Below are 50,981 nucleotides of genomic sequence, written 5' to 3'. Positions count from 1 at the left end.
AGTGAACGGCATTAGAGCATCTTGCTCCCCTTTTTTAATTTTAACCTTTAGGTCTGGTTACTTATGGATATCTTGCAGTAACTGATCTTTCTCTTGCCACACATCACCCAGCCATTGCTGGAATTGGCGCTTGTATGGCTTGTCATTGAAGTAATCACCCAACACGCGCTCATCGACTGGTAAAACATTTACGCGCACGACAATCTTCGTCATACGTCCCATCATCATGTCTTTAAATGGCTTATTGGTGTTTTCTGGGTACGCTAAGGTCACATCAATGATGTTTTCAAACTGATCGCCCATGGCCGCTAATGTGTAAGCAATGCCACCTGATTTTGGCTGCAGCAAATGTTGATAACCCGCACGACTCTTGCGTTGCTTTTCCTCGGTGAAACGAGTGCCTTCAACGTAATTTACTACCGTAGTTGGCGTGTGTTTGAACTTTGCACAAGAACGGCGCGTAGTTTGCAAATCCTGACCGCGCTTGTGTGGGTTGCGAATCAAATACTCTCGAGAATAGCGACGCATAAATGGCATATCCAGCGCCCAGCAAGCCATACCAATAAAAGGCACATACAATAATTGCTGTTTTAAGAAAAATTTTGGCATTGGAATGCGATCTTTAAATACACAACACAGTACAACAATATCAGTCCAACTAAGATGGTTACTGATCAGCAGATACCAGCCATCCTTCTTGAGATTTTCGCCACCTTGAATATCCCACTCAACGCGGTTGAACAAGGCAAGAATACCAGCGTTGACCGTGGCCCAAACCCACATCATTTTGTTGGCAGCCTCGGTGCCTTTCGCTTTGAGCTTAGCTGTTGGAAGCAACAACTTAAAAATTGCGATGATACAAATTGCGATGGAACAAACCGCAGAGTTTATAATCACAAAGGAAGCGTTAAAAATGAGTAACAAATAGGTCAGCATGGGAATCAATCAGTAACTATATCGCGTGAATAATAAAACAGCGTGTAATTATACGAATCCGTTGTCACATTGGAATATTTGTAAGAATGGTCAGATTTGTTTCACTGTAAAACTAGACCAACGCTCAACTCGAATTACCACTTTCATTCGACAAACAAGGAGAAAGCGAATGAATCCAAGGCTAACCTTACTGCCTTTGGCTTTTATCGTCAGTTCAGCACAAGCTCAACTTGAAGAAACCGCAGGTTTTAGCGGTGAAATTTCGTTAAACGCAGGCTTCGTCTCATCAGAGTCCAACTTCAACACAGATGGCGACAGTACCATTCCATCACTAAATCAACGTGCCGAAAGTGATGAATCTTTTATCGTTGCGCCCCTTGGCAGCGCAGCATATACCTTTGGCAACAAGCTCAATCACCAAGTGTATGCCGGTACCACGCGCTCCGATATCGCGATCGGTACCCTCGCCTTCCAGATCGGTTATAAGTACCAACTCGCTTCGGGCACTGTACTCGATTTTTCCTATCTACCGACCATCCTGAAAGGAGAAACATGGCAAGACCCATACCTAACTGGGCAATCGAGAAAAACCACCGATGAAGGCGGCAATGCGTTTCGTCTCCAAATCAACCGCTTCTTAGACAACAACTTTAATCTTGATTTGGCTTACGCAGACAAAGACGTAGAGAAAGATACCGTGACAGATCCATCACTACTGCGTGATGCAAAGATCTACCACATCAAAGGTGACTACCGTATTCCACTGAGTCGCACGTCAATGCTGCAGCCAGCATTTACCTACATCCACCATGATGCGGATGGCGATGCTGAATCCTATAACTCGTATGGGCTCGACCTTAGCTGGTTCAAGTTTATCCAGCGACACCGCATCGTACTCACAGCAGGCTATGCCGCTAAAGACTTTGACGCAGCCAGCACGACATTTGGCAAAACTCGCAATGATGGCACTCTGAGTTTTTTCACCGCATACGAGTACAAGAATGTCTTTGACTGGCAAAACTGGTCATTCATTTCACTCGCTGGTTACAGCAGTACCAGTTCAAACATCACCTTCTACGATGAAAAAGAATTTCTGCTATCAACCGGTTTAAACTACAGTTTCTAAGCACTTAAGCACGGGGGAGACTCTCCCCCTTGATTATAAAATGCCCTGATCGTCACAATAAAAACAATTCATAGCTCAAACAATAGCCAAACTTATTTTCATATGGATAATGTGCGACCCGTTTACTATTTAAGAGAGTGATTTGTGCACATTGATCCTAACTACGCTTCAGAGCAAAGCTTAATGAGTGTTCTTTCTCAGAACTTCCCTGGGTTTATCGCTGTGCGCAAGGAAAATGGCAAGCATGTCGCTCTCAACCAACGCTATCGCGCTTTCTTCGAAGAAGACATTCTCGGCGTCAGCATAGATACTATGATCGCAAACTGCCAAAATGATGATTTGTGTGACTTGCTGATGCAATGTAAGCGCAACGATCAGGCATTGCTCGACGGTAACGCACCTATGCGTGTCGATATCGAAACCTTTCAGAATCACCATTTTGAGTCCATACGCTATCTTACTGATGTGAATGGTGTGCGCCACATTGTACTAATGGCATGGGATATTACGGCCCGCATTGAGGAGCAAAACCGCCTCAAACAAAGCCTTCATTTTGATCACCTCACTGGTGCCATGAACAAAAAAGCCTTGATGTCTGCGATACAAAAAGGCTGTGACTGTTGCCTCGTGGCGTACCTTGATCTGGATAAATTCAAACAGGTCAATGATACCTATGGGCACGCGATTGGTGACAAAGTCCTAGTAGACTTCGCCACACTGACCATGCAACAGCTGGGAGAAAGTGGCACGCTCTATCGCGTTGGTGGCGATGAATTTGTGATTGTGTTCGATTGCATGCAGATATCTGATGCTAGAGAAACCTTATTGCAAATCCGCCAAGCGGTGGAAAGCGACATTCACCTCCATGGCATTTCGTTTAGCTTTGGTCTGATGGCCTGCAATGACAATCTAGAGCAATGTCTAGAAGACGCCGATAAAGCACTGTATCAAGACAAGCACGCTCGCAAGCAAGGCTAAACATTCGGGTTTAAACGGCTTGTGCGGTTAACTGTTTAAGTAACCTATCCATTGCTCGATAGCCCAAAGCTTCTGCTAGGTGCGTTCGCTCAATTTGCGGTGAACCCTCCAGATCGGCAATAGTACGCGCAACTTTGATGATGCGGTGATAAGCACGAATCGACAATCCAAGGCGATGCAGCGCATTTTCCAAAAACTCCGCATCACTTTTTTGCAGCGGGCAGAAGGCTTCAATTTCACGACTGCCCAATAATGCATTCACCTTACCACTGCGAGCCAGCATACAGTCACGTGCTTGATTCACCCGCTCTTTGACGATAGCCGTTGGTTCCCCTCTATCGCCGCCTTCAGAGAGAGTTCCTTTCGGCAATGCAGGAATTTCTAATGACATATCAAAGCGATCAAGAAGTGGGCCTGATAATCGGCCAAGGTAACGCAGGATGGCTTGCGGATTCGTTCTAGCTTGGTTGCCTTCGTAATACCCTGTCGGACTCGGGTTAAGCGCCCCTACAATTTGAAACCGAGCAGGAAAACGCGTCTTACCTTGCGCCCGAGAAATAATAATTTCACCAGACTCCAATGGCTCACGTAAAGAGTCGAGCACCTTACGATCAAACTCCGGCATTTCGTCCAAAAACAATAACCCGTTGTGAGCTAGAGATATTTCGCCCGGTCTCGGCACAGATCCACCACCAACTAAAGCCGCCATGGAGCTGGAATGATGCGGGGCACGAAACGGCCGCGTCTTCCAGTTATGTTCATTGATTTCACTTTGAGTCAGTGACGCCACAGAAGCCGTTTCCATCGCCTCTTCATCACTCATCTCAGGTAACAAATCGCATAATCGAGAGGCCAACATGGTTTTGCCAGTGCCTGGAGGGCCAAGGAAAAGCAGGTTGTGATTGCCAGCTGCCGCAATTTCTAAAGCGCGCTTTCCCTGCTGCTGACCAATGATATCCTGCAAGTCACGACCGTGTGCTTTGAGCTCTTTTTTCTTGGGCGTTTGATACAAGTTCAGTTGATGTTGGCCACACAGCTCAGCACAAACTTCCAATAGTGATTGGGCAGATTTGTGCTGCTCTTTGCCGACAAGTGCCGCCTGATCGCCATTAGCATGAGGCACCACTAAATGGCGCTGTTTTTTGTTCGCAGCCAACGCAGCTGGCAGCACGCCTTTTACCGTTCTCAATCCACCAGAAAGAGCTAATTCACCAACAAATTCGTAGTTTTTGAGCTTATCTGTCGCGATTTGCTCTGAAGCCGCTAAAATTCCCAATGCAATCGGCAGATCGAAGCGCCCGCCTTCTTTAGGCAAATCCGCCGGTGCCAAATTGACCGTGATTCGTTTTGCAGGAAACTGAAAGTTAGAATTGACGATCGCACTTCGTACGCGATCTTTGGATTCTTTTACTGTGGTCTCAGGTAACCCCACCAAGGTAAAGCCCGGCATCCCATTACTGATGTGGACTTCCACGCTTACCGATGGCGCTTGCACACCCACACTTGCTCGACTATGAATGATTGCCAGCCCCATAATTCCCTCAAATTATTGTACGTTATCTAACCAAATGTTTTTTATATGGATATGTTATATAGCCTGTACAGATGGGTACTTAATGTGAAAAAAGAATGACTTTTTGCTTGTCATGCAGCAGATTTGTGTGTTACCACTAGTGACGCAAACATTTTCGTAGAACATTACACAAGACTTATTAACGAAAACAGAACGACAGACAGATGAACTTATTCGCTCACATCAACTCACTGCTAGCCCTGATTATCGTGGTCATTATTGGCACCGCGCGGGGTATTGTGGGCGAAAGGTAACCACAAATTACAAAAAACCCCCGCACTGAGAAGTCCGGGGGTTTTTTTACAACTACAAGTTGTCATCTGTCTAACCCTTAGACAGCTTAACGGGAAGAATGGGAGTGCACATGAAGTGCAAAACACATGGCGATAGCTACGAGCCACAACGTAGCAAAGGAGGTTTACGATGACCGGTGCAGAACTAGTCGTAGCCGCTTTAAGACAACAGGGCATCGAAACGGTGTTTGGGTATCCGGGTGGAGCCATAATGCCAATCTACGATGCGTTGTATGACGGAGGTATCGAGCACATCTTATGCCGTCATGAACAAGGGGCTGCAATGGCCGCCATCGGGATGGCCCGCGCAACGCAAGATGTTGCAGTTTGTATGGCCACTTCCGGCCCAGGCGCCACCAACCTTGTTACAGGCCTTGCCGACGCCTTCCTCGATTCCGTTCCTCTAGTGGCCATCACAGGTCAGGTTGCTAGCTCTCATATCGGTACCGACGCGTTCCAAGAAATGGATGTGATCGGAATGTCTCTAGCCTGTACCAAACACAGTTATCTAGTGACTGAGATCGAAGACCTTGCCCCAACGCTAGCCGAAGCGTTCGAAGTAGCAAAAGCAGGTCGACCTGGCCCGGTGATTGTTGATATCGCCAAAGACGTTCAGCTTGCTCAAGCGCCAACCGAACTGCTGCCTCCTTTTGTTCCACCAGCTGCACCTTTAGTCACTGATGCTGATATCAAGCGCGCTCAAGAAGTACTAGCCGCTTCAACTCGACCAGTTTTATACGTCGGCGGTGGCGTGCAAATTGCCAAAGCGACAGACTCAGTACGCGAATTCCTACGTTTAAACCCAATGCCTGCAGTAAGCACACTAAAAGGTTTGGGCACCATTGAACGCCACGACCCGCACTACTTAGGCATGCTGGGCATGCATGGCACCAAAGCCGCAAACCTAGTGGTTCAAGAATGTGACCTTTTGATTGTAGTTGGAGCACGTTTTGATGACCGCGTGACAGGCAAGCTCGACACGTTTGCACCGCATGCGAAAGTAATCCATATCGACATCGATGCGGCTGAAATCCATAAGCTTCGCCACGCCAATGCACCACTACGTGGCGAAATCAGCAAGATTCTTCCTCAATTAGAGCTGACTCAAGACATCACCCCTTGGGTACATCACAGTGAGAGCCTGCGTAGCGGATTCAAATGGCGTTACGACCATCCAGGCGCATTGATCTACGCACCGCTATTGCTTAAACAGCTGTCTGACATGATGCCGGATAGCTCAATTGTGTCGACTGACGTCGGCCAGCATCAGATGTGGGCAGCGCAACACATCCAGCCGCGTGATCCACAAAACTTCATCACCTCTGCAGGTCTTGGCACCATGGGATTCGGCTTGCCAGCTGCTATGGGTGCTGCTGTCGCACGTCCTGATGATCAGTCTATCCTTATTACAGGTGACGGTTCATTTATGATGAACGTGCAGGAATTGGGTACGCTGAAGCGTCGTCAGATTCCAGTAAAGATTGTCCTTCTTAACAACCAACGTCTTGGCATGGTTCGCCAATGGCAGTCATTGTTCTTTGACGGCCGCCACAGCGAAACCATTCTTGATGACAACCCAGACTTCGTGATGCTGGCAAAAGCGTTCGATATCCCGGGTAAAACCATCACCAAGAAAGAAGAAGTCGAACCGGCTCTCAAAGAGATGCTAGAAAGTAAGACTTCTTACATGCTTCACGTTTTAATCGATGAAGAAGAGAACGTGTGGCCACTTGTACCACCTGGTGCATCAAACAGTGATATGTTGGAAAACACTTAGGAGACAATCGCATGGACAGATATTTACTCGACATCAAAGCCGACGATAAACCGGTATTGTTGGAGCGCGTTCTTCGTGTGATTCGTCACCGAGGCTTTGTGATCAAACAAGTCGCTGCTACCCAAAACCACGAGAGCAAAGTAGCCAGCGTAGAGATCATCGTCGACAGCGATCGACCTATCTCGTTTTTGGTCAATCAAATTGAGAAGTTGTGGGATATTCGCACCGTTGAGGTACTCAAAATCCGCAGCGATGAGCTCCCAAATCACAACTTACAGCAACACGTGAGTGCATAAGGAAGGCAATAAATGGCAACGAAAACTGCAGATTTCATTTGGTTTAATGGTGAGATGGTTCCATGGGCAGAGGCGAACGTTCACGTTTTGACTCACGCGATGCACTACGGTACCTCTGTATTTGAAGGCGTACGCTGCTACAACACGCCGAAAGGACCAATTGTCTTCCGTCACCGTGAACATGCACAACGTTTAAAAGACTCTGCCAAGATTTACCGCTTCCCGATCCCGTTTTCTGTAGAAGAAATCATGGAAGCGACGCGTGAAACCCTGCGCCAGAACAAACTCGACAGCGCTTACATTCGTCCATTAGGTTTTGTCGGTAATGTTGGCTTGGGCGTGTGCCCACCTGTTGGCACAGAGATGGACCTAATCATTGCCGCTTTCCCTTGGGGCTCTTACTTGGGTGAAGAAGCGCTAGAAGCTGGCGTTGATGCAATGATTTCAAGCTGGAACCGTGCAGCGCCAAACACCATCCCAACTGCGGCTAAAGCAGGCGGTAACTACCTATCTTCGCTACTAGTCGGTGGTGAAGCGCGTCGTCACGGCTATGACGAAGGTATCGCACTGAGCGTAGACGGTTATCTATCGGAAGGGGCAGGTGAAAACATCTTTGTTATCAAAGACGGCGTGATCACCACACCACCAGCAACCAGTGCAATTTTGCCGGGCATCACTCGTGATTCAATCATGACCATCGCACGCGATAAAGGTTATGAAGTGCGCGAAGCGAACATTGCGCGTGAAGCACTTTACCTTGCCGATGAAGTCTTTATGACAGGTACAGCAGCCGAAGTTGTGCCAGTAGCAACCATCGACAAAATTGAAGTGGGCACCGGTAAACGCGGCCCAATCACTAAAGAACTACAAGCGGCCTACTTTGGCCTATTTAACGGCACCACGGAAGATAAGTGGGGCTGGTTAGACTATGTGTACCCAGAACAGAAGTAAGAAGGATTAGGAAATGCCAAAATATAGATCAGCTACCACCACACATGGTCGTAACATGGCGGGCGCTCGCGCACTGTGGCGTGCAACAGGCGTAAAAGATGAAGACTTCGGTAAGCCAATCATCGCTGTCGTAAACTCGTTTACTCAATTTGTTCCGGGTCACGTACACCTAAAAGACATGGGTCAGCTTGTAGCACGTGAAATCGAAAAAGCCGGCGGCATCGCTAAAGAATTCAACACCATCGCGGTTGATGATGGTATCGCAATGGGTCACGGCGGCATGCTGTACTCACTGCCTTCACGCGAACTGATCGCAGACTCAGTCGAATACATGGTCAACGCGCACTGTGCCGATGCGATGGTGTGTATCTCTAACTGTGACAAAATCACTCCGGGAATGTTGATGGCATCTATGCGTCTTAACATCCCTGTTATCTTTGTCTCTGGTGGCCCGATGGAAGCGGGTAAAACCAAGCTTTCTGATCAGATCATCAAGCTAGACCTTGTTGATGCGATGATCCAAGGCGCGGATCCAAAAGTCTCTGATGAGCAAAGTGAGCAGATCGAACGCAGTGCGTGTCCAACGTGTGGATCTTGTTCAGGCATGTTCACTGCAAACTCAATGAACTGTCTAACGGAAGCCCTGGGTCTTTCTCAACCAGGTAACGGTTCTATGCTGGCAACACACGCTGACCGTGAACAACTGTTCCTTAATGCAGGTCGTCGTATCGTTGAACTGACTCGTCGTTACTACGAGCAAGATGACGAATCAGCACTGCCACGCAATATCGCTACATTTGACGCCTTCGAAAACGCGATGGCACTGGACATCGCAATGGGCGGCTCAACCAATACTATTCTGCATCTACTGGCCGCGGCGCAAGAAGGCGAAGTGGATTTCGATATGGAAGATATCGATCGCTTATCTCGCCAAGTACCACACCTATGTAAAGTGGCACCATCTACCCAGAAATATCACATGGAAGACGTGCACCGCGCTGGTGGCGTAATGGCGATTCTTGGTGAGCTAGACCGTGCAGGTCTACTGCACAACCAAGCTCGCACCGTTCTTGGCCTTTCAATGAAAGAGCAGCTAGCGAAATACGACATCATTCAAACAGAAGACGAAGACGTACTTAAGTTCTTCCGAGCTGGCCCTGCGGGTATTCGTACCACTCAAGCGTTCTCACAAGATTGCCGCTGGGATCGCCTTGATGACGACCGAGCAGAAGGTTGTATTCGAACTAAAGAAAATGCCTTTAGCCAAGAAGGTGGCTTAGCGGTTCTATCAGGCAACATCGCATTAGATGGCTGTATCGTTAAGACAGCAGGCGTTGATGAGAGCATCCATAAGTTCACAGGCCCGGCCGTAGTATTTGAAAGCCAAGAAGACGCCGTAGAAGGCATCTTGGGTGGCAAAGTCAAAGCTGGCGACGTGGTTGTTATCCGCTACGAAGGTCCTAAAGGTGGTCCGGGCATGCAAGAAATGCTTTACCCAACCACTTACCTAAAATCAATGGGTCTTGGTAAAGAGTGTGCTCTTCTAACTGACGGCCGTTTCTCTGGCGGTACATCTGGCCTGTCTATCGGTCACGCATCTCCTGAAGCAGCAAACGGTGGTGCAATTGGTTTGGTTAAACAAGGCGATATGATCGCGATTGATATTCCAAACCGTTCAATTTCACTTCAAGTTTCTGAACAAGAACTTGCTGAGCGCCGTGCAAAACAAGACGAGTTAGGCTGGAAACCAGTAGACCGCCAACGTGAAGTTTCATTTGCACTCAAAGCGTACGCAAGTATGGCGACCAGTGCTGACAAAGGTGCAGTACGAGACAAATCTAAGCTCGAGGGCTAGCTTTATGAGTCAACCCTTTCCCTTAAAACAGGAAAACCAATCTGGTGCAGATTATCTGCGCCAGATCTTGCGAGCTCCTGTGTATGAAGTCGCGACAGTGACACCACTGCAAGAGATGCCTCGCCTTGCTGCTCGTATTGGCAACAATGTGCAAATCAAGCGCGAAGATCGCCAGCCCGTGCACTCGTTCAAATTACGCGGTGCATACAACATGGTGGCAAGCCTGTCTGAAGCCCAAAAAGCCGCAGGTGTGATTGCCGCCTCTGCGGGTAATCATGCTCAAGGTATGGCGCTCTCTGGCACTAAGCTGGGCATTAAAACCACTATCGTGATGCCAAAAACTACGCCAGACATCAAAGTTGATGCAGTACGTGGTTTCGGTGGCAACGTGGTGCTGCACGGCAGTAACTTTGATGAGGCAAAAGCCGAGGCAGAGCGTCTATCCGAGTTAAACGGGTACACCTTTGTCCCTCCCTTCGATCACCCACTGGTGATTGCAGGTCAAGGCACAATTGGCATGGAAATGCTGCAGCAAAATGGTCACCTTGATTACATCTTCGTTCCTGTCGGCGGCGGCGGTTTGGCTGCCGGTGTTGCGGTGCTTGTGAAGCAGTTAATGCCAGAAATCAAAGTAATCGCAGTTGAGCCAGAAGATTCGTCATGCCTCAAAGCCGCTTTGGATGCTGGTGAGCCAGTGGTACTAGACCAAGTCAGCATGTTTGCCGATGGCGTCGCTGTAAAACGCATTGGCGAAGAGACTTTCCGTCTATGCCAAAAGTACATTGATGGCCATATTGCAGTCTCTAGCGATGAAATCTGCGCAGCAGTAAAAGACATCTTTGAAGACACTCGCGCTATTGCTGAGCCTTCGGGCGCACTTGCTCTGGCGGGTTTGAAGAAATTTGCTGAGCAAAACAAACTCGAAGGCAAAAATCTAGGCACCGTGCTGTCTGGTGCCAACACTAACTTCCATGGTTTGCGTTATGTTTCTGAGCGTTGCGAGCTTGGTGAGAAACGTGAAGGTCTGCTTGCGGTCACCATCCCTGAGCGTCAAGGTGCATTCTTTGAGTTCTGTAACTTGATTGGCGGCCGTGCCGTAACGGAGTTTAACTACCGCTACAACGATGATGCACTGGCAAATATCTTTGTCGGTGTGCGTTTGCAAGGCGGTCAGGAAGAACTAGAAAACATCATTCATGATTTACGTGATGGTGGCTACCCTGTAGTTGACCTGTCTGACGATGAAATGGCGAAACTGCACGTGCGCTACATGATTGGTGGCAAGCCGTCTAAGCCGCTTAAAGAACGCCTCTACAGCTTTGAATTCCCGGAGTACCCAGGAGCACTGCTTAAGTTCCTAAGTACACTCGGCACCCATTGGAATATCAGCTTGTTCAACTACCGTAACCACGGTGCGGACTACGGACGCGTTTTATGTGGTTTCGAGTTAGATGAAAGCGACTTAGCTCAGTTTTCTGCACATTTACGTGAACTTGGCTATCAATGCAAAGACGAAACAGATAATCCGTCTTACAAGTTTTTCTTGTCCTAGAACCAACAAAGCCACTTTCCTTGAAAGTGGCTTTTTGTTAGTACTGCAGCCAATCCTGATGCAGTTTATTTGGTGTACCTAAGTAATCCACCATCCATTGAATCAACTTGTGATTGTCGTCTTTACGCCATACCAAGCAACATTGGCTCAATGGCTTATCATCCTGCAGAACTTTTTCCACCAGCACGCCTTCATGGATAAGAGGCATCGCAATATGGCGTGGCATGTAGCCCACTCCGACTCCATTTTTCAGACATTCAATCGCGCTATACCAATTTGGTAGGAGCAAACGACGCTGCTTTGCATAATGTCCAGTGTGGCGTTTTGGTAGCACGTTCGAGGTATCATCGAGGCAGATCGCCGGAAATTGACTGACAAACTCTTCGGTCAATACTTGCTGGCGTACGCATGGATGAGCCGGCGACATCACGAATGCCCAATCGAGCACTCCCATGTCTTTGACCTCAAAATCCCCACCAACGGGAATCGCTGACGTTGCTCCAACGACAATATCAGCACGCCCCTGTGCGATAGCTTCCCATGAGCCGTTAAACACTTCCATGTTGATTTGCAGCTCTGCGAATTCAAACTCACGGTAGAAGTCTTCAACCAAAGGTTTGAGCTTATCCAGCTTAACCACATTATCCAGCGTGAGCTTCAATGTTGATTGCCAACCATGTGCGGCACGACGAGTTTGCGCTTTCACTTCCGCCATTTGTCTGAGCAGTAAGCGCGCCTCTTCGATAAACAACTCACCAGCAGGCGTCAATTCAACCTTTCTCGGTAATCGACGAAACAGAACCACATCTAACTCCTGCTCCACTTGACGCACTCCGTAGCTGATCGCTGAAGGGACTTTATGCAGTACTTCTGCAGCCGCTGTAAAACTGCCTAATCGAGCAACGGTATCGAGCATTTCCAGAGAAGATTTGGAGAACATGACTTCTACCTTTCAAAAAATTTGATTGATAACCAACAATTTTAGCGTTTTATTTTCTCAAAATCGAAAAATAGAATGGCGAGGTAAATAAATCAGGGTTGGCGCCAACTGATACTGAACAAAAAATGATTAAATAATTTGATTGGTTGAATCATGAAAATCTCAAAACTACAACTCGTTTACCTTGCAGCCCTGTCTATGCTCGGCTTCATTGCCACCGATATGTACTTACCTGCCTTCAAAGCGATGGAAGTCGACTTTGCTACAGGCCCTGAACAGATCGCACTTTCACTGACTGTCTTTCTTGTTGGTATGGCTTTTGGTCAATTGATGTGGGGCTTGGCTTCAGACAAATTCGGTCATCGCAACACGTTAGCAGCTGGTTTGGCGCTGTTCACTGTCGCCTCATTTGGTCTTGCATTCAGTGAGCAAGTTTGGCAACTACTCGCGCTACGCTTCGTTCAAGCGATTGGTGTTTGTGCTCCTGCGGTAATCTGGCAAGCGATGGTGATCAAGCGTCACTCTGGCCAGAGCCAGCAGATCTTTGCCACTATCATGCCTTTGGTTGCACTCTCGCCAGCACTTGCACCTCAATTGGGTGTACTACTGGCTGACAGCTTTGGCTGGCACAGTATTTTTGTTGCATTGACATTGATGGGTGTACTGCTTGTCGTTGCGACAATGGCGCAAAAAAATGAAAAAGTAGAAGTAAAACAAACCAGTATGTCTTCAGACATCAAATCACTACTGGGTTCTAAAACTTACCTAGGTAATGTGTTTATGTTTGCTACAGCGTCTGCGGCTTTCTTTGCTTACCTAACGGGTATGCCAGAAATCATGTCTCAACTTGGCTATGAAGCAAAGGACATTGGTTTGAGCTTTATTCCACAAACTATAGCCTTCATGGTTGGTGGTTACTTAGGTAAGGTTGGCGTTCGCAAATACGGTGACGAGAAGATTCTGCGTCAGTTGATTGGTTTGTTTAGTGTTGCTGCGCTACTTATCTTCGCTGCATCACAGTGGCAACTGACCTCTATCTGGCCAATCCTAGCGCCATTCTGTTTGATTGCGGTGTCAAATGGTGCTCTTTACCCAATCGTAGTAAACCGTGCATTAGCGAGTGCAAAGCAAAGTCCAGCAACCGCAGCTGGTCTACAGAACAGCCTACAAATTACCGTAAGCAGCCTATCAAGCGCACTGGTTGCGGCAATGGCAAGCCAAGCTCAGATGGTAACGGGTGTAGCAATTGTGATTTGTATGGGCGGTCTGTGGATAGGTTATATCCTATCTAACCGCGAATTGTCTCAGCACTTCACGACTCCGGACAACGCTCGCGTAGTGAGTGAAGACGAGCTCTAATTCTTCGTCAAGCTCAACCCCACTACATAATATAGAAGAGCCGCTTAATGCGGCTCTTTGTCTTTTATAGGCGAAAGAATAAGGCAAAACCTTACATACTCTTTAAGCCCCATTTCTCGGCGGTTTGCTTAAAGAAGCCTTGAGTTTTCTTCAACTCAACCCAGTGGTTAATATAGTTAATCCAGACTTGGTCGTCTTGAGGCAGCAGCATCGCAATAGGCGTTGGCTTGCGAGGCTCTTTAACTGGGACAATCGCTAACTGTTTAAATTTCTCCACCAGCGTTGCCGCTTCAACGTTGGACGTCACGGAGACATCGGCACGACGAGCCAGAAGCTCTTGGAAATCACGCGCCGGCGCTTCAATCACAATGTGCTGTGCAGATGGGAAGAAGTCTTTGACCATCTTTTCTTGCACAGTGCCAAGCGTAGCCGCCACTTTTACATCAGGCTTGTCAAAGTCTGCCCAATCTGAGAATTTCGCTAAGTCTTTCTTTTGCACCACAGGCACAAACGCAAGGTAGAAATACGGTTGGCTATAACCTGCTACTTTTGCACGTGACATGTTCAATGACGCACTACCGGTAATATCGTATTTGTTGGCAGTAATGCCATTGACTAGCGTTTTCCAATCGGTCGCAACATATTCCACCTTAACGCCAAGATCTTTGGCAAGCTCGGTGGTGACATCGATATCAAAACCACGATAACTATTAGTAGCGGGATCTTTCATTGTCATCGGATTCCAATCCCCTGTCGTTCCGACACGCAAAACGCCCTTATCCAACACCTCTTGTAAACGGCTGTTAGCATGAGCGACTTGGGTCATCGCAAGTAAACACATTCCTAGCGCAAGCAACGTTTTTTTCATTTCAATTCCCTTAAAAGAATGATGATGGGAGATATTCCCTTTAATTATTAACTATTAATGCAACTTCATTGATAACATAGCAGTAACAAAGGAAGTTTTTTAGTCAGTTCAGGGAGTAAATGTGAACTATAGACATCTATGGCTGATTTCGTTGCTGCTTCTCACTGGTTGCTCCGATTATCAATGGGGTTGGTATGTTCTTGATCCATCAACCGAGCAAGGCCTGACAAACATAAAGTTTCTGGTCGCAGGCTTTAATGACACGATCCAAGTGTCGCTACTCAGTATGCTGTTTGCGATGACCATCGGATTGATCGTTGCCCTTCCCGCTCTGTCAGACTCTCCAGCACTTAAGTGGATCAACCGTGTTTACGTGGAAGTGATCCGCTCTATTCCAGTTTTGGTATTGTTGCTGTGGGTGTATTACGGCATGCCGACACTGCTTGATGTTTCCCTGAATCATTTTTGGGCAGGTGTGATCGCATTAACCATTGCCGAAAGTGCCTTTATGGCGGAAGTGTTTAGAGGAGGAATCCAAGCCATCAGCCGCGGACAACATGAAGCAGCAGAGTCGCTTGGGCTAAACTACTGGCAAAAAATGCGATTGGTAATTCTTCCCCAAGCATTTCGCCAAATATTACCGCCACTGGGTAATCAATTCGTTTATATCCTCAAGATGAGTTCGTTGGTCAGCGTGATTGGTTTAAGTGACTTAACGAGACGAGCTAATGAATTGGTGGTGAATGAGTACTTACCACTAGAGATCTATACGTTTCTCGTCTTAGAGTATTTAGTGCTGATTCTTTTGGTCTCCCAAGCGGTGCATTGGTTAGAGAAGCGCATCGCGATACCAAGCCTCTAAACTGTCCTTTCACACCACTAGATACAACAAAGCCGCTCATGATGAGGGCTTTGTTTATTTCGGTTAAAGAAAGCAGTTGAGGCTTACTTTTGTTTCACTGGGCGTTGCCAACCAGTGATTTTGCGCTCTTTCACGCGAGTGATCACAAGCTCACCTTCCGCAACATCTTTGGTCAATGTCGTGCCGGCACCAATCGTTGCACCATCAGCAATCGTCACTGGCGCAACAAGCTGGCTATCTGAACCAACAAAAACGTCGTTACCGATAACGGTCTTGAACTTGTTCGCACCGTCGTAGTTACAAGTGATAGTACCTGCACCAATGTTAGTACGTTGACCGATCTCTGCATCACCCAGGTAAGTCAGGTGGTTTGCTTTAGAGCCTTCACCGATACACGCGTTTTTCACTTCAACGAAGTTACCCACGTGAGAGTCGTTACGCATCTCTGCGCCAGGACGCAGGCGTGTGAATGGACCAACTGTACATTCTTCACCAACAGTTGCACCTTCAATTACACTGTATGGACGCACAACTGTGTTATCGTCGATTTCACAGTCTTTCAGTACACAGCCAGCGCCGATGACAACGTTATCGCCCAGTGATACTTTGCCTTCGATGACCACGTTTGCATCGATTTCGCAATCCATACCGCATTGCAGTTCACCGCGTAGGTCGAAACGTGCTGGATCACGCAGCATTACGCCTTGCTCTAATAGCTTCTGTGCTTGCATTGATTGGAATGCACGCTCAAGACGAGCCAGTTGAGCACGGTCGTTAACGCCTTCTACTTCAATCGCGTTTACTGGGTGCACCGCCTCAACCGCGCGACCTTCATCGTGTGCTGCTGCGATAACGTCTGTTAGGTAGTATTCGCCTTGTGCGTTTTCGTTGTTTAGACCAGCAAGCCAGCGTTTCAGGTCACCACCTGTCGCCACCAGCACACCAGTATTACATTCTTTGATGAGCTTCTGCTCTTCTGTCGCGTCTTTTTGCTCAACGATCGCCACTACAGGACCGTTTTTACGAATGATACGACCGTAGCCCATTGGGTTATCCAGCATTACTGTGAGTAGTGCAATACCGCCTGTTGGCTGTGCATCTAATAGGTTTTCAATTGTTTCAGCTGAAATCAGTGGAACATCACCGTAAAGCACCAGTACTTTTTCATCGTCTTCAAACTTTGGAGACGCTTGATCAACCGCGTGACCAGTACCTAATTGTTCCGCTTGCAGTACCCAATTAACTGGCTCTTCAGCAAGCGTCTGCTGCATTTGATCACCACCGTGACCATATACTAGGTGGATGTTTTGTGCGCCAAGACCTGTACATGTATAGATAACATGTTTTGCCATTGGCTTCCCTGCCAAAGTGTGAAGCACTTTAGGCATGTTCGAGTACATACGGGTACCTTTACCCGCAGCAAGAATCACAGCACTGAATTTCATTGATAACCTGTTGACGTTCTATTTTAATTGGGCGTTATTTTAAACAGCTTGGAAGGAATAGTTAATGGCAGGATGTAAATTTCCAACTAAAATTAATCAAAAAGGCGACCAAATGGCCGCCTTTTTTCATGCAACGTTGCTAATTGAGCTTAGCGACGCTTTTTGGTCAGCTCGATAACTCGTAGCTGAGCAATGGCTTTAGCCAGTTCACTGGCCGCTTGTGCGAAGTCCATGTCACCATGCTGATTCTGGATTTGCTCCTCAGCGCGGCGCTTGGCTTCTTCTGCCTTCGCTGCGTCTAGATCTTCACCACGAATCGCAGTATCAGCCAGTACTGTAGCAGTACCAGGCTGAACTTCGACCATACCACCAGAGACATAAATGAACTCTTCGTGGCCGTGCTGTTTCACAATACGCACCATACCAGGCTTAATAGCGGACAGCAGCGGAGTGTGACCGTGGAAAATACCCAGTTCACCTTCGCTACCGGTCACCTGAAACGTTTCTACACGACCAGAGAAAATACGTTTCTCAGCGCTTACTACGTCTAGGTGAAAGGTTATTGGTGCCATATCGCCTCCTAGTTAGCCTTATAGCTTCTTCGCATTCTCGATAGCATCGTCAATCGTACCGCAGTACATGAACGCTTGCTCTGGAATGTCATCGTATTCACCAGCTAGTAGACCTTTGAAGCCACGTAGTGTCTCTTTAAGAGGTACGTAAACGCCTGGGTCACCTGTAAATACTTCCGCTACGTGGTAAGGCTGAGTTAGGAAACGCTCAATCTTACGTGCACGAGATACAACTTGCTTATCTTCTTCAGATAGCTCGTCCATACCTAGAATCGCGATGATATCTTTCAGCTCTTTGTAGCGCTGAAGTGTCTGCTGAACGCCACGAGCTGTGTCGTAGTGCTCTTGACCAACTACTAGTGGGTCTAGCTGACGAGAAGTCGAATCTAGTGGGTCGATCGCTGGGTATAGACCCATAGCTGCGATGTTACGGTTAAGTACAACCGTTGCATCCAAGTGCGCGAATGTTGTTGCTGGAGACGGGTCAGTCAAGTCATCCGCAGGTACGTATACCGCCTGTACAGACGTGATAGAACCTTGCTTAGTTGACGTGATACGCTCCTGTAGTACACCCATCTCTTCTGCAAGAGTTGGCTGGTAACCTACCGCAGAAGGCATACGACCTAGAAGTGCTGATACCTCAGTACCTGCAAGCGTGTAACGGTAGATGTTATCAACGAACAGAAGTACGTCACGACCTTCGTCACGGAAACGTTCTGCCATTGTTAGACCAGTCAGTGCAACACGTAGACGGTTGCCTGGTGGCTCGTTCATCTGACCGTAAACCATCGCTACTTTAGATTCTTCAGGATTCTCAACGTTTACAACGCCCGCTTCCTGCATCTCGTAGTAGAAATCGTTACCTTCACGAGTACGTTCACCAACACCAGCAAATACTGATAGACCTGAGTGTTGAAGTGCGATGTTGTTGATAAGCTCCATCATGTTAACGGTCTTACCTACACCTGCACCACCGAATAGACCGATTTTACCACCCTTAGCGAATGGACAAACCAAGTCGATTACTTTAACACCAGTTTCTAGAAGTGCTGTTTCGTTTGATTGCTCTTCGTAGCTTGGTGCTTCACGGTGGATAGAGTAAACCTCTTCTGCACCGATCTCACCACGCTCATCAATCGCGTCACCTAGGACGTTCATGATACGACCTAGAGTTTTAGTACCTACTGGTACTGAAATTGGAGCGCCAGTGTTAACCACTTCAACGCCACGACGTAAACCATCAGAGCTACCCATTACGATACAACGAACTACGCCACCGCCTAGCTGTTGTTGAACTTCAAGAACAAGACGCTCTTTTGAGTCCGTAACGTTTAGAGCGTCATATACACTTGGTACTTCGCTCTGTGGGAACTCTACGTCGACTACCGCACCGATGATCTGTACGATCTTACCTGTAGCCATCGTTAATCCTCTAAACTATTTCGTTTTACCTAAGCTTAAACCGCAGATGCACCACCAACGATTTCTGATAGTTCTTGTGTGATCGCAGCCTGACGGGCTTTGTTGTACACAAGTTCTAAATCTTCAATCAAGTTGGTTGCGTTATCCGTTGCAGCCTTCATCGCAATCATTCGAGCCGCTTGCTCACAAGCAAGGTTCTCTACTACACCTTGGTATACCTGAGACTCTACGTAACGCACTAGAAGTGTGTCCAATAGAGGTTTTGGCTCAGGCTCATAGATGTAGTCCCATGAGTGCTCACGCTGCATCTCTTCGCTGTCCGATTTAGGCAAAGGTAGCAATTGATCGATCGTTGGTTGCTGAACCATAGTGTTCACAAATTTGTTGAACACTACGTATAGACGGTCCAGTTCACCTTCATCGTATTTCTTAAGCATTACGCCAACAGAACCGATTAGGTCTTCTAGGCTTGGGTTATCACCCAGACCAGAAACCTGTGCCGCAACTTTTGCGCCACCATTTCTAAAGAAAGCTGTTGCTTTTGAGCCAATTACAGCTAGCTCAACTTCAGCACCTTTCTCTTTCCATGATTGCATGTCTGTAACGGCTTTCTTGAACACGTTAATGTTCAAACCACCACACAGACCACGGTCTGTCGAAACGATGATGTAACCAACACGTTTAGCTTCACGCTCATCTAGGTACGGATGACGGTACTCTAGGTTTGCGTTAGCCACATGACCGATCACTTTACGCATTGTTTCAGCGTATGGACGAGAAGCTTCCATTGCGTCTTGAGAACGACGCATTTTTGAAGCTGCTACCATTTCCATCGCTTTCGTAATTTTCTGCGTGCTTTTAACACTACCGATTTTATTACGTATCTCTTTTGCGCCGGCCATCGTTACTCTCCGTTAGTTGGTGGCAGAAACTGCCACCGACCTAATTACCAAGTTTGGGTTGCTACGAAGTCGTCAGTCAGTTTCTTCAACTGAGCTTCAACTTCATCGTTGTATGCACCCGTCTTGTCGATCTCAGCTGCAAATTCAGCGTATTGACCGCGAGCGTACGATAGTAGAGCCGCTTCGAAATCTAGCAGTTTGTTTAATTCAACATCTGCTAAATAGCCGCGCTCTGCCGCGAAGATTACTAGTGCTTGGTCAAATACAGACATTGGAGCGTACTGCTTCTGCTTCATTAGTTCTGTAACTTTTTGACCGTGGTCTAGCTGTTTCTTCGTCGCTTCATCAAGGTCAGACGAGAACTGTGCAAATGCCGCTAGTTCACGGTACTGAGCTAGTGCAGTACGGATACCGCCAGATAGCTTCTTGATGATTTTCGTCTGAGCTGAACCACCTACACGAGATACTGAGATACCTGGGTCAACGGCTGGGCGTACACCCGCGTTGAATAGCTCAGTTTGTAGGAAGATCTGACCATCGGTAATCGAGATTACGTTAGTCGGTACGAATGCTGAAACGTCACCTGCTTGAGTTTCGATGATAGGAAGAGCAGTCAAAGAACCAGTCTTACCTTTCACTTCACCGTTAGTGAAACGCTCTACATACTCTTCGTTTACACGAGCTGCACGCTCTAGTAGACGCGAGTGTAAGTAGAATACGTCACCTGGGAATGCCTCACGGCCTGGTGGACGTTTTAGTAGTAGAGAGATCTGGCGGTAAGCTACCGCTTGCTTAGATAGATCATCGTAAACAATCAGTGCGTCTTCACCGCGATCGCGGAAGTATTCACCCATCGCACAACCTGCGTATGGCGCCAGGTATTGTAACGCTGCAGATTCAGAAGCAGATGCAACAACAACGATAGTGTTAGCTAGCGCGCCGTGCTCTTCTAGTTTGCGAACTACGTTAGCGATTGTCGATGCTTTCTGACCGATTGCTACGTAGATTGAGAAAATACCAGAGTCTTTCTGGTTGATAATCGCATCGATCGCCATTGCTGTTTTACCAGTTTGACGGTCACCGATTACAAGCTCACGCTGACCACGACCGATTGGGATCATTGAGTCAACTGATTTGTAGCCAGTTTGCACAGGTTGGTCTACCGATTTACGGGCGATTACACCTGGTGCGATTACTTCTACAGGCGAAGTCAATTTAGCTTCGATTGGACCTTTACCATCAATAGGCTCACCTAGTGTGTTCACTACGCGACCTAGAAGTTCTGGACCAACTGGCACTTCAAGAATGCGGCCAGTACCTGTAACTTTCATGCCTTCCTTAAGGTTAGCATATGGGCCCATTACTACCGCACCAACCGAGTCACGCTCAAGGTTAAGTGCTAGTGCATAACGGCCACCCGGTAATTCAATCATTTCACCTTGCATCACGTCCGCTAGGCCGTGGATGCGGATGATACCATCGCTCACCGATACGATAGTACCCTCGTTGCGAGCTTCACTAACAACGTCGAAAGATTCGATACGCTGTTTGATTAGATCGCTAATTTCCGTGGAATTAAGTTGCATGCTCCAATCCCCATTAAGACTGCAATGCATCGCTCAGGCGGTTCAAACGACCTCGCGCTGAGTTATCGATGACTAGGTCTCCGGCTCGAATAATAACCCCACCAAGTAGGGTCTCATCTACGCTGCAATTCAGCTTCACTTTGCGTTCAAGACGCACTTCAAGTTTGCTGCCAATGTTTGCTAGCTGTTCATCAGAAAGTTCGCTTGCTGAAATAACTTCAACATCGATTTCTTTCTCATGTTCTTTCTTCAATAAGAAGAATTGCTCACAAACATCTGGAAGGGCCGTTAAACGACCATTCTCAGCCATAACCTTAATCAGGTTTTGACCGTGTGCATCAACTTGTTCACCGCAAACTGCAACAAAAATCTCCGCCAATTTGTCAGCAGAGACAGAACCCTTTAGAAGTTCATTCATTTGTTCGTTTTTGGTAACTTCAGTAGCAAAAGACAACATTTGGCCCCATTGGTCCAATTGGTCTTTGTCTACAGCAAAGTCAAAAGCTGCTTTAGCATAAGGGCGTGCGATTGTAGTCATATCAGACATATGCGCCCCCAGACTTAAAGTTTTGCAGTAATGTTGTCGAGAATATCTTTCTGAGCGTCTTTATCGATAGAACGCTCAAGGATTTTCTCAGCACCAGCTACAGCCAGAGTAGCAACTTGTTTGCGCAGCTCATCGCGTGCACGATTGCGTTCAGCTTCAAGTTCTGCTTCTGCTTGCGCTAGGATTTTCTGGCGTTCTGCCTGAGCTTCCTCGCGAGCTTCGTCAATAATTTGAGACTTACGCTTGTTCGCTTGATCGATGATCTCAGTTGCTGTGCGCTTCGCTTCTTTCAACTGATCAGAAGCGTTGGCTTGTGCTAGATCCAAGTCTTTTGCAGCACGTTCCGCTGCTTGAAGACCATCAGCAATTTTCTTCTGACGCTCTTCGATCGCTTGCATCAACGGTGGCCATACATACTTCATGCAGAACCACACAAATAGTGCGAACGAGATTGCTTGACCTAGCAGAGTTGCATTTATGTTCACAACAGCTACCCCTCTATTTGGACTTAGTGTTAATCAGTGACAAGCCTGAGCTCGTCCCGAGTTAAAGGTGATTAACCTAGTTGACCAACGAATGGGTTTGCGAATGTGAATAGTAGCGCGATTACGATACCGATCATTGGAACCGCATCAAGTAGACCTGCGATGATGAACATCTTAACTTGTAGCATAGGAGCCATTTCTGGTTGACGTGCTGCACCTTCTAGGAATTTACCACCTAGTAGTGCGAAACCAATCGCTGTACCAAGAGAAGCAAGACCGACGATAATACCTACGGCGATTGCAGAAAAGCTCAGTAAAGTTTCCATTACTATCTCCAATTTATAGTTGTTGGCTTATGTGCCCAAATAAAAAGCTTAAAAAATTAATGATCAGAATCTTCGTGTGCCATTGACAGGTAAACAATTGTCAACATCATAAATACGAAGGCTTGAATCGTAATAACCAAGATATGGAAGATTGCCCACGGTAGTGAACCCATCCATTGCAAGTACCATGGTAGCATTGCCGCACAAAGAATGAATACAACCTCACCCGCGAACATGTTACCGAATAGACGCATACCAAGTGATAGAGGCTTCGCTAGTAGCGATACCACTTCAATCAGTAGGTTAAACGGAATCATCAGTGGGTGATTGAATGGATGTAGTGCAAGTTCTTTTGCGAATCCACCTAGACCTTTCACTTTGATGCTGTAGTAGATCATCAATGCGAAAACGCCTAGAGCCATAGCCATGGTGATATTCACATCAGCCGACGGTACAACCTTAAGATAAGGGATACCTAGCCAATGCTCTGCTGGGTACGGTAAGAAGTCGATCGGAACTAAGTCCATCACGTTCATCAAAAATACCCAACAAAAGATAGTCAGTGCTAAAGGCGCGATCAGTGGGTTGCGTCCATGGAACGTGTCTTTGACGTTTTCCGCGACAAATTCAACGATCATTTCTACAGCACACTGAAGCTTACCCGGTACACCCGCTGTTGTTCTCTTTGCTACTTTGTAAAAAATTCCGAGGAAGATTAAACCAGTAAACCAAGAAAAAAACAGGCTATCGATATGTACGTTCCAGAAACTTGCTTCATCCGCTACCAAGCCTAACTTAGCTAAAGATAGGTTTGATAAGTGGTGGGCAATGTAACCGGACGATGTTAGCGCTTCACCTGGCGCAGCCATAACTCATCCTATTTTTTGTTGTTAATGAATAGCACTGGTGCACAGATATTAATACCTAGTACCAGCAAATAGGTTAGTTTGAGGGGAACAAGTTCCACCTGCATATACATGTAGGCTACGTAGAACAACACAACCGTGATGAGGATTTTCAGAACTTCACCTGTGTAGAAGGACGCCGCGATGCGCTTGGCAGCACGAGCCCCACTAAACATAAAAGCACATAGCGCAAAGACAGCATTGGCAACAACAAAAATGCCCCCACCAACCAGCGCTGAAATTCCCCATTCAGGATTCACGGCCATCGCCATTCCTGCAGCCACAAAAATAACCGCGCCAGACTGGATCATTAACAATTGCTTTGCGAGCTCTCGTCCTGGTCTAGCTAACGCAGCTACCATGTATTCGTACCTCTAGTAATATCCACTTTGCACTAAACTCTCTGTGCAGGGAAATTGGCGAAAATTATACGGTGAGAACAATTGAATGCAATTATATTGCATTAAAAACTTACAGTTTCGTTTACAATCCGACAACTTTCACACAAAATTCGATTATTTTGATTAATTGACCTAAATCAATTATCTCATCTAGGCCTCTAGCTTGGCAATCAGTTGATTCAATTTGTGAGGCTCATCAAGACTTATCGTCACTTTCGCTTTGCCGTTTGCAGAACGGACCAAAGAAACCTTGGCATCAAGCAGTTGACTCAATTTATGCGACATTTGCTCCGCTTCGGTATCTTCTTGTTGAGCTTTTTGCTCATTTTGTGGGGCTAAGCACTTTTTTACTAACTGTTCGGTTTGTCGAACCGTCATTTGCTTCTTAGCCACCTGTTGAGCCACTTCGACTTGCTGTTCGCCCTCTAGCGCTAACAGAGCTCGAGCATGACCCATTTCTAATTTTTTATCTGCAACCAGACCCTTTACATCAATTTCCAACTGATTTAGACGTAATAGGTTACTTACTGTGGTTCTTGATTTGCCAATCACATCGGCCACTTGCTGATGCGTCAGCGTGAATTCATCCTGCAGGCGCTCAAGCGCTTGCGCTTCTTCAATCACATTCAAATCTTCACGTTGAATGTTTTCGATCAGTGCCATTGCTATCGCTGCACGGTCTTCGACCTTTTTCACTAAACAAGGCACACGTTTAAGACCAGCCTGTTTTGCAGCGCGCCAACGGCGTTCACCAGCGATGATTTCAAACTGACCACCCGCAACTTGGCGAACCACGATCGGCTGAATGATGCCTTGTGATTGAATCGAAGCTGCCAGCTCTTCCAGCGCTTCTGGCGCCATATCTTTGCGCGGTTGGTAAACACCCGGCTGCAATTGACCAATCGCCAAATCCGTCAGTTCACCGTCAGCCGACAATGCTTGGCTGTGCGATGCAATGTGCTGTTTTTCACGAGCTAACGAACTGGTCGACAACAACGCATCCAGTCCTTTTCCTAGACCACGCTTAGACATAGGAGGAATTCCTTAGGTTAGAGTTAAACTGGGATTTCTTCGCGGCGGAGCATTTCGCCCGCTAAAGCAAGATACGCTTTGGCGCCAGCAGAGTACTTGTCATAGTACATGGCTGGTTTACCGTGGCTCGGCGCTTCAGCCAAACGCACATTACGTGGGATCACAGTACGGTAAACTTTACTACCAAAGTGTTTTTTAAGTTGATCGGATACTTCATTTGACAGGCGGTTACGTGGATCGTACATGGTACGTAGTAAACCTTCGATTTTGAGGTTCTCATTGACCACGGCCGCTAACTTGCTGATTGTATCCATAAGAGCAGTTAAACCTTCTAACGCAAAGTATTCACATTGCATCGGCACCAGCACAGAGTCGGCTGCGGCCATAGCATTGATTGTAAGAAGGTTTAGAGAAGGGGGACAATCAATAAAGATGAAATCATAGTTATCGCGAACTGACGCAAGGGCGTTTTTCAGACGCACCTCACGCGCGAACACTTCCATCAATTTGATTTCTGCAGCGGTAACGTCTCCGTTCGCTGCAATCAGATCGTATTTCCCTGTGGTTTCGGTACAAACCACCTGATCAAACGGGGTATCTTCAACCAGAAGATCATACGCCGTTGCGTCGACCATATATTTGTCGACGCCACTGGCCATCGTAGCGTTGCCTTGAGGGTCGAGATCGATCACCAAAACCTTGCGCTTTGTTGCCGCCATCGAAGCTGCTAAGTTAATGCACGTTGTTGTTTTGCCGACCCCACCTTTCTGGTTGGCGATTGCTACAATTTTACCCACGATTACCTCGCTAATTTTCCTTGCGCGATAAGATTACTAGATGACGATCACCTTCCAACTCAGGAACAGCTAAAGATATGATCTCTGTCACACTACACCATTCAGGAAGCAGATCTATTTCATCTTTAGGGTGAAGCCCTTTCAAAGCTAAGAACACCCCAGAATCTTGTTTAGGCAGATGATGACACCATTCCACCATGTCCGTCATTGAAGCAAAAGCTCGACTCAAAACGCCATCAAATTTTTCTTCTGGCTGGAATTCTTCGACGCGACTTTGAATTGCCGTCACATTTTTCAGCTCTAGCGTGTGCACAACTTGCTTGATAAAGCGGATGCGTTTGCCAAGGCTATCGAGCAAGAAGAAGGTTTTCTCTGGATTCATGATTGCCAATGGAATACCTGGCAAACCTGGTCCTGTGCCAACATCGATAAAACGCTCACCTGGTAAGTGAGTGCTAACGACGATGCTATCAAGGATATGTTTCACTAGCATCTCAAGTGGGTCACGAACCGACGTTAGGTTGTAAGCTTTGTTCCACTTGTCGAGCAGTTCGACGTAACCGACCAACTGCTCGCGTTGTTTTTCAGACACTTCCAAATCAGTTTGTGCGATCAGCTCGTCTAATCTGGTACGTAAAGCACTCATTACTCTTCCTCGCCTTTCTTCAGCAAACCGTGCTTCTTCAGGTGAACAAGCAGAATAGAGATCGCTGCCGGCGTTATACCTGAGATACGAGAAGCAATACCAATGCTTTCTGGTTTGGCTTCTGTCAGCTTAGCAACGACTTCGTTAGACAGACCTTTCACGTCTTTGTAATCCAAGTCTGCTGGGAGCTTAGTGTGCTCATGACGCAGCGATTTTTCGATCTCTTCTTGCTGACGCTTGATGTAGCCATCGTACTTAACTTGAATCTCAACTTGCTCTGACGCTTGCTGATCTTCCAGAGCTGGTGCAAATGCATCAAGCTGAGTGAGATCTGAGTATGAGATCTCAGGGCGACGCAAAAGATCTTCACCACTTGCTTCACGAGCCATTGGTGTTTTCAAGAGCTTGTTCAGCTCATCGATACCCACAGAATTCGGGTTAATCCATGTCGATTTTAGACGTTGGCGCTCGGTTTCCATGTTCTCGATTTTCTCGTTGAAACGTGCCCAACGAGCATCATCAATCAAACCAAGTTCACGCGCTTTTTCCGTCAAACGTAGATCGGCGTTATCTTCACGAAGCAACAAACGGTATTCCGCACGAGAAGTGAACATGCGGTACGGCTCTTTGGTACCCATGGTCGACAAATCATCGATTAACACGCCCATGTAAGCTTGGTCACGACGTGGGCTCCAGCCTTCTTTGTCTTGACTGTGCAAACTTGCGTTCAAGCCTGCCATCAAACCTTGTGCTGCAGCTTCTTCGTAGCCAGTCGTACCGTTGATTTGACCAGCAAAGAACAGGCCACTGATGAACTTGGTCTCGTAGGTTTGCTTCAAATCACGTGGGTCGAAGAAATCGTACTCGATCGCGTAACCTGGACGAACGATGTGTGCGTTCTCAAAACCTTTCATTGAACGAACGATTTGCACTTGCACGTCAAACGGCAAGCTGGTGGAAATACCGTTAGGGTATAACTCGTGCGTGGTTAGGCCTTCTGGCTCAATGAAGATTTGGTGACTGTTCTTGTCCGCAAAGCGCATCACTTTGTCTTCGATAGAAGGACAGTAACGCGGGCCAATACCTTCGATCACGCCTGCGTACATTGGGCTACGATCAAGGTTGTTGCGGATCACATCATGAGTTTGCTCATTGGTGTGAGTAATAAAACATGGGATTTGACGCGGTTGATGTTCACGTTTGCCCATGAATGAGAATACAGGTGTTGGGTTATCACCGTGTTGTGCTTCCAACACTGAGAAATCCACGCTGCGTGCATCGATACGTGGTGGTGTACCTGTTTTCAAACGATCGACACGGAATGGCAGTTCACGTAGTCGATCCGCCAGTGCTATCGATGGTGGATCCCCAGCGCGACCACCTGAAGAGCTTTCCATACCGATATGGATCTTTCCGCCAAGGAAAGTACCTACGGTTAATACCACCGCTTTGGCGTGGAATTTCAGGCCCATTTGCGTTACGACGCCAACCACACGCTCTTGGTCCACAATCAGATCATCAACCGATTGTTGGAACAGAGTTAAGTTTGGTGCGTTTTCTAGCGCGTTGCGTACGTGCGCTTTGTACAATGCACGGTCAGCTTGAGCACGTGTTGCTCGAACCGCTGGACCTTTAGAGGCGTTCAGTGTTCGGAATTGAATACCTGCATGGTCAATGGCTTCAGCCATCAGACCGCCCATAGCATCCACTTCTTTTACTAAGTGACCTTTACCGATACCACCAATCGCCGGATTACAAGACATCTGGCCTAATGTATCGATGTTATGGGTAAGGAGGAGTGTTTTTTGTCCTGTGCGTGCAGATGCGAGCGCGGCTTCCGTTCCTGCGTGTCCGCCACCGACAACAATGACGTCAAAGTTTTCGTGATAAAGCATGAACTGACCTCAGGTATTCAAAGGATTTAATGAACAGATAAAAAAGAGCGGTATTTTACCTTTTTTCTGTGTGAGAGAGAATCGTTTTCTCGCTTTTCAAATTTTAGTCCCTAAGACTATATATATAAGATCTATATATATGATCTTTTATTGGATCTATTATTAGGATCGCACGTTTCTGTGGATAACTAGAAAATGATCAACAAGATCATGGATCTTCTTTGGATCATATCTTGTGATCATGGCTTGATCAGATCGAGGATTTCCTGAGATCAAAATGCGGGGTTATACACAGGGGTAAAAAAGGATCTAAGTTGTTCTTTGGATAACTAAAGGAAAATCACTGAATCCTACCTGACTTATCCACAGATGGTTTGGGTGTTTTTTGAGCGGTTGAACAAGATTTTTTGAGGGGAGTTATTCACAATGGGGAGAAACAGAGCCGCAATGCGACTCTGTGATAGAGGAATTAAGCAGAAAAGCGAGCCAGATTTTCCTTCAACCACACTTCTGCGGCGTCTTCAGGTACGTCGTGGCTAAGTACATCAATCTTCAAGCAGTCTGTGATTGGCGTTGCGCCAATGTCTTCTAACAGGTCGTAAGCATGTTGGCCTGCAGCACAGAACGTATCGTAACTTGAGTCACCAATTGCTATCACAGCAAACTTTACGTCCGCCATCTTAGGCGGTGTGTTTTGTAATGCAGCAATGAAAGGCTGAATGTTATCTGGGTATTCACCCGCGCCGTGAGTTGAAGTTATTACCAACCAAGTGCCTTGGTTCTCGATCGCAGACAACTCCGGCTGGTTGTGGATCGTTGTTTCAAAACCGTTCTCATTGAGTAGATCACTTAGGTGATCACCAACGTATTCTGCGCCACCTAACGTACTGCCTGTAATAATGTGGATCATGTGTCTTCCTTTATTGAGCCTCACTGACGCCAACGTGTTATTAGCGCCAGTACAAAAAGAAACGCGGTGTTAAACTTATGCTTAACACCGCGCGTTTTGATTATTTACCGATACAGAATGAGGAGAAGATTCGGCCTAGGAGGTCATCAGAGCTGAACTCTCCGGTAATCTCATTCAAGTGCTGCTGAGTAATGCGCAGCTCTTCTGCCAAGATTTCGCCAGCCATATAGCCTTCAAGCTGTTCTTGGCCGATTTGAAGATGTTGAGCAGCACGTTCTAGCGCATCTAGGTGACGACGGCGAGCCATAAAGCCGCCTTCCGTATTGCCTGAGAAGCCCATACACTCTTTTAAGTGAGTACGCAAAGCATCCACACCTGCGCCTGTTTTTGCAGAAAGGCGAATCAGAGTCGGATCGTTTACATGGCAGATCCCCATTTCTTCACCTGTTTGATCCGCTTTGTTACGGATCACCGTCATGCCAATACTGTTTGGCAAGCGATCAACGAAGTCTGGCCAAATGTCTTTTGGATCCGTTGCGTCGGTTGTGGTGCCATCTACCATAAACAGAACACGGTCTGCTTGGGCGATTTCATCCCATGCACGCTCGATACCGATTTTCTCTACTTCATCAGAAGCATCACGCAGACCAGCGGTATCGATGATGTGTAAAGGCATACCATCGATATGGATGTGTTCACGCAATACATCACGAGTGGTACCGGCGATATCGGTAACGATAGCGGATTCTTTGCCAGATAGGGCATTCAGAAGGCTAGATTTACCCGCATTAGGACGGCCAGCAATCACGACTTTCATGCCTTCACGCATGATCGCGCCTTGGTTGGCTTCTTTACGTACCGCATCGAGGTTATCGATGATCGCTTGTAGGTCACCAGATACTTTACCATCGGCCAAAAAGTCGATTTCTTCTTCTGGGAAGTCAATTGCCGCTTCCACGTAGATACGTAAGTGGATCAGCGATTCCACCAGCGTTTGGATGCGTTGTGAGAACTGACCTTGCAGTGATTGTAGTGCGGATTTTGCCGCTTCTTCTGAGCTGGCATCAATCAGGTCGGCAATCGCTTCTGCTTGAGTGAGGTCCATCTTGTCGTTTAGGAAAGCGCGTTCTGAGAACTCTCCTGGTCGAGCGGCACGCACACCGTCAATACCCAAGATACGCTTAATCAGCATATCCATTACAACAGGGCCACCATGACCTTGCAGTTCAAGTACGTCTTCGCCTGTAAACGAGTGTGGGTTAGGGAAGTACAGGGCAATGCCTTGGTCTAGCACTGTGCCGTCTTCCGCTTGGAATGGCAGATACTCTGCGTAGCGAGGCTTTAGCGTCTTACCTGTGACTTCTAGCGCCACTTGATTGGCCTTAGGGCCAGAAACACGAATAATGCCGACACCACCACGACCGGGTGCGGTAGCCTGAGCGACAATCGTATCTGTAGTCATAATCTTGCCTTTTGAGCTGGGCTATAGGGTTACACCCCTAGGGAGCCAGAACCAATTAATTAGCTGAATTGTAATCAGCCAAAAACAAAAAGGCGACCTTTTGGCCGCCTTTCTTATGCTTTTCTATCAAGGTTACTTAGTGTGTAAGCCTTTTTTCTCCAGTGCTTTGTAAATCAAAGTTTGCTGGATAAGCGTAACGATGTTCGACACCAACCAGTATAGAACTAGGCCTGATGGGAAGAACAAGAAGAAGAAGGTAAACATAACCGGCATAAAGGTCATGATCTTCTGCTGCATTGGATCCGTTACTGTTGTTGGGCTCATCTTCTGGATTAGGAACATTGACGCACCCATCAGTAGAGGCAGGATGTAGTAAGGGTCCTGCGCTGAAAGGTCATGAATCCAACCGAAGAATGGAGAGTGACGTAGCTCAACCGACTCCATTAGTGCCCAGTATAGTGCGATGAAGATAGGCATCTGTAGGATAAGAGGTAGACAGCCACCCAGTGGGTTCACTTTCTCTTTCTTGTACAGTTCCATCATCTCTTGGCTCATGCGCTGACGGTCATCACCGATGCGCTCACGCATTGCTTGCAGCTTAGGCTGTAGCATACGCATTTTCGCCATAGACGTGTATTGCGCTTTCGTTAGTGGGTACATTGCACCGCGAACGATGAAGGTCAAGCAGATGATAGCCACACCCCAGTTACCCACGAAGCTTTGGATGAAAGCAAGCAGTGAGTGAAGTGGTTTAGCGATGAACCATAGCCAGCCGTAGTCCACTACTAGGTCTAGATTTTCTGCTACTGCTGCCATTTCGTTTTGTAGCTTAGGACCAACCCATAGTGTTGCTTCAAACTTCGCTTGGTCGCCCGTTGCGATAGTTTTGTTTGGCATACGTACGCCGATATCACCTAGGTTACCAATTACGCGAGTGTACAGGTTAGTACCTGGTTCGTTGCGTGGGATCCAAGCTGCAGCGAAGTAGTGTTGGATCATTGCCGCCCAACCTTGTCCATCTGCTAGGTTGATAGACAGGTTACGATCCTGCATATCTTCAAAGCTGTATTTCTTGTAGCGAACGTCTTCTGTTGAGTAAGCACCGCCGCGGTAAGTAGGCATTGTGATGCTACCACCAGCGTCCATTAGGTTTTGACGCAAGTGAGCGTACATACCAAATGTCGCGTTGTTACCAGAGTTGTTCACGACATCGTATTCTACGTTTAGCGCGTAGCTGCCACGTTTGAATACGTAAGTCTTGATGTATTCGATACCGTTCGCAGTGAATGTCATTGGAACGCGTAGTTCGTCTTGACCGTCAGCTAGAGTAAAGCTGTCTGCGCTCACGTTGTAGTGAGGACGGTTAGTGCTGCTTAGGTCGATACCTTGAGGGCCCACTAGACCGCTTTGCGCGATGAACTGGTGACCTTTAGTGTCTTTTAGCAGAACGAATGGGTCTGATGAATCAAGTTCAGCAGAGTATTTGTTTAGGTCGGCATGTACCACATCGCCACCAACGGTGTCGATCGACAGAGTTAAAACATCAGTCGTTACTGTGATAGTTTTTGCAGAAGCTTGCTGTTGACCAGGAACTGGGTCTAGCTCGTCAGCAAAAGATGGTGCAGGTAGAGTACTGCTTGATTGAGCCTGTTCAACTGCTTGAGGTGCTGGGTTCTTTGCGACTTGCCACTGTTGGAACAGCAAGAAAGAAACCAGTGCCAGAGCAATGAGCAGGATATTACGTTGAGAATCCATCGTTAGTTATCTCTGTCTTGTTTTTGGACTGGTGGAACGGGGTCATACCCCCCTTCATTCAAAGGATGGCATTTTAATAGACGTTTGCCTGATAACCAACATCCTTTTACAAAACCGTGAGCTCTCAAAGCTTCTAGCGCGTAAGTGGAACAAGTTGGTGTGAACCGGCAGCGAGGACCAATCAGAGGGCTGATAAACCAGCGATAAAGATTAACGAGCCCAATGGCTATCCACGTGAAGGGCGAGACAGGCGATGCCATAGCTTATCAAACAACTTAAATAATTCCTCATTGCTTAAATCTTGCGCGCTTTTCTTCGCGATCACAACAAAATCTTTATTTGGAAGCTGATGTTGATTGTTACGAAAGCTTTCACGAGCCAAACGCTTAAAACGGTTACGACCGACAGCAGTTTTGATTTGCTTTTTCGGAACAGCTAAACCTAATCGTGGGTGAGAAAGTTTGTTATTGCGAGCAATGATGGTGAAATGAGGCGAGCCAGCTCGATGAGCTTGCTGGAAGACGTTTTGATAATGCTCGGGAGTTAACAAGCGTAACTCCCGATTAAACGCGTACGTGTTCAAAATAAACTAGCGATTATTTTGATAGGCGCGCACGGCCTTTTGCACGACGTGCGTTGATAACTTTACGACCGTTCTTAGTTGCCATGCGAGCACGGAAGCCGTGAGTACGCTTGCGCTTTAGAACTGTAGGTTGAAAAGTGCGTTTCATGATAATTACCTTTACTGATCAGTAGTTTTAGGTTCTTGTTAAACCCGGCGTGGGCATTTTGCTTTCTTTATATAAAGAAGCTCTTTATTAAAGAAGAACAACCGACGCCTCTCAACAAAGAGGCGGAATTGTAATCACACTCACATAATGTGTCAATGACTCATGAGTACGAAATTCCGGCCGGGCGATTATACGTAGTGTGAGTAAAATCTCAAGGATCGATTGATCTTGATGCTTGATCTTTACTCTATTCCCACTTGGTTAAGGAATTTTTTCAAACGAAGATCTTGTGGATTATCGAAGATATCTTGTGGAGAACCTTGTTCAACGATGTTTCCTTCGGCCATAAAGATCACTCTATCCGCCACTTCTTTGGCAAATTGCATCTCGTGTGTAACCACCAACATAGTCTGATGTTGATTGGCTAACTTCTTCATTAATGAGAGAACTTCTCCGACCCATTCCGGATCCAGCGCAGACGTTGGCTCATCAAAAAGCAGCAGTTCCGGTTGCAATGCCATCGCTCGGCCGATACCCACACGTTGTTGTTGTCCACCAGACAGAGCCGCTGGATAACTTTCTCCTTTATCGCCAAGACCGATGTCATCCAGAATTTCTTGAGCACGCTTGAGAGCGTCTTCTTTTTTCCAACCGCGTACCGTGATCAAGCCTTCAGCGATGTTCTGACGCGCGTTCATATGAGCAAATAGGGCATAGTTTTGAAAGACAAACCCAGTACGGCGACGTAGAGCAAGCACTTCTGCTTTGGTGTGTTTTTGTGTGTCGACCGAAATGTCATCGATGGTAATGCGACCTTCATCCGCTTGCTCTAAGAAGTTAACGGTGCGCAATAGGGTCGATTTACCCGTACCACTTGAGCCAATAATAACGATGATCTCACCTTGTTTGATATCGAGATCAATACCTTTGAGGACTTCTGTTTCGCCAAAGCGTTTGTGGATATTTTCTAATTTGATCATCGTACGTACGCCTTATTCAATTTTGCCTCTGCCCAAATTTGTACTCGAGTCAGAATCACCACCACACCCCAGTAAATCAGAGCAACAGCAAGGAAAGCTTCAAAGAAGCGGAAGCTTGAAGAAGCTTCCATTTGCGCTTTAGCCATGATTTCTGCCACACCAAGCGTGAAGGCGAGGGAAGTGGACTTAATCATATCGATGAAATAGTTCATAAGAGAAGGCAGTGCGACGCGCGTTGCTTGTGGCAAAATCACCCGACGCATTGCTTGAGGTGTTGTCATCCCTACTGACAAGCTCGCTTCCATCTGACTGCGATCGATACCAATGATGGCGGCACGAATACTCTCTGCCATATAAGCGGCAAAGTGGAGCGTTAAGCCAATCACTGCCGCGGAAAAGGCATCAATACCCACCATGAATGGGAAGATTTGCGGTAAGCCGTAGTAGAGCAAAAACAGTTGTACCAAAAGCGGAGTACCACGGAAGAAGCTGATGTAAAGTTGGCTCAATTGGTCGAGAACTGGCAGCTTAAATACGCGAATGTTCGCTAAAATAACGGCTAGAATCAGTGAAAAGACCAATCCCCATGTGGCCATTTCCATGGTTGTGCCAAGATACTTGAGCAGTATCGGTAGCAGCTCCAGCATGTAATTAAAATCAAATCCCATACGACTTACCTTGAGAAAAGAAAAGGTGGAATACGAAGTTCCACCTTGTCATTGAGTTAAAAAAGGACGCGAGATAAAGCTCTGCGTCCTAAAAGAAGAGAAGTTTTACTTAGTGATGTCGGCACCAAACCATTTCACTGAAATCTTCTCTACTGTTCCGTCGGCACGCATCTCTTCAAGTGCTTTATTCACTTCTGCCTGTAACTTACGACCTTTTTCGTTATCAACGAATGGCCAAGCGTTTTGAATCGTTTCAAATGGTTCGCCCGCAAGTTGTAACGGTAGACCTGTCTTTTTAATCAGTTCTAGAGCAGACAAACGGTCCATGATGAAGGCATCAGCACGACCCAAAGCTACATCGTGTTCAATACCGGTATCGTAAGTCTTGATGTTGATCTTACCGTCTTTGTCGTAGCTGCGAAGCAACTGCTCAAAGTTAGAGCCTAGGTTAACTGCAACGGTTTTGCCTGCTAGATCTTCGACACCTTGGATGCTGTCGTTGCCTTTACGCACGGTAATTTGCGCACCGTCTACTACGTATGGGTCAGCAAATAGGTATTTCGCCTTACGCGCATCTGTCATGGTGATCTGGTTCGAGATGGTATCAATACGGCCCGTTTCTAGTAGGCCAAATAAACCAGAAAAGTTCGCTGTGACGTATTCGATCTTGTAATCGTTACGTTTACCGATCTCATCCCACATATCCACTTCAAAGCCTTGCAGTTTATCTTGCTTCACAAAGGTGAATGGGAAGTAGCGGCCAGACATGCCTACTTTTACTTCAGTAGCCGCTTGAACGGTCGCAGCAGACAAAGCGATGGCTGCAACGGCAACCTTAATCCAGTTTTTCATAATACATCTCCATACTTTTATGGTTGGAAATACTACTGTCAGTTAGCTCAATTAAATAAATAACCAAGTGCAATAACCTAGACCTCAGAGTAATAAGATCTTATTTGGTATAGATAGTAGCCAAGATATAGGGATAAATGATGAAAAAACGATCGGAAAGAGTGGAAATGACGATCGAAAAATATCAGTGAACAGAAATTCATACACAGAGTTATCACCAATCGCTCGATCTGGCCTATTTTGCCCAAATGTGGATCGTTGTGTGGGCAAATTTGGGGCAAGATGTGTTGATCTCTCTAAGTTGAGCGAAAATATTGTGAATAACTTAGATCTTATTCACTGGATCGTCGATCAATTGCTGGCGATCTTGGTTATCAACAGGTAAAATTGCCAGTCTTTTCCGATAATTCAAATACTCAGTGGGGGCACCGTGTCATCTTCGCTTTGGTTGCAATGTTTGCAGCAGCTTCAAGAAGAGCTACCAGCTACAGAATTCAGCATGTGGGTTCGTCCGTTACAAGCGGAGCTCAATGACAATACTCTCACTCTGTTCGCACCTAACCGCTTCGTGTTGGATTGGGTTCGCGACAAGTACCTGAACAGCATCAACCGTTTACTGCAAGAATACTGCGGTAACGACGTACCTAGCCTGCGCTTTGAAGTGGGCAGTCGCCCTGTTGCAGCACCAAAAGCGGCACCGACACGTACGCCGGCAGACGTGGCTGCAGAATCTTCAGCGCCTGCTCAACTGCAAGCACGTAAGCCTGTGCATAAAACGTGGGATGACGACGCGCAAGCGATCGCTGACATCAACCACCGTTCAAACGTGAACCCAAAACACAAGTTCAACAACTTCGTAGAAGGTAAGTCGAACCAATTGGGTCTTGCTGCTGCTCGTCAAGTTTCGGATAACCCAGGCGCAGCCTATAACCCACTATTCTTATACGGTGGTACAGGTTTGGGTAAAACCCACCTTTTGCACGCGGTAGGTAACGCGATTGTGGATAACAATCCCAACGCAAAAGTGGTGTACATGCACTCTGAGCGTTTTGTGCAAGATATGGTGAAAGCACTGCAAAACAACGCGATTGAAGAATTCAAACGCTACTACCGCAGTGTTGATGCGCTTCTTATCGATGACATTCAGTTCTTTGCTAATAAAGAGCGCTCACAAGAAGAATTCTTCCATACCTTCAATGCACTATTAGAAGGTAACCAACAGATCATCCTGACATCTGACCGTTATCCAAAAGAGATCAGCGGTGTAGAAGATCGTCTGAAATCACGTTTCGGTTGGGGTCTAACCGTCGCGATCGAGCCGCCTGAGTTAGAAACTCGTGTGGCGATCTTGATGAAGAAAGCTGAAGACCACCAAATCCACTTAGCGGATGAAGTGGCGTTCTTTATTGCTAAGCGCCTACGCTCTAACGTTCGTGAACTGGAAGGTGCACTGAACCGCGTAATCGCAAACGCAAACTTCACTGGTCGTCCAATTACGATTGATTTTGTTCGTGAAGCGCTGCGCGATCTGCTTGCTCTACAAGAGAAGCTCGTAACGATCGACAACATTCAAAAGACGGTCGCTGAATATTACAAGATTAAGGTTGCTGACCTACTATCTAAACGTCGCTCTCGCTCGGTTGCTCGTCCTCGTCAGTTGGCGATGGCGTTGGCAAAAGAGCTGACCAATCACAGCTTGCCAGAAATTGGTGATGCGTTTGGTGGTCGTGACCACACCACGGTACTGCATGCATGTCGCAAGATTGAGCAGCTGCGTGAAGAGAGCCACGATATTAAAGAAGATTACTCTAACTTGATTCGCACCCTGTCTTCGTAATCGGTTAGAATGACAGTATTCTAAGCAAATCATTAATTGAGCTGACAGCGTAAAGAGCCAAGCATGAAATTTACCATTGAACGTAGTCATTTAATCAAACCGCTACAACAGGTTTCGGGCGCACTAGGTGGCCGACCAACCCTACCAATTCTGGGTAACCTACTGCTTAAAGTAGAAGAGAACGTGTTATCCATGACCGCGACCGATTTGGAAGTGGAATTGGTGAGCAAAGTGACTCTAGAAGGGGATTTCGAAGCGGGCAGCATTACCGTTCCTTCTCGTAAGTTTCTTGATATCTGCCGTGGTCTGCCGGATGACTCTATCATCACCTTCGTACTAGAAGGCGATCGCGTGCAAGTTCGTTCTGGCCGTAGCCGTTTCTCATTGGCAACACTTCCAGCGAACGATTTCCCGAACATCGAAGATTGGCAGAGTGAAGTGGAAGTATCACTGACTCAGTCTGATCTGCGTACGCTGATCGAAAAAACGCAATTCTCAATGGCGAACCAAGACGTTCGTTACTACCTAAACGGCATGTTGTTTGAAATCGATGGTACGACGCTACGCAGCGTAGCTACTGACGGTCACCGTATGGCGGTATCTCAAACTCAGCTCGGTGCGGATTTTGCGCAGAAGCAAATCATCGTGCCACGTAAAGGTGTACAAGAGTTGGTTAAACTGATGGACGCACCAGAGCAACCTGTTGTACTACAAATCGGTAGCTCAAATGTGCGTGCAGAAGTGAACAACTTTATTTTCACTTCTAAGCTTGTTGATGGTCGTTTCCCTGACTATCGCCGCGTATTGCCACAAAGTACCAACAAAACGTTGGAAACCGGTTGTGATGAACTGCGTCAGGCTTTCTCACGTGCCGCGATTCTTTCTAACGAAAAATTCCGTGGTGTTCGTGTAAATCTTGCGGGCAGTGAAATGCGCATTACTGCTAACAACCCAGAGCAAGAAGAAGCGGAAGAAATGCTCGACGTGACCTTTGAAGGTGACGCTATCGAGATCGGCTTCAACGTAAGCTACGTGCTTGATGTACTTAATACCCTGCGTTGCGACAACGTGCGTGTGTCGATGTCGGATGCCAACGCCAGTGCGTTGATTGAAAACGCAGACGACGACAGTGCAATGTACGTGGTGATGCCAATCCGTCTATAAGCCATCTGAATGCCACTTTCTCGCCTCATCATTCAGCAGTTTCGAAACATTAAAGCCTGTGATATTGACCTATCAGCAGGCTTTAACTTTCTTATTGGGCCGAACGGCAGCGGTAAAACCAGTGTTCTAGAAGCAATTTACTTGCTCGGACACGGACGCTCTTTCAAAAGTTCGCTGACGGGTCGAGTTATCCAAAATGAGTGTGACGAGCTGTTTGTTCATGGTCGTTTTTTGAACTCGGATCAATTTGAGCTACCTATCGGCATTAATAAGCAGCGTGATGGCTCAACAGAGGTTAAAATAGGCGGTCAATCTGGACAAAAACTGGCGCAACTTGCACAAGTTTTGCCTCTGCAGTTGATACATCCAGAAGGATTTGATCTACTAACGGATGGTCCAAAACATCGTCGTGCATTCATCGACTGGGGTGTGTTTCATACCGAGCCCGCTTTCTATGATGCATGGGGACGGTTCAAGCGTCTTAACAAGCAACGTAATGCACTGCTTAAAACCGCCAGAAGTTATCGCGAACTCAGTTATTGGGATCAAGAAATGGCACGTTTGGCTGAAAATATCAGTCAATGGCGGGCGCTGTACATCGAACAAATGAAAAGCGTAGCGGAAACCATCTGTCAGACATTTTTGCCAGAATTTGAGATCCAATTAAAGTATTATCGTGGATGGGACAAAGATACCCCTTATCATGAGATACTAGAAAAAAATTTCGAGCGTGATCAGTCGTTGGGCTACACCTTTAGCGGTCCGAACAAGGCTGATCTGCGCATTAAAGTGAACGGAACGCCCGTTGAGGACGTTTTGTCACGCGGTCAATTAAAACTCATGGTGTGTGCATTGCGTGTCGCGCAGGGACAACACCTTACCGAAATGACCGGAAAACAATGTATTTACCTAATTGACGACTTTGCGTCGGAATTAGACAGCCAACGTCGCAAGCGTCTTGCTGACTGCTTGAAAGAGACGGGCGCACAAGTATTTGTAAGCTCTATCACTGAAAGCCAAATCGCCGATATGTTGGACGATACGGGCAAATTGTTTCATGTGGAACATGGCAGGATAGAGTCAAACTAGAAGAGAGAAACTCATGTCTGAAAATTACGATTCATCGAGTATTAAGGTACTGAAGGGTCTGGATGCGGTACGTAAGCGTCCAGGTATGTACATCGGCGACACGGACGACGGCACTGGTCTTCACCACATGGTCTTCGAAGTGGTGGATAACTCAATTGATGAAGCGTTGGCAGGTCACTGTAAAGACATCGTTGTGACAATTCATGAGGACAACTCGGTTTCAGTTACGGATGATGGTCGTGGCATTCCAACAGAAATGCACCCAGAAGAAAAAGTATCAGCAGCAGAAGTTATCATGACGGTACTTCACGCTGGTGGTAAGTTCGACGATAACTCATACAAAGTATCGGGCGGTCTTCACGGCGTAGGTGTTTCAGTAGTAAACGCACTGTCTGAAAAAGTGGTTCTGACTATCCACCGCGGCGGTCATATTCATACGCAAACTTACCATCACGGTGAGCCTCAAGCGCCACTAGCAGTAATTGGTGAGACTGACCAAACGGGTACACAGATCCGCTTCTGGCCAAGCGCTGAAACCTTCACAAATATCGAATTCCATTACGATATCCTAGCAAAACGTCTACGTGAGCTTTCTTTCCTAAACTCAGGTGTTTCTATCAAGCTGGTTGATGAGCGTGAAGCAGATAAGAGTGACCACTTCATGTTTGAAGGCGGTATTCAAGCGTTCGTTGAACACCTAAACACCAACAAAACTCCAATCATTGAGAAAATCTTCCACTTCGATTTTGAACGTGAAGATGGCATTGCTGTAGAAGTAGCAATGCAATGGAACGACGGCTTCCAAGAGAACATCTACTGTTTCACTAACAACATCCCGCAACGCGATGGTGGTACTCACCTTGCTGGTTTCCGTGCTGCGTTAACACGTACGCTGAATACCTTTATGGATAAAGAAGGTTTCTCTAAGAAAGCGAAAACAGCAACGTCTGGTGATGACGCTCGTGAAGGTCTAACTGCGGTTGTTTCAGTTAAAGTGCCAGATCCTAAGTTCTCTAGCCAAACGAAAGACAAACTGGTTTCTTCTGAAGTGAAGTCAGCGGTTGAATCAGCAATGGGTGAGAAACTGTCTGAGTTCCTGATTGAGAACCCGACAGAAGCGAAGATGGTTTGTTCGAAAATCATCGATGCAGCTCGTGCTCGTGAAGCTGCGCGTAAAGCTCGTGAAATGACTCGTCGTAAAGGCGCACTAGACCTAGCTGGCCTACCTGGCAAACTTGCAGACTGTCAGGAAAAAGATCCTGCACTCTCTGAACTGTACATAGTGGAGGGTGATTCGGCAGGCGGCTCCGCAAAACAAGGCCGTAACCGTAAGAACCAAGCAATCCTACCGCTAAAAGGTAAGATTCTTAACGTAGAAAAAGCGCGTTTCGACAAGATGCTTTCTTCTCAAGAAGTAGCAACGCTGATCACTGCACTAGGCTGTGGTATCGGCCGTGACGAGTACAACCCGGACAAACTGCGTTACCACAACATCATCATCATGACCGATGCTGACGTCGATGGTTCGCACATCCGTACGCTACTGTTGACCTTCTTCTACCGTCAAATGCCAGAGCTTATCGAGCGTGGCTATGTGTATATTGCTCAGCCACCGCTTTACAAAGTGAAGAAAGGCAAACAAGAGCAGTACATCAAAGATGAAGACGCGATGAACCAATACCAAGTTGCTTTGGCACTTGATAACGCATCGCTACACGTAAACGCAGAAGCGCCAGCATTGGCAGGCGAAGCACTAGAGAAGCTAGTTCAGCAATACAACGCTGGTATCAAGCTAGCGGATCGCATGAGCCGCCGTTACCCAAGCGCGCTAGTTCATGAGCTAATCTACACGCCGCGTCTAATGGCAGAGCAATGTCACGATGCAGCAGCAGTCGAAGCGTGGACAAAACAGCTAGTTGAACAGCTAAACGCAAAAGAAGTAGGCGCAAGCCAATACAGCTTCGAAGTTGAGCAACACGAAGAGTTAGGTCTAAACCTACCTAAGATCATCGTACGTACTCACGGTGTGACTCACGACTACGCACTGAGCATTGACCTACTGAACTCGAAAGAGTACGGCAAACTAGCGGATCTATCTGAAGCTCTAGACGGTCTGCTAGAAAAAGGCGCTTACATCAAACGTGGTGAGCGGACTCAGCCGGTATCAAGCTTTGCAGCGGCACTTGAGTGGCTAATCAAAGAGTCGCGTCGTGGTCTAAGCCTACAGCGCTACAAAGGTCTAGGTGAGATGAACCCAGATCAGCTTTGGGAAACCACAATGGACCCAGAGACACGTCGCATGATGCAAGTAACTATTGAAGATGCGGTAGGCGCAGACCAATTGTTCACAACGTTAATGGGTGACCAAGTTGAGCCGCGTCGTAACTTCATCGAAGAAAACGCGCTGAAAGTAGCAAACCTAGACGTGTAGTCGGACAGACTCAGTCAAATCATACTAAAAACGCCATCTCGCAAGAGGTGGCGTTTTTTATTGGGCTAGAAACGAGATAAAAGAGTCGAGATACGAGAACGACTGCGCCCTATGAATATGGGAACGCTTCGAGAGGGAGGGGTGATCGAGTCGGGGAGCTAAAAATATTTTCACTGGAGCCCTTGAAAGCCCATTTTTCGACCTTATATCTAGTTATGAAGAGGGATGGCTAGCTTGCTCAACAAGAGAAGAACAGCGCCTCTGGAATCGCTAAACGAGGTCGCTCAGGAGAGGATGCTCAGTATTAGCACACAACTTGACCCTAGATTCGACATCATGTCCCCGCACCTAAAGAGTAGGTCAGAGGAATGAATCATCGGATCCCTTAGCTCGGCGTTTTCTTGCATAAATACGCCACGTGGATGACCTTCATCTGGGCTAAGACTATTGCTTAAAAGAGGATAGATTATGCGTAATGTAGATTTCTCACCACTATACCGTAATGCAATTGGCTTCGACCGTCTGTTTAACCTGATGGAAGCAAGCTCTGCGAAGAACACTTCTGGCGGTTACCCTCCATACAACATCGAGCAAAAAGACGAGCACAACTACCGTATTACTATGGCAGTCGCTGGTTTTGCTGAAGATCAGCTCGATTTGACTCAAAACGAAAACATGTTGATCGTGAAGGGCGAGCGTAAAGCCGAAGAAGGTAAAAACTACGTTTACCAAGGTATTGCGGAGCGCGATTTTGAACGTAAATTCCAACTTGCGGATTACGTAAAAGTCGTTGGTGCATCAATGGAAAACGGTCTACTTCATATCGATTTAGTTCGTGAAATTCCAGAAGCAATGCAACCGCGTAAGATTGCTATCGGTGGTAACAATCTGATTGAAAACAGCTAATCAGCTGATGACACTTCAGTTAACCACACGGTTATAGAATGATAAAGAGCGCCATATGGGCGCTCTTTTTAGTTTGGGGCTTTCAAAGCCGTAATTTCAAAGAGAACAACGGCTGAGTTAACAAGTCTATTTACCTTCGCGGTAAGCCTTTTCCACTTCTTCTGCGATAATCGTAATGCCTTTTTGCATCATCTCATCGCCTTGAACGTAGTTCATACGCAAACATTGGTGCGCATGATCCCACTCGTCCTTTTGGCCAATAAAGAAGTATTCACCCGGAACAATCAAAACCCCACGCGCTTTCAAGCGTTGGTACAGTTCCATTGTCGTAATTGGCAGTTCATCGAACCATAACCACAAGAAGATAGCGCCTTCCGGTTTGTGAATGCGGAATCGCTCATCGGTAATCGCTTCTTGGAGCAGTTCAACCGCACGTTGCGACTTCTGCTTGTAGAACGGTTTAATCACCTCTGAACTCAGTTTAAGCAGATCACCTTTGCCAATGATGTGGTTTGCCAGCGCTGGACCAACACTGCCTGGAGCTAGGCTGATGATGCCGTTCATATTGGTTAATGCTTGCGTGATTTCTTCACTCGCAATCACAATGCCACAACGCACGCCCGGCAAGCCAAGTTTAGATAGGCTCATGCACAGGATGGTGTTTTCATTCCAGAACGGCTCGACATCTTCAAAGATGATGTTTGGGAAAGGTAGACCGTAGGCGTTATCGATAATCAGCGGAATGTTGTTCTCACGTGCTAGCTTGTCCAGCTTACGTACTTCTTCGTCTGTCAGTACGTTACCCGTTGGATTGGTTGGGCGAGACGCGCAGATTGCCGCAACAGAGTCATCGACGGTGAGCTGCTCAAAATCGACGTGGTATTTAAACAGACCGTTATCTAACAGCTCGATCTCTGGATGGTATGAGACAAAGATATCTTCATCAATGCCCGCATCACCATAACCGATGTACTCAGGCGCGATAGGCAGTAGAACCTTCTTGTGTGAACCGTCTGGCTGCTGACCTGCTAGTAAGTTGAACAAGTAGAAGAAGCCACTTTGGCTGCCGTTAGTTAGGCTGATGTTCTTCTCTGAAATATCCCAGCCGTAAGTTTCACGGAATAACTGAGCCAACGCTTTAACGAACGCGTCTTTACCCTGCGGACCATCATAGTTGGCGAGGGCAGCGACGAGCTCCCCACTGGCGAGCATTTCCTCACTGGCTTGGCGAAAGTAATCGAGCATGGCAGGAATGGCGGCTGGGTTACCTCCACCGAGCATGATGGCACCTGGTGTGCGCAGACCATCATTCAAATCGTCCATTAACTGCGTGATACCTGAATACTGATTAAATTTTTCACCAAACTTTGAGAACTGCATTTGTCGTTATACCTAATTCATTGTGATTGCTTTATGTGTCTTAACGCCAGTCTTTGACTGGTCAATAGGATAATCCTTGACCTTACCTTAATGTCTATACGACGCAAAGTGTGAATTAAGCCGAAAAAGAAAAAAGTGTGTCATCAAACCAGAGGTACGAGATAAAAAGGAAAAAAGAGCAACAAAAAAGGGAAGCAGATGCTTCCCTTTTACTTATCTCTTAATCACTTCGAAGAGTAATGAATTACTTTTGCAGCAAAGAAATGTCTGCGATCTGTAGGAACAGGTTACGCAGGTTGTTCAGTAGTGTTAGACGGTTCTTCTTAAGTGCTTCGTCGTCTGCCATTACCATTACGTTATCAAAGAAAGCATCAACTGGTTCACGTAGGTCAGCTAGCTTACTTAGGGCTTCTTGGTAGTTACCTGTAGCAAATGCTGGCTCTAGCGCTTCTGTCATTACTTCAACGCTTTCTGCTAGTGCTTTCTCTGCGTCTTCTTGTAGAAGTGCTAGGTCGATGTCTGCTGCTAGCTCGCCGTCGAATTTCGCTAGGATGTTACCTACACGTTTGTTCGCTGCTGCTAGAGACTCTGCTGCTTCTAGTTCACGGAAGTGTGAAACCGCTTTAACTCGTTGGTCGAAGTCTGCTGGTTTCGTCGGACGACGAGCTAGAACCGCTTGGATGATGTCTACGCTGAAGCCTTCGTCTTGGTACCAAGCACGGAACCGACCAAGCATGAACTCGATAACGTCTTGTTCAACGTTGTCGTTGGTTAGGCGGTCGCCAAACAGTGACTTCGCTTTCGCTACTAGGTCAACAAGATCTAGGTTGTAGCCGTATTCAACGATGATACGTAGTACACCTAGAGATGCGCGGCGTAGTGCGAATGGGTCGCTGCCTTTAGGCGCTTGACCAATACCGAAGATACCTACGATAGTGTCTAGCTTGTCTGCCATTGCAACTGCAGTTGAAACGCCGTTTGATGGCAGTTCATCACCTGCGAAACGAGGCATGTATTGCTCGTTCAGTGCTACTGCAACTTCTTCTGCTTCACCGTCGTGGCGAGCGTAGTGCATACCCATAACACCTTGAGTATCCGTGAATTCGAACACCATTGAGGTCATTAGGTCACATTTTGCTAGTAGACCAGCACGCTTTGATTTCTCAACGTCAGCACCGATTTGCTCAGCAATGTAGCCAGCAAGTTCTGTGATGCGGTCTGTTTTGTCTTTGATCGTACCCAGTTGCTTTTGGAAGATCGCTTGCTCTAGTTCAGGCAGACGGTCGATAAGCGGACGCTTACGGTCTGTGTTGAAGAAGAATTCTGCGTCCGCAAGACGAGGACGAACCACTTTCTCGTTACCTTCGATTACATAACTAGGCTCTTTTGATTCGATGTTCGATACGAAGATGAAGTTAGGTAGTAGCTTCTTGTTTTCATCGCCATTCTCATGTGAATAGACGGGGAAGTATTTTTGGTCACCTTTCATGGTGTACACCAACGCTTCAGAAGGCACTTTTAGGAACTCTTCTTCGAACTTCGCTGTTAGTACTACTGGCCATTCAACCAGAGACGTTACTTCTTCTACTAGGTCATCTCCTAGATCAGCGATACCGCCAACCGCTGATGCCGCTTTTTGTGCGTCGGCTAGGATGATTGCTTTACGCGCTTCGTAATCTGCCATTACTTTACCGCGCTCTTCTAGAATCGCAGGGTATTGTTCAGCAGAATCGATAGTGAACTCTTGCTCACCCATGAAGCGGTGACCACGGATAGTGCGGTCTGAAGCGACACCAAGGATCTCGCCTTCGATTAGGTCGCTGCCCATAAGCATGGTTAGCGTCTTAACTGGACGGATAAATTGAGTCGTTTTGTTACCCCAGCGCATTGGTTTTGCGATAGGTAGGTTTGCTAGTGCTTTCGCTGCAAGTTCAACTACGATCTCAGACGTTGGCTGACCTTTCACTTCTTGTTTGAACAGTAGCCATTCACCTTTGTCTGTAACCATGCGCTCTGCTTGGTCAACCGTGATGCCACAACCGCGTGCCCAGCCTTGAGCTGCTTTTGTTGGGTTGCCTTCCGCGTCAAACGCTGCAGAAACCGCAGGGCCACGCTTTTCAACAACTTTGTCAGACTGGCTGTCTGCTAGTGCTGCTACTTTTAGTGCAAGACGACGAGGTGCTGCGAACCATTTAACGCCTTCGTGAGCAAGCTCAGCGCCTTTTAGTTCTGCTTCGAAGTTTGCTGCGAATGCTTCAGCTAGAGTGCGAAGTTGCGTTGGTGGTAGCTCTTCTGTGCCTAGCTCGATTAGAAATTCTTTTGCCATGTTACTCTACCCCTTACGCTTGTTCTTTCTTACACATTGGGAAGCCAAGAGCTTCACGCGATGCGTAGTATGCTTCTGCAACTGCTTTAGTCAGGTTGCGGATGCGTAGGATGTAACGTTGGCGTTCAGTTACTGAGATCGCTTTACGCGCGTCTAGTAGGTTGAATGCGTGACCAGCTTTTAGAATGCGCTCGTAAGCAGGCAGTGGCAGTGGCTTTTCAAGCTCAAGCAGCTCTTTACACTCTTTCTCACACTGTTCGAAGAAACCAAATAGGAATTCAACGTCTGCGTGCTCGAAGTTGTAAGTCGATTGCTCTACTTCGTTTTGGTGGAAGATGTCACCGTAAGTCACTTTGCTGCCGTCTGGTGCGATGTTCCAAACTAGGTCGTAAACAGAGTCTACTTCTTGGATGTACATTGCTAGACGCTCGATACCGTAAGTGATCTCACCAGTTACTGGCTTACACTCAAGACCGCCAACTTGTTGGAAGTAAGTAAACTGAGTCACTTCCATGCCGTTTAGCCAAACTTCCCAGCCTAGACCCCATGCGCCTAGTGTTGGGTTTTCCCAGTTGTCTTCTACGAAACGGATGTCGTGAACAAGTGGGTCGACACCAAGAACCTCTAGAGAACCTAGGTACAACTCTTGGATATTGTCTGGCGATGGTTTTAGCGCTACTTGGAATTGGTAGTAGTGCTGAAGACGGTTAGGGTTTTCACCGTAACGGCCATCAGTAGGACGACGTGAAGGTTGTACGTAAGCTGTAGACATTGGCTCTGGGCCAAGTGCTCGTAGACAGGTCATTGGGTGAGAGGTACCCGCACCAACTTCCATATCTAGTGGTTGAACAATGGTACAACCATTTTGAGCCCAATAATCCTGCAGCGCGAGGATCATTCCCTGGAAGGTTTTGATATCGTATTTTTGCATAAGTCAGGTTCGCGCGATTCTCTTATTACTCGTGAATTCGTCTCTTTTTTTGTTGGTTTTTCTTGTCCCAACAATGGCGATTCAAAGTAATTACGGTTGAATAAATTAACAATCAAGTATACCCAGATATTGAGCATGGGAGTAGAGCTAATCTTGATTAATTCGTGGGCAATTTTCTCCTTTAATGGATTTTTACCGCTTTATCTGCTGAATTTTTCCTAAAAGGGAGTTTTCACTGGCTTTCACTCTTGAGGTGATGAGGAAACATGGCTAGAATTGCGCTTGTCTTTGGGGAGTAGCTTACTCGATGAAATGTCTTTTTCATCCAGTTCGTTCGTCAACATAATTGGTGCAAAATCACCATGGCGTTCGAGACTCATCAACCCGATGAGTTTAGCAAGACCTTAGACAAATCATCATGAACCGGGGTGGGGCGTGAGATTTGTCTTAGGTTAAAAATAATTATCCCGCCCCAATGAGCATGTCGTGAGCGTTTTAGCTATTTCAATTACTACTGTAGCGTTAGCAGAAATTGGCGATAAGACCCAATTGCTATCTCTATTACTTGCCAGTCGTTACCGCAAGCCAATCCCTATTATTGCAGCAATCTTTTTGGCAACCATTGCCAACCACGCTTTGGCTGCATGGTTAGGTGTGGTGGTGGCCGATTATCTTTCGCCTGAAGTTCTCAAATGGGTGCTGGTGGTCAGTTTTGTCGCCATGGCGGCTTGGGTGTTGATCCCAGATAAACTGGATGACGATGAGCAGATCTCCAACCGTGGTCCATTCATTGCCAGTTTTATTGCTTTCTTCGTTGCGGAGATTGGCGATAAGACTCAGATTGCGACTTCTATCTTGGGTGCGCAATACGCAGATGCATTGAGTTGGGTGATTCTTGGCACCACGATTGGTATGCTGCTGGCGAATGTACCTGTGGTCCTGATTGGTAAATTGTCGGCCGATAAGATGCCTTTAGGGTTGATTCGTAAGGTGACCGCATTCCTGTTTATCGCGTTGGCTATTGGAGCGGCATTGTTCTGATTTGTTGCACGCAAAATAGTGTGAATTATCAATAGCTAGTGAAGTAATACACAACTTCAAACTCTGACTCAAAATCGTTCAAGACCGTGACGGGTGACATATTAGTGTCATACTTGTCATGGTAATTTAATGGTGTGAATGATAGCGAGAGGGCAAAGGTATGCTTACACGTTACATGGGGATGACCCCAAAGAGTCAGAGTTATTTATTCACCTTTGGTTTGGCGCTTTGCTTACTAGCAATGGTGCTGACTGATATGTGGCTGCCAATTGTAGCAGGGTCCTTTATTCTTACTGGTTTAACGGTAGAAGCATGGATTCGGGTCGCTCATATCATTCCGATGCATGAGGAAATGCGTGCAATGCGGAAACAACTAAACAAGCTACAATCTGAAGTTCGCACACTAGAATACGATGAATAAACAAACGGCAGCCTATTGGGCTGCCGTTTTTGATCTTGCTGAGATTATTCCAAACCTTTCTTGATCAGGTACTGGTATGGAAGTTGTTCCGTTTGTGCCGCTATCAACTGGTGATCCATAAATCGGCAGAAACTCGGGATATCTCGAGTCGTAGATGGGTCGTCCGCTTTCACTAGCAATACTTCACCATCTTGCATGTTTCGAATTGTCTTCCTGACCATCATCACTGGCTCTGGGCAGCGTAATCCTTCCGCCTCTAATGTTTTGGTCGCCAGTTCAGGATTAAAACTCATAGTGTGATTCTCGTAACTAACTGAGCATTGAATTTTACTTTCGTTGAAAAAATATTCAATAACCACTTGGCAAACCGAATTTTTTGATTTACCTTAAATTAACAATTTGGTAACAACTGGCAAGGAGAGACGATGTTAACAGCGTTAGACAGACTAACCATCTATTCGGTTTTATGTTTCATCTCGTTCTGTGCATTGGTACTTAGGACGCCAGGTGAAACCTCATTGATGCCTCTCGTAGGCATGAGTGCAACAATTATTGGGATTTGGATTGAGATGCACAAATGGTCAGGTGCATCTGAGCAAGAAAATTAGCGCTTCTTGCTGTAATCGGAACCTATTGATATACCGCTCACCAAGTTTAACGACACTTCATTCCGACACTATCCCCATTTTTCTTGGGCTTCCCCGCTGAAAGGCGGGATTTTTTTTGCCTGAAGAGTACAATTTATCTAAATCCCCTACATGTTAAGTGGCAAATCGTGGAATTAGAAGACATCTATCGTCGAGATCTGAACTTATTGGTTGCGTTACGTGTGCTGATCGAAGAGAGCAGTGTAAGTAAAGCTGCAACGCGTCTCAATTTAAGCCAATCGGCAATGAGTCGTGTACTAGGGCGTTTACGTGACCTGCTTGGTGACCCACTGTTTACTCGTCAAGGCCAGCACTTGATCCCAACCCAAAAAGCGTTAGAAATCGATCGCTCTTTGGGTGAGCCGCTGGAATCACTGCGCCAATTGCTTTCTCCACGCGAGTTTGATCCACGCAGTTGCGATCAAACGTTTAATATCGCGACAACTGATTACGCGATGCAAACCATTCTACCTTTCGCTTTGCCACGTATCTATAAGGAAGCGCCGAACGTGTCGTTTAACTTCTTGCCGCTGCAACATGACCGTTTATCTGATCAATTAACATACGAAGGTGCGGACTTAGCGATTTGTCGTCCTACAGGTCCAGTGGAACCATTACGAAGTGAAGTGTTAGGGCGAGTTGGTGTGTTGTGTCTGCTCTCTAAGCAGCATCCGCTAGCTGACAAAGAGATGAGTCTGGATGATTATCTCAGTCACCCGCATGCCATGATCGCCATCAGTGATGGGGTTAAAGCGCTGATTGAACAAGCGCTCGTGGAGAAGCCGCAACGTCAGATGGTATTGCGCGCTTATCACTTGGAAGCGGCGCTGGCGATTGTTGATACTTTGCCAATCATCATTACCGTACCAGCCGATTTAGCGTACTTGGTTGCTGATCGTTATGACTTGGTGGTGAAGCCATTACCATTCCAATTCACGCCGTTTGAATATTCGATGATTTGGCATGCTCGTTGCGAGCACTCTCCCGCTCAAGAATGGTTGCGTGCGGTGGTTCGAGAAGAATGTAGCCGTCTTATTGCCAAACGAATTGAAGATATGGGATTGGACTAATTTTTCCTAGAATCCAAATAGCAAAAAGCCGGGTGATGACCTGTCTCTTATAC

49 protein-coding genes are annotated in these 50,981 nt (G+C 46.8%); 18 read left to right on the top strand and 31 right to left on the bottom strand.

The window, feature by feature from the left end:
- Positions 1-57: 57 nt before the first annotated feature.
- Positions 58-936 (bottom strand): acyltransferase, encoded by an 879-nt coding sequence (locus tag KIV40_RS11870; RefSeq protein ID WP_005429796.1) that lies wholly within the window; start codon positions 934-936, stop codon positions 58-60.
- A 169-nt stretch (positions 937-1,105) separates the two neighbouring features.
- On the opposite strand from KIV40_RS11870, the gene KIV40_RS11865 reads away from it, so the two are divergent.
- Together KIV40_RS11865 and KIV40_RS11860 are read left to right on the top strand one after the other, a co-directional pair.
- Positions 1,106-2,062: a DUF2860 domain-containing protein gene (locus tag KIV40_RS11865; RefSeq protein ID WP_285349361.1), complete on the top strand. Its 957-nt coding sequence runs from the start codon at positions 1,106-1,108 to the stop codon at positions 2,060-2,062.
- Between the two features lie 144 nt (positions 2,063-2,206).
- The gene (locus KIV40_RS11860; RefSeq protein ID WP_021017937.1) at positions 2,207-3,040 is read left to right on the top strand and encodes a sensor domain-containing diguanylate cyclase; all 834 of its coding nucleotides are present in this window, start codon (positions 2,207-2,209) and stop codon (positions 3,038-3,040) included.
- A 10-nt stretch (positions 3,041-3,050) separates the two neighbouring features.
- Here KIV40_RS11860 and KIV40_RS11855 read toward each other — a convergent pair whose 3' ends face one another.
- On the bottom strand, positions 3,051-4,574 hold the full coding sequence (locus tag KIV40_RS11855; protein ID WP_005535577.1) for a YifB family Mg chelatase-like AAA ATPase: 1,524 nt from the start codon (positions 4,572-4,574) through the stop codon (positions 3,051-3,053).
- A gap of 462 nt (positions 4,575-5,036) precedes the next feature.
- On the opposite strand from KIV40_RS11855, the gene ilvG reads away from it, so the two are divergent.
- The 5 genes from ilvG to ilvA are packed head-to-tail and all read left to right on the top strand — an operon-like array spanning position 5,037 to position 11,337.
- A complete protein-coding gene (gene ilvG / locus KIV40_RS11850) occupies positions 5,037-6,683 on the top strand; it encodes an acetolactate synthase 2 catalytic subunit (RefSeq protein WP_285349357.1) in 1,647 nt (548 codons plus the stop codon).
- 11 nt (positions 6,684-6,694) lie between these two features.
- A complete protein-coding gene (gene ilvM / locus KIV40_RS11845; RefSeq protein WP_005429819.1) occupies positions 6,695-6,979 on the top strand; it encodes an acetolactate synthase 2 small subunit in 285 nt (94 codons plus the stop codon).
- Between the two features lie 12 nt (positions 6,980-6,991).
- The gene (gene ilvE / locus KIV40_RS11840) at positions 6,992-7,930 is read left to right on the top strand and encodes a branched-chain-amino-acid transaminase (RefSeq protein ID WP_005429790.1); all 939 of its coding nucleotides are present in this window, start codon (positions 6,992-6,994) and stop codon (positions 7,928-7,930) included.
- A 13-nt stretch (positions 7,931-7,943) separates the two neighbouring features.
- On the top strand, positions 7,944-9,785 hold the full coding sequence (ilvD, locus tag KIV40_RS11835) for a dihydroxy-acid dehydratase (protein WP_045371932.1): 1,842 nt from the start codon (positions 7,944-7,946) through the stop codon (positions 9,783-9,785).
- A gap of 4 nt (positions 9,786-9,789) precedes the next feature.
- On the top strand, positions 9,790-11,337 hold the full coding sequence (gene ilvA / locus KIV40_RS11830; protein WP_005429804.1) for a threonine ammonia-lyase, biosynthetic: 1,548 nt from the start codon (positions 9,790-9,792) through the stop codon (positions 11,335-11,337).
- Between the two features lie 37 nt (positions 11,338-11,374).
- Here the strand turns inward: ilvA and punR are convergent, their stop codons facing one another.
- Complete coding sequence (gene punR / locus KIV40_RS11825) at positions 11,375-12,277, bottom strand: DNA-binding transcriptional activator PunR (RefSeq protein WP_005429759.1); 903 nt, start codon at positions 12,275-12,277, stop codon at positions 11,375-11,377.
- 153 nt (positions 12,278-12,430) lie between these two features.
- Between punR and punC the strand changes: the two genes are divergently transcribed.
- Complete coding sequence (punC, locus tag KIV40_RS11820; RefSeq protein ID WP_012126651.1) at positions 12,431-13,636, top strand: purine nucleoside transporter PunC; 1,206 nt, start codon at positions 12,431-12,433, stop codon at positions 13,634-13,636.
- Between the two features lie 91 nt (positions 13,637-13,727).
- On the opposite strand, the gene KIV40_RS11815 is transcribed toward punC, so the two are convergent.
- Positions 13,728-14,504, bottom strand: a complete 777-nt coding sequence (locus KIV40_RS11815; protein WP_005429773.1) for a transporter substrate-binding domain-containing protein — start codon at positions 14,502-14,504, stop codon at positions 13,728-13,730.
- Between the two features lie 121 nt (positions 14,505-14,625).
- Here KIV40_RS11815 and KIV40_RS11810 point away from each other — a divergent pair, with 121 nt between their 5' ends.
- Positions 14,626-15,366: an amino acid ABC transporter permease gene (locus tag KIV40_RS11810; RefSeq protein WP_285349352.1), complete on the top strand. Its 741-nt coding sequence runs from the start codon at positions 14,626-14,628 to the stop codon at positions 15,364-15,366.
- Positions 15,367-15,449: 83 nt separating this feature from the next.
- Here KIV40_RS11810 and glmU read toward each other — a convergent pair whose 3' ends face one another.
- From glmU to KIV40_RS11695, 23 genes are all read right to left on the bottom strand, one after another.
- On the bottom strand, positions 15,450-16,811 hold the full coding sequence (gene glmU, locus KIV40_RS11805) for a bifunctional UDP-N-acetylglucosamine diphosphorylase/glucosamine-1-phosphate N-acetyltransferase GlmU (RefSeq protein WP_285349351.1): 1,362 nt from the start codon (positions 16,809-16,811) through the stop codon (positions 15,450-15,452).
- Positions 16,812-16,960: 149 nt separating this feature from the next.
- Positions 16,961-17,383 (bottom strand): F0F1 ATP synthase subunit epsilon, encoded by a 423-nt coding sequence (locus KIV40_RS11800; protein WP_005429758.1) that lies wholly within the window; start codon positions 17,381-17,383, stop codon positions 16,961-16,963.
- A gap of 18 nt (positions 17,384-17,401) precedes the next feature.
- A complete protein-coding gene (gene atpD / locus KIV40_RS11795; protein WP_045371918.1) occupies positions 17,402-18,805 on the bottom strand; it encodes a F0F1 ATP synthase subunit beta in 1,404 nt (467 codons plus the stop codon).
- Between the two features lie 35 nt (positions 18,806-18,840).
- Positions 18,841-19,707 carry a F0F1 ATP synthase subunit gamma gene (atpG, locus tag KIV40_RS11790; RefSeq protein ID WP_012126654.1) on the bottom strand — a complete coding sequence of 289 codons (867 nt, stop codon included), beginning with the start codon at positions 19,705-19,707 and terminating at the stop codon, positions 18,841-18,843.
- A gap of 44 nt (positions 19,708-19,751) precedes the next feature.
- Entirely contained in the window at positions 19,752-21,293 is a 1,542-nt protein-coding gene (atpA, locus tag KIV40_RS11785) for a F0F1 ATP synthase subunit alpha (protein WP_021017935.1), read from the bottom strand.
- 13 nt (positions 21,294-21,306) lie between these two features.
- Complete coding sequence (gene atpH / locus KIV40_RS11780) at positions 21,307-21,840, bottom strand: F0F1 ATP synthase subunit delta (protein ID WP_012126656.1); 534 nt, start codon at positions 21,838-21,840, stop codon at positions 21,307-21,309.
- A gap of 14 nt (positions 21,841-21,854) precedes the next feature.
- Positions 21,855-22,325: a F0F1 ATP synthase subunit B gene (gene atpF / locus KIV40_RS11775; RefSeq protein WP_005429802.1), complete on the bottom strand. Its 471-nt coding sequence runs from the start codon at positions 22,323-22,325 to the stop codon at positions 21,855-21,857.
- A 71-nt stretch (positions 22,326-22,396) separates the two neighbouring features.
- Positions 22,397-22,651, bottom strand: a complete 255-nt coding sequence (gene atpE / locus KIV40_RS11770) for a F0F1 ATP synthase subunit C (RefSeq protein WP_002540812.1) — start codon at positions 22,649-22,651, stop codon at positions 22,397-22,399.
- Positions 22,652-22,707: 56 nt separating this feature from the next.
- A complete protein-coding gene (gene atpB, locus KIV40_RS11765) occupies positions 22,708-23,520 on the bottom strand; it encodes a F0F1 ATP synthase subunit A (RefSeq protein ID WP_005429781.1) in 813 nt (270 codons plus the stop codon).
- A gap of 8 nt (positions 23,521-23,528) precedes the next feature.
- On the bottom strand, positions 23,529-23,918 hold the full coding sequence (locus KIV40_RS11760; RefSeq protein ID WP_005532841.1) for a F0F1 ATP synthase subunit I: 390 nt from the start codon (positions 23,916-23,918) through the stop codon (positions 23,529-23,531).
- Positions 23,919-24,107: 189 nt separating this feature from the next.
- Positions 24,108-24,989 carry a ParB/RepB/Spo0J family partition protein gene (locus KIV40_RS11755; protein ID WP_012126658.1) on the bottom strand — a complete coding sequence of 294 codons (882 nt, stop codon included), beginning with the start codon at positions 24,987-24,989 and terminating at the stop codon, positions 24,108-24,110.
- Positions 24,990-25,012: 23 nt separating this feature from the next.
- The gene (locus KIV40_RS11750) at positions 25,013-25,786 is read right to left on the bottom strand and encodes a ParA family protein (protein WP_005440815.1); all 774 of its coding nucleotides are present in this window, start codon (positions 25,784-25,786) and stop codon (positions 25,013-25,015) included.
- 10 nt (positions 25,787-25,796) lie between these two features.
- Positions 25,797-26,432 (bottom strand): 16S rRNA (guanine(527)-N(7))-methyltransferase RsmG, encoded by a 636-nt coding sequence (gene rsmG, locus KIV40_RS11745; RefSeq protein ID WP_285349345.1) that lies wholly within the window; start codon positions 26,430-26,432, stop codon positions 25,797-25,799.
- Positions 26,432-28,327, bottom strand: coding sequence for a tRNA uridine-5-carboxymethylaminomethyl(34) synthesis enzyme MnmG (gene mnmG, locus KIV40_RS11740; protein ID WP_285349344.1), 1,896 nt, complete (start codon positions 28,325-28,327; stop codon positions 26,432-26,434). Before mnmG ends, rsmG begins: the two co-directional genes overlap by 1 nt.
- 469 nt (positions 28,328-28,796) lie before the next feature.
- Positions 28,797-29,237 (bottom strand): FMN-binding protein MioC, encoded by a 441-nt coding sequence (mioC, locus tag KIV40_RS11735; RefSeq protein ID WP_005424936.1) that lies wholly within the window; start codon positions 29,235-29,237, stop codon positions 28,797-28,799.
- Between the two features lie 100 nt (positions 29,238-29,337).
- The gene (gene mnmE, locus KIV40_RS11730) at positions 29,338-30,699 is read right to left on the bottom strand and encodes a tRNA uridine-5-carboxymethylaminomethyl(34) synthesis GTPase MnmE (RefSeq protein WP_010648467.1); all 1,362 of its coding nucleotides are present in this window, start codon (positions 30,697-30,699) and stop codon (positions 29,338-29,340) included.
- A gap of 132 nt (positions 30,700-30,831) precedes the next feature.
- Positions 30,832-32,454, bottom strand: a complete 1,623-nt coding sequence (gene yidC / locus KIV40_RS11725) for a membrane protein insertase YidC (protein WP_285349340.1) — start codon at positions 32,452-32,454, stop codon at positions 30,832-30,834.
- Between the two features lie 2 nt (positions 32,455-32,456).
- Positions 32,457-32,714: a membrane protein insertion efficiency factor YidD gene (yidD, locus tag KIV40_RS11720; RefSeq protein ID WP_005451046.1), complete on the bottom strand. Its 258-nt coding sequence runs from the start codon at positions 32,712-32,714 to the stop codon at positions 32,457-32,459.
- On the bottom strand, positions 32,681-33,004 hold the full coding sequence (rnpA, locus tag KIV40_RS11715; RefSeq protein ID WP_009699098.1) for a ribonuclease P protein component: 324 nt from the start codon (positions 33,002-33,004) through the stop codon (positions 32,681-32,683). The genes yidD and rnpA overlap by 34 nt, the downstream gene beginning before the upstream one ends.
- A gap of 46 nt (positions 33,005-33,050) precedes the next feature.
- On the bottom strand, positions 33,051-33,185 hold the full coding sequence (gene rpmH, locus KIV40_RS11710; protein ID WP_005378825.1) for a 50S ribosomal protein L34: 135 nt from the start codon (positions 33,183-33,185) through the stop codon (positions 33,051-33,053).
- A 242-nt stretch (positions 33,186-33,427) separates the two neighbouring features.
- Positions 33,428-34,165, bottom strand: a complete 738-nt coding sequence (locus tag KIV40_RS11705) for an amino acid ABC transporter ATP-binding protein (protein WP_005532849.1) — start codon at positions 34,163-34,165, stop codon at positions 33,428-33,430.
- Positions 34,162-34,833, bottom strand: coding sequence for an amino acid ABC transporter permease (locus KIV40_RS11700; RefSeq protein ID WP_005440833.1), 672 nt, complete (start codon positions 34,831-34,833; stop codon positions 34,162-34,164). Before KIV40_RS11700 ends, KIV40_RS11705 begins: the two co-directional genes overlap by 4 nt.
- 105 nt (positions 34,834-34,938) lie before the next feature.
- Positions 34,939-35,685, bottom strand: a complete 747-nt coding sequence (locus tag KIV40_RS11695) for an amino acid ABC transporter substrate-binding protein (RefSeq protein WP_228175606.1) — start codon at positions 35,683-35,685, stop codon at positions 34,939-34,941.
- 430 nt (positions 35,686-36,115) lie between these two features.
- On the opposite strand from KIV40_RS11695, the gene dnaA reads away from it, so the two are divergent.
- The 5 genes from dnaA (at position 36,116) to KIV40_RS11670 (ending at position 43,112) form a co-directional block, all read left to right on the top strand.
- Positions 36,116-37,522 carry a chromosomal replication initiator protein DnaA gene (gene dnaA, locus KIV40_RS11690; RefSeq protein ID WP_285349338.1) on the top strand — a complete coding sequence of 469 codons (1,407 nt, stop codon included), beginning with the start codon at positions 36,116-36,118 and terminating at the stop codon, positions 37,520-37,522.
- 63 nt (positions 37,523-37,585) lie between these two features.
- Entirely contained in the window at positions 37,586-38,686 is a 1,101-nt protein-coding gene (dnaN, locus tag KIV40_RS11685) for a DNA polymerase III subunit beta (RefSeq protein ID WP_012126666.1), read from the top strand.
- Between the two features lie 9 nt (positions 38,687-38,695).
- The gene (gene recF, locus KIV40_RS11680; RefSeq protein ID WP_005440847.1) at positions 38,696-39,775 is read left to right on the top strand and encodes a DNA replication/repair protein RecF; all 1,080 of its coding nucleotides are present in this window, start codon (positions 38,696-38,698) and stop codon (positions 39,773-39,775) included.
- Between the two features lie 13 nt (positions 39,776-39,788).
- Positions 39,789-42,206: a DNA topoisomerase (ATP-hydrolyzing) subunit B gene (gyrB, locus tag KIV40_RS11675; protein ID WP_285349335.1), complete on the top strand. Its 2,418-nt coding sequence runs from the start codon at positions 39,789-39,791 to the stop codon at positions 42,204-42,206.
- A gap of 468 nt (positions 42,207-42,674) precedes the next feature.
- Complete coding sequence (locus tag KIV40_RS11670; protein WP_005426066.1) at positions 42,675-43,112, top strand: Hsp20 family protein; 438 nt, start codon at positions 42,675-42,677, stop codon at positions 43,110-43,112.
- A gap of 126 nt (positions 43,113-43,238) precedes the next feature.
- Here the strand turns inward: KIV40_RS11670 and KIV40_RS11665 are convergent, their stop codons facing one another.
- From KIV40_RS11665 to glyQ, 3 genes are all read right to left on the bottom strand, one after another.
- Complete coding sequence (locus KIV40_RS11665; protein WP_285349333.1) at positions 43,239-44,492, bottom strand: valine--pyruvate transaminase; 1,254 nt, start codon at positions 44,490-44,492, stop codon at positions 43,239-43,241.
- A 244-nt stretch (positions 44,493-44,736) separates the two neighbouring features.
- A complete protein-coding gene (gene glyS / locus KIV40_RS11660; protein WP_285349331.1) occupies positions 44,737-46,818 on the bottom strand; it encodes a glycine--tRNA ligase subunit beta in 2,082 nt (693 codons plus the stop codon).
- A 13-nt stretch (positions 46,819-46,831) separates the two neighbouring features.
- On the bottom strand, positions 46,832-47,749 hold the full coding sequence (gene glyQ / locus KIV40_RS11655) for a glycine--tRNA ligase subunit alpha (protein WP_005440855.1): 918 nt from the start codon (positions 47,747-47,749) through the stop codon (positions 46,832-46,834).
- Between the two features lie 486 nt (positions 47,750-48,235).
- Here glyQ and KIV40_RS11650 point away from each other — a divergent pair, with 486 nt between their 5' ends.
- Together KIV40_RS11650 and KIV40_RS11645 are read left to right on the top strand one after the other, a co-directional pair.
- Positions 48,236-48,790 carry a TMEM165/GDT1 family protein gene (locus tag KIV40_RS11650; RefSeq protein WP_010444803.1) on the top strand — a complete coding sequence of 185 codons (555 nt, stop codon included), beginning with the start codon at positions 48,236-48,238 and terminating at the stop codon, positions 48,788-48,790.
- A 160-nt stretch (positions 48,791-48,950) separates the two neighbouring features.
- Positions 48,951-49,211, top strand: a complete 261-nt coding sequence (locus KIV40_RS11645; protein ID WP_009708061.1) for a hypothetical protein — start codon at positions 48,951-48,953, stop codon at positions 49,209-49,211.
- Positions 49,212-49,255: 44 nt separating this feature from the next.
- Here KIV40_RS11645 and tusA read toward each other — a convergent pair whose 3' ends face one another.
- A complete protein-coding gene (gene tusA / locus KIV40_RS11640) occupies positions 49,256-49,504 on the bottom strand; it encodes a sulfurtransferase TusA (RefSeq protein WP_005426051.1) in 249 nt (82 codons plus the stop codon).
- Between the two features lie 132 nt (positions 49,505-49,636).
- On the opposite strand from tusA, the gene KIV40_RS11635 reads away from it, so the two are divergent.
- Together KIV40_RS11635 and KIV40_RS11630 are read left to right on the top strand one after the other, a co-directional pair.
- Positions 49,637-49,819 carry a hypothetical protein gene (locus tag KIV40_RS11635; RefSeq protein WP_005426049.1) on the top strand — a complete coding sequence of 61 codons (183 nt, stop codon included), beginning with the start codon at positions 49,637-49,639 and terminating at the stop codon, positions 49,817-49,819.
- A 167-nt stretch (positions 49,820-49,986) separates the two neighbouring features.
- Entirely contained in the window at positions 49,987-50,928 is a 942-nt protein-coding gene (locus tag KIV40_RS11630; protein ID WP_041853264.1) for a LysR family transcriptional regulator, read from the top strand.
- Positions 50,929-50,981: the final 53 nt, after the last annotated feature.

The sequence above is a fragment of the Vibrio sp. D173a genome (assembly GCF_030248475.1).
This window is presented reverse-complemented; position numbering and strand designations above follow the sequence as displayed.

Bases quoted from the DNA above. Each gene is read 5' to 3' on its own strand.
- KIV40_RS11870 (WP_005429796.1), bottom strand. From the start codon at position 936: ATGCTGACCTATTTGTTACTCATTTTTAACGCTTCCTTTGTGATTATA.
- KIV40_RS11865 (WP_285349361.1), top strand. From the start codon at position 1,106: ATGAATCCAAGGCTAACCTTACTGCCTTTGGCTTTTATCGTCAGTTCA.
- KIV40_RS11855 (WP_005535577.1), bottom strand. From the start codon at position 4,574: ATGGGGCTGGCAATCATTCATAGTCGAGCAAGTGTGGGTGTGCAAGCG.
- ilvG (WP_285349357.1), top strand. From the start codon at position 5,037: ATGACCGGTGCAGAACTAGTCGTAGCCGCTTTAAGACAACAGGGCATC.
- ilvM (WP_005429819.1), top strand. From the start codon at position 6,695: ATGGACAGATATTTACTCGACATCAAAGCCGACGATAAACCGGTATTG.
- ilvE (WP_005429790.1), top strand. From the start codon at position 6,992: ATGGCAACGAAAACTGCAGATTTCATTTGGTTTAATGGTGAGATGGTT.
- ilvD (WP_045371932.1), top strand. From the start codon at position 7,944: ATGCCAAAATATAGATCAGCTACCACCACACATGGTCGTAACATGGCG.
- ilvA (WP_005429804.1), top strand. From the start codon at position 9,790: ATGAGTCAACCCTTTCCCTTAAAACAGGAAAACCAATCTGGTGCAGAT.
- punR (WP_005429759.1), bottom strand. From the start codon at position 12,277: ATGTTCTCCAAATCTTCTCTGGAAATGCTCGATACCGTTGCTCGATTA.
- punC (WP_012126651.1), top strand. From the start codon at position 12,431: ATGAAAATCTCAAAACTACAACTCGTTTACCTTGCAGCCCTGTCTATG.
- KIV40_RS11815 (WP_005429773.1), bottom strand. From the start codon at position 14,504: ATGAAAAAAACGTTGCTTGCGCTAGGAATGTGTTTACTTGCGATGACC.
- glmU (WP_285349351.1), bottom strand. From the start codon at position 16,811: ATGAAATTCAGTGCTGTGATTCTTGCTGCGGGTAAAGGTACCCGTATG.
- KIV40_RS11800 (WP_005429758.1), bottom strand. From the start codon at position 17,383: ATGGCACCAATAACCTTTCACCTAGACGTAGTAAGCGCTGAGAAACGT.
- atpD (WP_045371918.1), bottom strand. From the start codon at position 18,805: ATGGCTACAGGTAAGATCGTACAGATCATCGGTGCGGTAGTCGACGTA.
- atpG (WP_012126654.1), bottom strand. From the start codon at position 19,707: ATGGCCGGCGCAAAAGAGATACGTAATAAAATCGGTAGTGTTAAAAGC.
- atpA (WP_021017935.1), bottom strand. From the start codon at position 21,293: ATGCAACTTAATTCCACGGAAATTAGCGATCTAATCAAACAGCGTATC.
- atpH (WP_012126656.1), bottom strand. From the start codon at position 21,840: ATGTCTGATATGACTACAATCGCACGCCCTTATGCTAAAGCAGCTTTT.
- atpE (WP_002540812.1), bottom strand. From the start codon at position 22,651: ATGGAAACTTTACTGAGCTTTTCTGCAATCGCCGTAGGTATTATCGTC.
- atpB (WP_005429781.1), bottom strand. From the start codon at position 23,520: ATGGCTGCGCCAGGTGAAGCGCTAACATCGTCCGGTTACATTGCCCAC.
- KIV40_RS11760 (WP_005532841.1), bottom strand. From the start codon at position 23,918: ATGGTAGCTGCGTTAGCTAGACCAGGACGAGAGCTCGCAAAGCAATTG.
- KIV40_RS11755 (WP_012126658.1), bottom strand. From the start codon at position 24,989: ATGTCTAAGCGTGGTCTAGGAAAAGGACTGGATGCGTTGTTGTCGACC.
- rsmG (WP_285349345.1), bottom strand. From the start codon at position 26,432: ATGAGTGCTTTACGTACCAGATTAGACGAGCTGATCGCACAAACTGAT.
- mnmG (WP_285349344.1), bottom strand. From the start codon at position 28,327: ATGCTTTATCACGAAAACTTTGACGTCATTGTTGTCGGTGGCGGACAC.
- mioC (WP_005424936.1), bottom strand. From the start codon at position 29,237: ATGATCCACATTATTACAGGCAGTACGTTAGGTGGCGCAGAATACGTT.
- mnmE (WP_010648467.1), bottom strand. From the start codon at position 30,699: ATGACTACAGATACGATTGTCGCTCAGGCTACCGCACCCGGTCGTGGT.
- yidC (WP_285349340.1), bottom strand. From the start codon at position 32,454: ATGGATTCTCAACGTAATATCCTGCTCATTGCTCTGGCACTGGTTTCT.
- yidD (WP_005451046.1), bottom strand. From the start codon at position 32,714: ATGGCATCGCCTGTCTCGCCCTTCACGTGGATAGCCATTGGGCTCGTT.
- rpmH (WP_005378825.1), bottom strand. From the start codon at position 33,185: ATGAAACGCACTTTTCAACCTACAGTTCTAAAGCGCAAGCGTACTCAC.
- KIV40_RS11705 (WP_005532849.1), bottom strand. From the start codon at position 34,165: ATGATCAAATTAGAAAATATCCACAAACGCTTTGGCGAAACAGAAGTC.
- KIV40_RS11700 (WP_005440833.1), bottom strand. From the start codon at position 34,833: ATGGGATTTGATTTTAATTACATGCTGGAGCTGCTACCGATACTGCTC.
- KIV40_RS11695 (WP_228175606.1), bottom strand. From the start codon at position 35,685: ATGAAAAACTGGATTAAGGTTGCCGTTGCAGCCATCGCTTTGTCTGCT.
- dnaN (WP_012126666.1), top strand. From the start codon at position 37,586: ATGAAATTTACCATTGAACGTAGTCATTTAATCAAACCGCTACAACAG.
- recF (WP_005440847.1), top strand. From the start codon at position 38,696: ATGCCACTTTCTCGCCTCATCATTCAGCAGTTTCGAAACATTAAAGCC.
- gyrB (WP_285349335.1), top strand. From the start codon at position 39,789: ATGTCTGAAAATTACGATTCATCGAGTATTAAGGTACTGAAGGGTCTG.
- KIV40_RS11670 (WP_005426066.1), top strand. From the start codon at position 42,675: ATGCGTAATGTAGATTTCTCACCACTATACCGTAATGCAATTGGCTTC.
- KIV40_RS11665 (WP_285349333.1), bottom strand. From the start codon at position 44,492: ATGCAGTTCTCAAAGTTTGGTGAAAAATTTAATCAGTATTCAGGTATC.
- glyS (WP_285349331.1), bottom strand. From the start codon at position 46,818: ATGGCAAAAGAATTTCTAATCGAGCTAGGCACAGAAGAGCTACCACCA.
- glyQ (WP_005440855.1), bottom strand. From the start codon at position 47,749: ATGCAAAAATACGATATCAAAACCTTCCAGGGAATGATCCTCGCGCTG.
- KIV40_RS11645 (WP_009708061.1), top strand. From the start codon at position 48,951: ATGCTTACACGTTACATGGGGATGACCCCAAAGAGTCAGAGTTATTTA.
- tusA (WP_005426051.1), bottom strand. From the start codon at position 49,504: ATGAGTTTTAATCCTGAACTGGCGACCAAAACATTAGAGGCGGAAGGA.
- KIV40_RS11635 (WP_005426049.1), top strand. From the start codon at position 49,637: ATGTTAACAGCGTTAGACAGACTAACCATCTATTCGGTTTTATGTTTC.